The 55,418-nt window shown below is 73.9% G+C and carries 53 protein-coding genes and 1 pseudogene (1 of these 54 only partly in view); 24 read left to right on the top strand and 30 right to left on the bottom strand.

All coding sequences use genetic code 11. The features are described from left to right. The 4 genes from ABZ861_RS11980 to ABZ861_RS11965 all read left to right on the top strand — a co-directional run. Positions 1 to 132, top strand: the 3' portion of a protein-coding gene (locus tag ABZ861_RS11980; protein ID WP_361627741.1) for a sigma factor-like helix-turn-helix DNA-binding protein. Its footprint begins 411 nt before the window's first position; 132 of the gene's 543 nt are visible here — the last part of the coding sequence; its start codon lies beyond the left edge, outside the window; it ends in the stop codon at positions 130 to 132. Next, positions 129 to 821, top strand: a complete 693-nt coding sequence (locus ABZ861_RS11975; RefSeq protein WP_361627738.1) for a hypothetical protein — start codon at positions 129 to 131, stop codon at positions 819 to 821. Before ABZ861_RS11980 ends, ABZ861_RS11975 begins: the two co-directional genes overlap by 4 nt. Before the next feature lie 385 nt (positions 822 to 1,206). Further along, positions 1,207 to 1,791: a hypothetical protein gene (locus ABZ861_RS11970; RefSeq protein ID WP_361627735.1), complete on the top strand. Its 585-nt coding sequence runs from the start codon at positions 1,207 to 1,209 to the stop codon at positions 1,789 to 1,791. 167 nt (positions 1,792 to 1,958) lie between these two features. Continuing rightward, positions 1,959 to 3,359: an MFS transporter gene (locus tag ABZ861_RS11965; RefSeq protein WP_361627732.1), complete on the top strand. Its 1,401-nt coding sequence runs from the start codon at positions 1,959 to 1,961 to the stop codon at positions 3,357 to 3,359. A gap of 14 nt (positions 3,360 to 3,373) precedes the next feature. Here the strand turns inward: ABZ861_RS11965 and ABZ861_RS11960 are convergent, their stop codons facing one another. The 6 genes from ABZ861_RS11960 to ABZ861_RS11935 form a co-directional block, all read right to left on the bottom strand. Further along, complete coding sequence (locus ABZ861_RS11960) at positions 3,374 to 5,359, bottom strand: helix-turn-helix domain-containing protein (protein WP_361627729.1); 1,986 nt, start codon at positions 5,357 to 5,359, stop codon at positions 3,374 to 3,376. A gap of 76 nt (positions 5,360 to 5,435) precedes the next feature. Next, on the bottom strand, positions 5,436 to 6,296 hold the full coding sequence (locus ABZ861_RS11955) for a 3-hydroxybutyrate dehydrogenase (protein WP_361627726.1): 861 nt from the start codon (positions 6,294 to 6,296) through the stop codon (positions 5,436 to 5,438). A 54-nt stretch (positions 6,297 to 6,350) separates the two neighbouring features. Then, entirely contained in the window at positions 6,351 to 6,830 is a 480-nt protein-coding gene (locus ABZ861_RS11950; RefSeq protein WP_361627723.1) for an NUDIX domain-containing protein, read from the bottom strand. 64 nt (positions 6,831 to 6,894) lie between these two features. Further along, a complete protein-coding gene (lnt, locus tag ABZ861_RS11945) occupies positions 6,895 to 8,505 on the bottom strand; it encodes an apolipoprotein N-acyltransferase (RefSeq protein WP_361627720.1) in 1,611 nt (536 codons plus the stop codon). Between the two features lie 321 nt (positions 8,506 to 8,826). After that, positions 8,827 to 9,369, bottom strand: a complete 543-nt coding sequence (locus tag ABZ861_RS11940) for a hypothetical protein (protein ID WP_361627717.1) — start codon at positions 9,367 to 9,369, stop codon at positions 8,827 to 8,829. 130 nt (positions 9,370 to 9,499) lie between these two features. Then, positions 9,500 to 10,285, bottom strand: coding sequence for an aspartate/glutamate racemase family protein (locus ABZ861_RS11935; RefSeq protein ID WP_361627714.1), 786 nt, complete (start codon positions 10,283 to 10,285; stop codon positions 9,500 to 9,502). Positions 10,286 to 10,342: 57 nt separating this feature from the next. Between ABZ861_RS11935 and ABZ861_RS11930 the strand changes: the two genes are divergently transcribed. The 6 genes from ABZ861_RS11930 (at position 10,343) to ABZ861_RS11905 (ending at position 17,818) form a co-directional block, all read left to right on the top strand. Next, positions 10,343 to 11,524: a glycosyltransferase gene (locus ABZ861_RS11930; protein ID WP_361627711.1), complete on the top strand. Its 1,182-nt coding sequence runs from the start codon at positions 10,343 to 10,345 to the stop codon at positions 11,522 to 11,524. A gap of 484 nt (positions 11,525 to 12,008) precedes the next feature. Next, on the top strand, positions 12,009 to 12,443 hold the full coding sequence (locus ABZ861_RS11925) for a DUF6643 family protein (protein ID WP_361627708.1): 435 nt from the start codon (positions 12,009 to 12,011) through the stop codon (positions 12,441 to 12,443). Between the two features lie 51 nt (positions 12,444 to 12,494). After that, on the top strand, positions 12,495 to 13,319 hold the full coding sequence (locus ABZ861_RS11920; protein ID WP_361627705.1) for an MOSC N-terminal beta barrel domain-containing protein: 825 nt from the start codon (positions 12,495 to 12,497) through the stop codon (positions 13,317 to 13,319). 161 nt (positions 13,320 to 13,480) lie between these two features. Beyond that, positions 13,481 to 14,083 carry a hypothetical protein gene (locus ABZ861_RS11915; protein WP_361627702.1) on the top strand — a complete coding sequence of 201 codons (603 nt, stop codon included), beginning with the start codon at positions 13,481 to 13,483 and terminating at the stop codon, positions 14,081 to 14,083. 155 nt (positions 14,084 to 14,238) lie between these two features. Beyond that, positions 14,239 to 16,677 carry a right-handed parallel beta-helix repeat-containing protein gene (locus ABZ861_RS11910; RefSeq protein WP_361627699.1) on the top strand — a complete coding sequence of 813 codons (2,439 nt, stop codon included), beginning with the start codon at positions 14,239 to 14,241 and terminating at the stop codon, positions 16,675 to 16,677. A 313-nt stretch (positions 16,678 to 16,990) separates the two neighbouring features. After that, the gene (locus tag ABZ861_RS11905) at positions 16,991 to 17,818 is read left to right on the top strand and encodes a DeoR/GlpR family DNA-binding transcription regulator (RefSeq protein WP_361627697.1); all 828 of its coding nucleotides are present in this window, start codon (positions 16,991 to 16,993) and stop codon (positions 17,816 to 17,818) included. A 39-nt stretch (positions 17,819 to 17,857) separates the two neighbouring features. Here ABZ861_RS11905 and ABZ861_RS11900 read toward each other — a convergent pair whose 3' ends face one another. Continuing rightward, the gene (locus ABZ861_RS11900) at positions 17,858 to 18,982 is read right to left on the bottom strand and encodes a PLP-dependent cysteine synthase family protein (protein WP_361627694.1); all 1,125 of its coding nucleotides are present in this window, start codon (positions 18,980 to 18,982) and stop codon (positions 17,858 to 17,860) included. A gap of 597 nt (positions 18,983 to 19,579) precedes the next feature. On the opposite strand from ABZ861_RS11900, the gene ABZ861_RS11895 reads away from it, so the two are divergent. After that, complete coding sequence (locus ABZ861_RS11895) at positions 19,580 to 20,125, top strand: ATP-binding protein (RefSeq protein ID WP_361627691.1); 546 nt, start codon at positions 19,580 to 19,582, stop codon at positions 20,123 to 20,125. 163 nt (positions 20,126 to 20,288) lie between these two features. Here ABZ861_RS11895 and ABZ861_RS11890 read toward each other — a convergent pair whose 3' ends face one another. Next, a complete protein-coding gene (locus ABZ861_RS11890) occupies positions 20,289 to 20,576 on the bottom strand; it encodes an SHOCT domain-containing protein (RefSeq protein ID WP_361627689.1) in 288 nt (95 codons plus the stop codon). Positions 20,577 to 20,775: 199 nt separating this feature from the next. On the opposite strand from ABZ861_RS11890, the pseudogene ABZ861_RS11885 reads away from it, so the two are divergent. Next, positions 20,776 to 20,880: pseudogene (locus ABZ861_RS11885) on the top strand (phosphotriesterase); the annotation flags it as partial. A 74-nt stretch (positions 20,881 to 20,954) separates the two neighbouring features. Here the strand turns inward: ABZ861_RS11885 and ABZ861_RS11880 are convergent. Together ABZ861_RS11880 and ABZ861_RS11875 are read right to left on the bottom strand one after the other, a co-directional pair. Further along, positions 20,955 to 22,196 carry an ROK family protein gene (locus ABZ861_RS11880; RefSeq protein WP_361627686.1) on the bottom strand — a complete coding sequence of 414 codons (1,242 nt, stop codon included), beginning with the start codon at positions 22,194 to 22,196 and terminating at the stop codon, positions 20,955 to 20,957. 37 nt (positions 22,197 to 22,233) lie between these two features. Beyond that, the gene (locus ABZ861_RS11875; RefSeq protein WP_361627683.1) at positions 22,234 to 22,884 is read right to left on the bottom strand and encodes an alpha-ketoglutarate-dependent dioxygenase AlkB; all 651 of its coding nucleotides are present in this window, start codon (positions 22,882 to 22,884) and stop codon (positions 22,234 to 22,236) included. 117 nt (positions 22,885 to 23,001) lie between these two features. Between ABZ861_RS11875 and ABZ861_RS11870 the strand changes: the two genes are divergently transcribed. Further along, a complete protein-coding gene (locus tag ABZ861_RS11870; RefSeq protein ID WP_361627680.1) occupies positions 23,002 to 24,135 on the top strand; it encodes a methyltransferase in 1,134 nt (377 codons plus the stop codon). Here ABZ861_RS11870 and ABZ861_RS11865 read toward each other — a convergent pair. Next, positions 24,125 to 24,991 (bottom strand): class II fructose-bisphosphate aldolase, encoded by an 867-nt coding sequence (locus ABZ861_RS11865; RefSeq protein WP_361627677.1) that lies wholly within the window; start codon positions 24,989 to 24,991, stop codon positions 24,125 to 24,127. The two genes, ABZ861_RS11870 and ABZ861_RS11865, sit on opposite strands and share 11 nt — an antisense overlap. A gap of 77 nt (positions 24,992 to 25,068) precedes the next feature. Beyond that, positions 25,069 to 25,950, bottom strand: coding sequence for a sugar isomerase (locus ABZ861_RS11860; RefSeq protein WP_361627674.1), 882 nt, complete (start codon positions 25,948 to 25,950; stop codon positions 25,069 to 25,071). Between the two features lie 172 nt (positions 25,951 to 26,122). Between ABZ861_RS11860 and ABZ861_RS11855 the strand changes: the two genes are divergently transcribed. Further along, the gene (locus ABZ861_RS11855; RefSeq protein WP_361627671.1) at positions 26,123 to 26,902 is read left to right on the top strand and encodes a DeoR/GlpR family DNA-binding transcription regulator; all 780 of its coding nucleotides are present in this window, start codon (positions 26,123 to 26,125) and stop codon (positions 26,900 to 26,902) included. Positions 26,903 to 27,261: 359 nt separating this feature from the next. On the opposite strand, the gene ABZ861_RS11850 is transcribed toward ABZ861_RS11855, so the two are convergent. Beyond that, positions 27,262 to 27,645 carry a luciferase family protein gene (locus ABZ861_RS11850; protein ID WP_361627668.1) on the bottom strand — a complete coding sequence of 128 codons (384 nt, stop codon included), beginning with the start codon at positions 27,643 to 27,645 and terminating at the stop codon, positions 27,262 to 27,264. Between the two features lie 172 nt (positions 27,646 to 27,817). Here ABZ861_RS11850 and ABZ861_RS11845 point away from each other — a divergent pair, with 172 nt between their 5' ends. Together ABZ861_RS11845 and ABZ861_RS11840 are read left to right on the top strand one after the other, a co-directional pair. Then, entirely contained in the window at positions 27,818 to 28,417 is a 600-nt protein-coding gene (locus ABZ861_RS11845; RefSeq protein ID WP_361627665.1) for a hypothetical protein, read from the top strand. A 77-nt stretch (positions 28,418 to 28,494) separates the two neighbouring features. After that, positions 28,495 to 29,658, top strand: coding sequence for an MFS transporter (locus ABZ861_RS11840; RefSeq protein WP_361627899.1), 1,164 nt, complete (start codon positions 28,495 to 28,497; stop codon positions 29,656 to 29,658). Positions 29,659 to 29,752: 94 nt separating this feature from the next. On the opposite strand, the gene ABZ861_RS11835 is transcribed toward ABZ861_RS11840, so the two are convergent. The 3 genes from ABZ861_RS11835 to ABZ861_RS11825 all read right to left on the bottom strand — a co-directional run bounded on the left by ABZ861_RS11835 (position 29,753) and on the right by ABZ861_RS11825 (position 32,582). Beyond that, positions 29,753 to 30,418: a response regulator transcription factor gene (locus ABZ861_RS11835; RefSeq protein ID WP_361627663.1), complete on the bottom strand. Its 666-nt coding sequence runs from the start codon at positions 30,416 to 30,418 to the stop codon at positions 29,753 to 29,755. Next, positions 30,415 to 31,785: a sensor histidine kinase gene (locus tag ABZ861_RS11830; protein WP_361627660.1), complete on the bottom strand. Its 1,371-nt coding sequence runs from the start codon at positions 31,783 to 31,785 to the stop codon at positions 30,415 to 30,417. Before ABZ861_RS11830 ends, ABZ861_RS11835 begins: the two co-directional genes overlap by 4 nt. Positions 31,786 to 31,892: 107 nt before the next feature. Next, positions 31,893 to 32,582, bottom strand: coding sequence for a TetR/AcrR family transcriptional regulator (locus ABZ861_RS11825; protein WP_361627657.1), 690 nt, complete (start codon positions 32,580 to 32,582; stop codon positions 31,893 to 31,895). Between the two features lie 129 nt (positions 32,583 to 32,711). On the opposite strand from ABZ861_RS11825, the gene ABZ861_RS11820 reads away from it, so the two are divergent. Then, on the top strand, positions 32,712 to 33,173 hold the full coding sequence (locus tag ABZ861_RS11820) for a nitroreductase family deazaflavin-dependent oxidoreductase (RefSeq protein ID WP_361627654.1): 462 nt from the start codon (positions 32,712 to 32,714) through the stop codon (positions 33,171 to 33,173). Between the two features lie 53 nt (positions 33,174 to 33,226). On the opposite strand, the gene ABZ861_RS11815 is transcribed toward ABZ861_RS11820, so the two are convergent. Beyond that, the gene (locus ABZ861_RS11815; RefSeq protein ID WP_361627651.1) at positions 33,227 to 34,504 is read right to left on the bottom strand and encodes a geranylgeranyl reductase family protein; all 1,278 of its coding nucleotides are present in this window, start codon (positions 34,502 to 34,504) and stop codon (positions 33,227 to 33,229) included. Positions 34,505 to 34,718: 214 nt separating this feature from the next. On the opposite strand from ABZ861_RS11815, the gene ABZ861_RS11810 reads away from it, so the two are divergent. Continuing rightward, entirely contained in the window at positions 34,719 to 36,074 is a 1,356-nt protein-coding gene (locus tag ABZ861_RS11810; RefSeq protein ID WP_361627648.1) for a dipeptidase, read from the top strand. Between the two features lie 315 nt (positions 36,075 to 36,389). On the opposite strand, the gene ABZ861_RS11805 is transcribed toward ABZ861_RS11810, so the two are convergent. The 3 genes from ABZ861_RS11805 to ABZ861_RS11795 all read right to left on the bottom strand — a co-directional run bounded on the left by ABZ861_RS11805 (position 36,390) and on the right by ABZ861_RS11795 (position 38,874). Beyond that, entirely contained in the window at positions 36,390 to 37,481 is a 1,092-nt protein-coding gene (locus tag ABZ861_RS11805; RefSeq protein WP_361627645.1) for an NUDIX domain-containing protein, read from the bottom strand. 149 nt (positions 37,482 to 37,630) lie between these two features. Further along, positions 37,631 to 37,825, bottom strand: coding sequence for a hypothetical protein (locus ABZ861_RS11800; RefSeq protein WP_361627642.1), 195 nt, complete (start codon positions 37,823 to 37,825; stop codon positions 37,631 to 37,633). 98 nt (positions 37,826 to 37,923) lie between these two features. Next, a complete protein-coding gene (locus ABZ861_RS11795) occupies positions 37,924 to 38,874 on the bottom strand; it encodes an ROK family protein (protein WP_361627639.1) in 951 nt (316 codons plus the stop codon). A gap of 218 nt (positions 38,875 to 39,092) precedes the next feature. Here ABZ861_RS11795 and ABZ861_RS11790 point away from each other — a divergent pair, with 218 nt between their 5' ends. After that, the gene (locus ABZ861_RS11790; RefSeq protein ID WP_361627636.1) at positions 39,093 to 40,166 is read left to right on the top strand and encodes a LacI family DNA-binding transcriptional regulator; all 1,074 of its coding nucleotides are present in this window, start codon (positions 39,093 to 39,095) and stop codon (positions 40,164 to 40,166) included. 185 nt (positions 40,167 to 40,351) lie between these two features. On the opposite strand, the gene ABZ861_RS11785 is transcribed toward ABZ861_RS11790, so the two are convergent. From ABZ861_RS11785 to ABZ861_RS11765, 5 genes are all read right to left on the bottom strand, one after another. Then, positions 40,352 to 41,656 carry an aldolase/citrate lyase family protein gene (locus ABZ861_RS11785; RefSeq protein WP_361627633.1) on the bottom strand — a complete coding sequence of 435 codons (1,305 nt, stop codon included), beginning with the start codon at positions 41,654 to 41,656 and terminating at the stop codon, positions 40,352 to 40,354. Positions 41,657 to 41,891: 235 nt separating this feature from the next. Continuing rightward, positions 41,892 to 42,854 (bottom strand): electron transfer flavoprotein subunit alpha/FixB family protein, encoded by a 963-nt coding sequence (locus ABZ861_RS11780; RefSeq protein ID WP_361627630.1) that lies wholly within the window; start codon positions 42,852 to 42,854, stop codon positions 41,892 to 41,894. 55 nt (positions 42,855 to 42,909) lie between these two features. Beyond that, complete coding sequence (locus ABZ861_RS11775) at positions 42,910 to 43,695, bottom strand: electron transfer flavoprotein subunit beta/FixA family protein (RefSeq protein WP_361627627.1); 786 nt, start codon at positions 43,693 to 43,695, stop codon at positions 42,910 to 42,912. 291 nt (positions 43,696 to 43,986) lie between these two features. Further along, positions 43,987 to 44,538, bottom strand: coding sequence for a flavin reductase family protein (locus ABZ861_RS11770; protein WP_361627624.1), 552 nt, complete (start codon positions 44,536 to 44,538; stop codon positions 43,987 to 43,989). A 223-nt stretch (positions 44,539 to 44,761) separates the two neighbouring features. Continuing rightward, positions 44,762 to 45,088: a thioredoxin family protein gene (locus tag ABZ861_RS11765; RefSeq protein ID WP_361627621.1), complete on the bottom strand. Its 327-nt coding sequence runs from the start codon at positions 45,086 to 45,088 to the stop codon at positions 44,762 to 44,764. 432 nt (positions 45,089 to 45,520) lie between these two features. Between ABZ861_RS11765 and ABZ861_RS11760 the strand changes: the two genes are divergently transcribed. Next, a complete protein-coding gene (locus tag ABZ861_RS11760; protein ID WP_361627618.1) occupies positions 45,521 to 46,249 on the top strand; it encodes a lysophospholipid acyltransferase family protein in 729 nt (242 codons plus the stop codon). Between the two features lie 156 nt (positions 46,250 to 46,405). Here ABZ861_RS11760 and ABZ861_RS11755 read toward each other — a convergent pair whose 3' ends face one another. From ABZ861_RS11755 to ABZ861_RS11740, 4 genes are all read right to left on the bottom strand, one after another. Then, positions 46,406 to 47,107: a phenylalanine--tRNA ligase beta subunit-related protein gene (locus tag ABZ861_RS11755; protein ID WP_361627615.1), complete on the bottom strand. Its 702-nt coding sequence runs from the start codon at positions 47,105 to 47,107 to the stop codon at positions 46,406 to 46,408. Positions 47,108 to 47,419: 312 nt separating this feature from the next. After that, the gene (locus ABZ861_RS11750; protein ID WP_361627612.1) at positions 47,420 to 48,493 is read right to left on the bottom strand and encodes a low specificity L-threonine aldolase; all 1,074 of its coding nucleotides are present in this window, start codon (positions 48,491 to 48,493) and stop codon (positions 47,420 to 47,422) included. Further along, positions 48,490 to 49,242 (bottom strand): SDR family oxidoreductase, encoded by a 753-nt coding sequence (locus tag ABZ861_RS11745; RefSeq protein WP_361627896.1) that lies wholly within the window; start codon positions 49,240 to 49,242, stop codon positions 48,490 to 48,492. Before ABZ861_RS11745 ends, ABZ861_RS11750 begins: the two co-directional genes overlap by 4 nt. Before the next feature lie 44 nt (positions 49,243 to 49,286). Continuing rightward, positions 49,287 to 50,684, bottom strand: coding sequence for a DUF6421 family protein (locus tag ABZ861_RS11740; RefSeq protein WP_361627609.1), 1,398 nt, complete (start codon positions 50,682 to 50,684; stop codon positions 49,287 to 49,289). 405 nt (positions 50,685 to 51,089) lie between these two features. Between ABZ861_RS11740 and ABZ861_RS11735 the strand changes: the two genes are divergently transcribed. Further along, complete coding sequence (locus ABZ861_RS11735) at positions 51,090 to 51,773, top strand: glycerophosphodiester phosphodiesterase family protein (RefSeq protein WP_361627606.1); 684 nt, start codon at positions 51,090 to 51,092, stop codon at positions 51,771 to 51,773. Positions 51,774 to 51,794: 21 nt separating this feature from the next. On the opposite strand, the gene ABZ861_RS11730 is transcribed toward ABZ861_RS11735, so the two are convergent. Then, complete coding sequence (locus tag ABZ861_RS11730; RefSeq protein ID WP_361627603.1) at positions 51,795 to 52,340, bottom strand: GNAT family N-acetyltransferase; 546 nt, start codon at positions 52,338 to 52,340, stop codon at positions 51,795 to 51,797. A 75-nt stretch (positions 52,341 to 52,415) separates the two neighbouring features. On the opposite strand from ABZ861_RS11730, the gene ABZ861_RS11725 reads away from it, so the two are divergent. The 3 genes from ABZ861_RS11725 (at position 52,416) to ABZ861_RS11715 (ending at position 55,407) form a co-directional block, all read left to right on the top strand. Further along, on the top strand, positions 52,416 to 52,802 hold the full coding sequence (locus tag ABZ861_RS11725) for a VOC family protein (protein ID WP_361627600.1): 387 nt from the start codon (positions 52,416 to 52,418) through the stop codon (positions 52,800 to 52,802). Positions 52,803 to 53,313: 511 nt separating this feature from the next. Further along, entirely contained in the window at positions 53,314 to 54,285 is a 972-nt protein-coding gene (locus ABZ861_RS11720) for an amidohydrolase family protein (RefSeq protein WP_361627598.1), read from the top strand. 237 nt (positions 54,286 to 54,522) lie between these two features. Continuing rightward, entirely contained in the window at positions 54,523 to 55,407 is an 885-nt protein-coding gene (locus tag ABZ861_RS11715) for a VOC family protein (protein WP_361627595.1), read from the top strand. Positions 55,408 to 55,418 lie beyond the last annotated feature (11 nt).

The raw sequence follows: 55,418 nt of genomic DNA, 5'->3' as shown, positions 1-55,418 counted from the left end.
ATCCTGCGCTACCTGCTCAAGCTGCCGGACAGTACTATCGCCGAGTACCTGGACACCACCGCGACGAACATACGTTTCACCGCATGCCAGGCCCTCGCCCGTATCCGCAGAGAACTCGGAGGAGAGTGGTGAACGCGGAAAGGCAGCGGCTCCTGCACGACACGCACCGAGCCGCCGACCCTACGACGCAGCGGAACTACGCGACGGGTCTCCCCCCGGAATCCCTCCCCGGTGAAACTCAGGACAACGGCTGGACCCGGTTTCTGGCGGCGCCGAGCCCGCTGCCGTCGGATCAGGAACAAGCAGCCCACGAACTGGACCTGGCGGCGGCCCTGGTCCTGGCCATGCCGACCGCCGCGGCCTCCTTGGCGCTGCTCGCCAACAGCCGGTGCATCCACCCCGAAGGGGCTCTCGTCCTCGGAGCGCTCCTGTACGTCTCGGGCCACCGTGACGGAAGCCAGTTCTGGCTGCAGTTCGCGGCCGGCGGCGGCAACCACACCTCCGCCTCCCTCCTGAGCCTGCTCCACCGCAGTCTCGGAGAAGTCCTGGACGCCGAGACCTGGCGCCGACAGGCGGACACACTGGCCAACGCGCGCGAACAGGTGGTCGCCCAGAAGGTCTTGGACCCCTCCAGAGAACTCCTGCCCCGTGCGGTACGCGCCGACATCATCGCTCGCTGCCACGAGGGCCTCGACGTCCGCCTCCCGCCCCGCATCGCCGCGGTGCTCCACCGACTCCCCGTCGACAGCGACGACACGGAATACGGCGAGGTCCCCCAAGTCAGCGCCACCCTCGTCCACGAACTGGCCGCTGCCGTCTAGAACCTCCCGGAGCGACGAAAACTCCCCGTCCCCGGATGCCGACGCTCCCGCCTCACGAGCAACCGCACAAAACGATCGTCAGCTCGTAGGAACGACGCCACATGACGCGGGATCGCCGGTGAGCCGAACCGGCGATCCCGCCGGTCACCGCGAGTTCACCGCCCCGCCCCGCCGCACGCCGAAAGACGCCACCCGAGGACCACAGACCAGGCGTGCCCGGCGAGCTGCCTCCAACCCGCCTTCACATCCTGGTTGATCACGCCCTCTCTGAACTCGCCTCACAGGCTCCGAGTAAGGGACCAACGTCCGCACCTCGCTTCCGGCGAGGCGCTGCCTCGTCTCTGGGGTCGGGTACCTGTCAGCGGCTCCTGTTAGGGTCCGCGCCGTGACCTCAGCCGATCATTTGCTCGCATTGATCCGGGACACCCCCGGCATCGCTGACCTGCTGCACTCCTCCTTCGAGTTCGGAGTCTCCCGCGACGGACACGGCGAGGCGGTCCGAGCGGCCTCGGGCGCCTCGCTTGAGGCCATCGCCGGTGACTGGGCCGGCGGGACCTTCTTCCTGTGCCATGACGAGGATGGGCGCCGCCCGGTGGTGTTCGCGAACTCCGAGGGACGGGGCGGCCTGATCGCTGATGACTTGAAGGCAGCTCTGGAGATCATCACCGGGCTGGCTGAGTGGCAGGACTGCCTGAAGTTCTCGGGCGGCGGCAGGTCGGAGGCCATGGAGGCCGCTGCTTCGCTTCTCGAAGCGGACCTCCTTCGTGACGAGCCTGAGATCGCCGAGCACCGTGCCCGTGTCGCCGCTGCTCTGTCGCTGCGCCGGGTGTCCGTTACCGAGCTCGTCTCCCGACTCCGGAGCGCGGTGACCCGGACCGGACCGGACCATGTGGTGGTCAGCGAGTCGGGTGCTGAGTACGAGTCGCTCTTCGGCACGTTCCTGCCCAGCGACAACCCCGGCTGGCGATGATGGAGGACCGGGCCCGTCGTGTCAGGTCCTTGCGCGCGCCGGCATGGTGGACCTACGCATAGCTGGCCGCTGAACTATGGTGTCCCGCCACATGTGCTCCTGACCTGCGTGTTTCTACGGTGTGCCGACACGTACCCGTTCCCGTCGCACACGAGGAAGTGGCGCACATGGCCTCCGGAATCACCGCTCCCCCACCGCCCGCAAGCCTCCCCCGCATCGTCGCCGCCAGTCTCATCGGGACCACCGTCGAGTGGTACGACTTCTTCCTCTACGGGTCGGCCGCGGCGCTCGTGTTCAACAAGTTGTTCTTTCCCGGCTCCGATCCGCTGGTCGGAACGCTGCTGTCGTTTCTGACGTATGCCGTCGGATTCGCGGCGCGGCCCCTGGGGGCCCTGGTGTTCGGGCACTACGGCGACCGGTTGGGGCGCAAGAAGCTGCTGGTGCTGAGCCTGCTCATGATGGGCGGGGCGACCTTCGCCATCGGGCTGCTGCCCACGCACGCGAGCGTCGGCGCCGCGGCGCCGGTGCTGCTCACGACGCTGCGTCTGGTGCAGGGCTTCGCGCTCGGCGGCGAGTGGGGCGGCGCCGTGCTGCTGGTGTCGGAGCACGGGGACGCGCGGCGCCGCGGCTTCTGGGCGTCATGGCCGCAGACCGGGGCGCCGGCGGGGCAGTTGCTCGCCACCGGTGTGCTGTCGCTGCTGACCGCCGTGCTCAGCGACGACGCCTTCGGCAGGTGGGGATGGCGCATTCCGTTCCTGCTGTCCGGGGTGCTCGTGGCCGTCGGCTTGTGGATTCGTCTGTCTGTCGATGAATCCCCTCTCTTCCGGCAGGCGTTGGCGCAGGCGGAGGCCCGCGGCACGGAGCGGGCGGCGGCGGACGACGGAACGCGGACCGAGGAACTGCCTCTCGTCGCCGTGCTGCACCGCCACTGGCGCGACGTGCTGGTGGCGATGGGCGCCCGGATGGCCGAGAACATCAGCTACTACGTCATCACCGCCTTCATCCTCGTCTACGCCACCGCATCGGCCGGCGTCTCCAAGCAGACGGCCCTGAACTCCGTGCTGATCGGCTCCGCCGTGCACTTCGCGGTGATCCCCGCCTGGGGCGCCCTGTCGGACCGGATCGGGCGCCGCCCGGTGTACCTGCTCGGCGCCGCGGGGGTGGGGCTGTGGATGTTCCCGTTCTTCCGGCTCGTCGACACCGGCGGTTTCGCCGGCCTCGTCGTCGCGGTCACCGTGGGTCTGATCCTGCACGGCGCCATGTACGCACCGCAGGCCGCCTTCTTCTCCGAGATGTTCGCGACCCGGATGCGCTACTCCGGCGCCTCCATCGGCGCCCAGTTCGCCTCGGTCGCCGCGGGCGCGCCCGCCCCGCTGATCGCGACCGCGCTGCTGTCCGACTACGACAGCTCCACCCCGATAGCGCTCTACGTGATCGCCGCCTGTGTGCTGACGCTGATCGCCGTGGGCGTCGCCCGGGAGACCCGGCACCGCGACCTCGGCGCGGTCGAGCCCTCCAGCGGCGCCGACTCCTCGACGGCGCGGGCGGCCGACGCGCGTACCGTCTGACCTGCGAGCGAGAGTCAGCTCCGGTCCGGCCGGTCCGACCGGTTCGGCGCCGACAGGCGGCGCAGGCGCAGGGCGAGCTGGATCTCCAGAGTCCGGTCCGGGCTCTGCCAGTCCGCGCCGAGCAGTCGGCCGACCCGCTCCAGGCGCTGGGCGACGGTGTTGACGTGCACGTGGAGTGCGTCCTTGGTGCGGGCCGGGCTCATCCCGGAGGCGAAGTACGCCTCCAGGGTGCGTATCAGGTCCGTTCCCCGGCGCTCGTCGTAGGCGCGGACGCGGCCGATGGTGCGGTCCACGAATCCGGCGACGTCCCGCTCGCCCGCGAGGAGCACGCCGAGGAAGCCGAGATCCTGGACGGCGGCGCCGTCGCCGGAGCGGCCGAGCAGGTGCAGGGCTTCCAGACAGCGCCGGGCCTCCGCGTAGGCGGCCGTGGCGGTGTCCGGGCGGCCCGCCAGGTCGTCGGCGGGGGCGGACGCGCCGACGGTGACCGCCTCGTGCACGGCGGCGCCGAGGGTGCGGGCGGTGTCGCGGGCCAGGTCCGTCGCCGTGCCGCTAGGGCCGAGGGGCAACAGCAGGACCGTGCCTCCGTCGCGGGCGGCGGCCAGGCCCCGCCGGGTGGCGGCCAGGTGCGATGCCGCGGAGAACAGGCGGCGGCGGCCGGCCGCCTCCTGGTCCGCGCCGGCGGCCGGAGCGTCGATGCGGGCGGCGAGGACGACGTGCGCGGCGCCGAGGTCGGCGTGCAGCCGGGCGGCGCGCTCCCGCAGCACGCGCGCGTCGCGGTCGCGGGAGTCCAGGAGATCGTCGAGCAGTTCGCCGCGGACCCGCTGTTCGGCCTCGGAGGCGGAGCGCCGGGCGAGCAGCAGCAGGGAGGTGACCATCGCGGCCCGCTCCAGGGTGCGCTGGTCGACGGGATCGAGGGCGGGATGTCCACGCAGCACCAGCGCGCCGAGGAGTTCCCCGCCCGCGGCGACGGCGGCGATCCAGGCGTCGCCGTGCCGGACCGCGTGGCCCTCGGCGCGGGACGCCTCCAAAGGGCCGGCCGGGGCGGCGGCGGCTTCGGTGAACTCGACCGTGCCGGAGAGGACCTGGGAGACGGCGGCGGCCACGTCGTGCACCTGGCCGCCGCGCAGGACGAGTTCGGCGAGACGGTCGTGGACGTCCGAGGCGCGCTCGATGACGCCGCTGCGGTCGCGGATGATCTCGTTGGCGCGCTCCAGACCGGCGAGAGCCGAGCGGGTCTCGGTGAGCAGGTTGGCGCTGTCGATGGCGGCCGCGGCGAGGGCCGCGAAGGAGCCGAGCAGGGCGATCTGCGCGCGCTCGAACACCCGGGCGCGCCGGTCGGCCGCGAACAGGACCCCGATGACGTGCGGTCCGAGCATGAGGGGCACGCCGAGGATGGCGATCAGGCCCTCGTCGCGCACACCGGCGTCGATGGTCCCGGTGTGCTGGAAGCGGGCGTCGTCGAAGTAGTCCTCCGTGACGTAGGGGCGGGCGGTCTGTGCGACCAGTCCGCCCAGCCCCTCGCCCATGCCCAGGCGCAGTTGCTGGAAGCCCGCGGCCACCGAGCCCTCGGTGACGCGCATGTAGGTGTCGCCGCGCTCGGGATCGTTGAGGGTGAGGTAGGCGACGTCGGTGCCGAGCAGGGAGCGGGCGCGCTGCACGATGGCGGGCAGTACCGAGTCCAGGTCCCGTAGGCCCGCCAGGTCGTGGGCGGTCTCGAACAGCGCCGACAGCTCCGCCTCGCGGCGCCGGCGTCCGTCCAGCTCCGCGCGCACCCGCAGCGCGAGCAGCTTCGCGTGTTCCATCGCGGCGATCCACTCGGCCGGCCGGCCCTCGGCGCGGGCGCACAGCACCGGCTGCTCGTAGGCCGCCGCGGGTGCGCCGCGGGCCAGCAGCTCGAGGAACGCGGCGCCGGCCGCGCCGGGGAGCGAGGCGCCGCTGCCGTGCGGCGCCTGCGCGTCGGCGGCTGATCGTTCGGCGGACCGTACGTGATCGCTGGGCATGCTCACAGGATGAGGCATCCGCCGCTTCTCCGCCGAGCCCTGTGGAAAACTCCGGGCGAGCGGTCGTTTGGGCAGGTCAGTGGGCGGTCCAGCCGCCGTCGAGCACGAGTGAGGCGCCGGTGATGAAGGACGCCGGCGGGCTGCACAGGTAGGCCACGGCCTCCGCTACCTCCTCCGGTTCGATGAGCCGTTTGACCGCGCTGTCCTTGAGGAGGATCTCGGACAGGACTTGCTCTTCGGGGACGCCGTGGGTCCGGGCCTGGTCGGCGAGTTGCCGTTCGACCAGGGGGGTGCGGACGTAGGAGGGGTTGACGCAGTTGGAGGTGACGCCGTGCCGGGCGCCTTCGAGGGCGGTCGTCTTGGAGAGCCCTTCCAGACCGTGCTTGGCCGCCACGTAGGCCGACTTGTAGGCGGAGGCGCGCAGCCCGTGCACCGAGGAGACGTTGACGATCCGGCCCCAGCCCTGCTCGTACATGTGCGGCAGGGCGCCGCGGATCAGCCGGAACGGGGCCTCCAGCATCACGGTCAGCACGGTGTGGAACGTCTCGGGAGGGAACTGCTCGATGGGCCTCACCAGTTGGATGCCCGCGTTGTTGACGAGCACGTCGGCACCGGAGGCCGCCTGTTCGGCGGCGTCCAGGTCGGTGAGGTCGAGGACGTGCGGTTCCACGGTTCCGCCTCCCGCTCCCGCTCCGGCTCCGGCTCCGGCTCCGGCTCCGGCTCCGGCTCCGGCTCCGGGGAGGCGGCTGAACCGCTCGGCCAGTTCGTCCAAGCCCGCGGCGTCCCGGTCGACGGCTCTTACCTCGGCCCCGGCGGCGGCCAGCCGCAGCGCGCAGGCGCGGCCGATGCCGCTGGCGGCGCCGGTGACGAGCGCGATGCGTCCGCCGAGGTCGAGCGTGGGGGCTTGAGGGCCCGGGAGAGCGCTGGGCGAGGTCATGAGTCGACTTTAGGCAGTGCCTTCCCGAGACCACATGTGCTCTGAAGCCATACTTCAGTAAGAACTCGTGGCATCGAACCACGTGGGGGCGTCGCTCAGCGCCTGCTTGATGCGCAGCAGTCCGAACTCGTCGAGGCGGGGCAGCGCGTCCACCGCGAACCAGCCCACCTCCAGCGACTCGTCGTCGTTGACGCGGGCCTCGCCGCCGACGGCACGGCAGCGGAAGGTGATGTCCATGTACTGGCAGACGTCGCCGTTGCCGTAGGTGACCGGGGCCAGGGCCTGGACGAGGACCACCCGCTCGGCGACGCAGCGCACCGCGGTCTCCTCGTGGACCTCCCGCACGGCGCAGGCCGCCGGCTGCTCGCCGGGTTCCGGTATGCCGCCGATCACCGACCAGCGGCCGGTGTCGGAGCGGCGGCCGAGCAGCACCCTGCCCTCGTCGTCGAAGACGATCGCGGTGACCCCGGGGAGCCAGAGCAGTTGGGTTCCGGCCGAGGCCCGGAGTGTGCGGATGAAGTCAGGAGTGGCCATGGGGCCGACCCTACGGGCGGCCGGGCGGCGGCCGCCCGGCGGGGAGCGCACGACCGGCGTGCGGCTACGCCCGCCCCGCGCGCCGCCCGCGCAGACCGGCAGCGGCGGCCAGGCCCAGACCGCCCGCGGCGACGAGGACGAGCGCGATCTCCGGCAGGACGCCCAGCTCGGTGGCCGGCGTGCGGGAGGAGCGCAGCGGCACCTTCTGGACCAGATAGGCGGGGACGAACATGCCGGTCTTCTGCGTGATGCGCCCGTCGGGCATGATGACCGCGCTGACGCCGCTGGTCACCGGGACGGTGACGCTCCGGCTGTGCTCGACCGCGCGGATGCGGGACATCGCGAGCTGCTGGTAGGTCATCTCGCTGCGGTCGAAGGTCGCGTTGTTGCTCGGCACGGAGATCATCTGCGCGCCGTGGGTGACGGTGTCGCGCACGACCCAGTCGAAGGCGGCCTCGTAGCAGGTGGTCAGGCCCACCTTCGTCCCGGAGAACGAGAACACGCCGGGGGTGCGGCCCCGGCTGAAGTCCTGGCGGACCATCGAGGTCCAGTTCTCGTTGATCGCGCCGACCAGCGAGCGCAGCGGCAGGTACTCCCCGAAGGGCTGGATCTGCCGCTTGTCGTACGTCTGCACGGGCCCCTTGGCCGGGTCCCACAGGATCTGCTCGTTCAGCAGTCTGCCGTCGCGCTCGACGACGCTGCCGACCGAGATCGGCGCCCCGATCGCCTTGGCCGCCTGGTCGACGACCAGGTGCGCGTCGGCGTAGGCGAACGGGTCGATGTCGGAGGAGTTCTCCGGCCACAGCACGAAATCGGGCCGGGGCGTCTTGCCCGCCTTCACATCGGCCGCGAGCCGCAGCGTCTCGCGCGCGTGGTAGTCGAGGACGGCGCGGCGCTGGGCGTTGAACTCCAGCCCCGAGCGCGGCACGTTGCCCTGGATGAGGGCGACCGTCGCGGTGCCGTCCTCGGCCTTGTCGCTGACCAGGGTCCGGGCCGCGACCGCGCCGACGACCGGCACGGCCACGCTCAGCAGGGCCCCGGCGGCGGCCCACCGGCGTATCGTCCGCGTGCGCCGCGCCCGCGCCGCGACGCGGACGACGTCGTACAGGCCGAAGCCGCACAGCACCACCGCGAAACCGAGCACCGGGGTGCCGCCGACCGCGGCCAGCGGCAGGAACACGCCGTCCGCCTGGCCGAACGCGATCTTGCCCCAGGGAAAGCCGTGGAACGGCGCCCGCGCGCGTGCCGCCTCACCGGCGGTCCACACGGCGGCCGCCCACACTGGCCAGGCGGGCAGCTTCGAGACCGCGGCGATGCCCGCGCCCACCAGGGCGACGAAGACCGCCTCCGCCGCCACGAGCGCGAGCCACGGGAGGGGACCGACCTCCACACTGGTCCAGACCAGCAGGGGCAGCAGGAAGCCGAGTCCGAAGAGGTAGCCGAGGCCGAACCCCGCCTTCCAGCCGCGGCCGCGCAGCAGCAGACCGAGGACGGCGAACGCCGGCAGCGCCAGCCACCACAGCGGGCGCGGCGGGAAGCTGGCGTACAGGAGCAGGCCGGACAGCGCGGCGGCTGCCGGGCGCGCGAGCCCGCGCAGCCTCGCGCGCCAAGGCGAGGACGCGGAGCCGGGGCGCAGCCCGTCCGGCGCGTCGACGGAAGATGCGGTGACGGTCACCCCCGGGAGTGTACGGGGGTGACCTGGGCCTCGACAGCGCGGTCGCCGGGCCCCGGGGGTGGCAGCGGTAACCGGGGCCGACCGGGGCGGCTGCTGGGCTCTGAGCGCGGACGGGCGCGGGAAGCGGGCGAGCGGGCGCGGACCCGGCCAGGCGGAGATCTCGGGTAGGGGCCGTATCGGCGCGGTCACCCGATCGCGCGCACAGGCAGGCGGCCCCGGGCAGGCGAGGGGCGCGCGAACAGGGCCGAGGCGTGCGCGGTCGCGCGGGCGGAAACCGGCGGGCGCGTAAAGGCAGGCAGGCGGGCGGTCCGAGCGCGGCCGTCAGGCGGGGCCCGGCACCGGTGGGCGCAGGCGGGCCCTGATCACGCGGACCGCCGACTCCGCGTCGTCGACGGTGATCGTGAAGGTGTGCCCGTCCCACAGGCGCAGCACGACGCCCTCGCCGCGCCGCACGACCACCGCCGTGCCCTTCTCGGGCCGCCAGCGATAGCCCCAGCCGCCCCATTGGCACGGGGTGACGAGCGGGGCGAACTCGGCGCCCGCCACATGGGCCAGCGGAATGCGCCGACGCGGCAGCCCGATGTGCCCGCAACGCACCTCAAGCGACTCCTGGTCGACCTTGAGCGCGACGTGCACGAAGGCGAGGGTGCCGAAGAGGACCAGCAGCCCGGCCGCGATGCAGCCCACGACGGACATCACGAGGGGCGCGACGCCGGAGCTCCAGCCGGAGGCGACGGCCAGCTCGATGCCGAGCGCCAGGCAGGCGGCGCCGACGAGCGCCAGCAGCCACTGGATCCTGTTGGTGGCGCGACCCGTCCAGACCTCGGGGTGCGCCCCGTCCTCGCCGCGGGAGTCGTCCCTCATGGCAACGAGATTACTCAGGATTCGCCGTGCGAGGGCGCGTCGCACACAGGGAGTGTTCCGCGCCCCGGCGCGCGGGGTCGGCGCGGCGGGAAGGGTGCGGGTCGATCAGCGGGAGAGGGCGACGGGACGGTCAGCGGGCGGGGCTGACCGCCTGAAGGAGGCGGCCCTCCGCGTACGCCAGGGCGGGAGGGGGCAGCAGGCCGGGCTGGCCGTTGAGCAGAACGGTCACGGCGCCCTCGGAGGCGTCTTCCGGCTCCGGCCGGGCGCCGATCCGGCGCAGAGCCTGCGCCGCGACGGCGCCCGCGGAGCCGTGCATGACAAGCGGGGCCCGATCCGGCCGCTGCACGGCGCCGCGGATGCGCTCGGCGACCAGCTCGTAATGGGTGCAGCCCAGGACGACGGTCGTCACGTCGTCAGGGGTCAGCGCGGCGGCGGCGAGGACGGCCTCGTCGATCGCGGCCTGGTTCGCGTGCTCCACGGCCTCCGCGAGACCCCAGCAGGGGACTTCGGCGACGGGCACGCCGTCGGCGAAGTCGCGGATCAGCCCCTGTTGGTACGGGCTGCCCGTGGTGGCGGGGGTCGCCCAGATGGCGACGGGGCCCCCTCCGGCGGCGGCCGGCTTGATCGCGGGAACCGTGCCGATGACCGGCAGGTCCGGCTCCAGGCGCTCGCGCAGGGCCGTCAGCGCGTGCACCGTGGCGGTGTTGCAGCCGACGATCAGGGCCTCGGGGTCGTGGGCGGCGGCGGCCTCCGCGACGGCGACCGCGCGTGCGGTGAGGTCCTCCGGCGTGCGCGGCCCCCAGGGCATCCCGGCGGGGTCCAGGGACAGCACGAGATCCGCGTCAGGCCGCAGGCGGCGCACCGCCGCGGCCGCGGCCAGCAGCCCGATACCCGAGTCCATGAGCGCGATCTTCACCCGGCCACGATAGACGATGCCCTCGAACCGGCCGCCGCGCTGGGGCAGACTGCCGGGGTGAGCGTGATCGTGTGGAGCGCCGTCGGATCACTCGCCGCCTGGCTGTGGCTGCTGCTCGGCCAGGGCTTCTTCTGGCGCACGGACGTGAGACTGCCGCCCGGCCGGGAGCCGGCGCCGGACGACTGGCCGACCGTCTGCGCGGTGGTGCCCGCACGGGACGAGGCGGGCGTGCTGGGCGAGAGCCTGCCTTCCCTGCTCGCGCAGGACTACCCGGGCCGCGCGGAGGTCTTCCTGATCGACGACGGCAGCGTGGACGGCACCGGAGCGCTGGCCCGTGAGCTGGCGCACCGGCACGGCGGACTGCCGCTGACCGTGGACTCGCCGGGGGAGCCGCCCGCCGGATGGACCGGCAAACTGTGGGCCGTGCGGCACGGCATCGCCCTGGCACGCGCGCGTGCTCCCGAATACCTGCTTCTGACGGACGCGGACATCGCGCACGCCCCGGACAGCCTGCGCCGCCTGGTCGCGTCGGCGCGCACCGGCGGCTTCGACGCCGTCTCGCTGATGGCCCGGCTGCGTGTGGAGTCGGCCTGGGAACGGCTCGTGGTCCCGGCGTTCGTCTACTTCTTCGCCCAGCTCTATCCGTTCCGGTGGGTCGGCCGCCGGGGCGGGCGCACGGCGGCGGCCGCGGGCGGCTGCGTGCTGCTGCGCGCCGAAGCCGCCGAGCGGGCGCGGATCCCGGAGTCGATCCGGCAGGCGGTGATCGACGACGTGGCCCTCGCGCGGGCCGTCAAGGGCGGCGGCGGACACATCTGGCTCGGGCTGGCCGAGCGCGTGGACAGCGTGCGCCCGTATCCGCGGCTGAGCGATCTGTGGCAGATGGTCTCCCGCAGCGCCTACGCCCAGTTGCGGCACCAGCCGCTGCTGCTGCTCGGCACGGTCGCCGGGCTGGCGCTGGTCTACCTGGCGCCCCCGCTGGCGCTGATCGCCGGTGCGGCGGCGGGTGACGCGGCGGCGGCCCTGGCCGGCGCGCTGGCATGGCTGGTGATGGCGGCGACCTACGTGCCGATGCTGCGCTACTACCGCCAGCCGCGGTGGCTCGCTCCCCTGTTGCCGTTCACCGCGGCGCTGTACCTGCTGATGACGGTGGACTCGGCGGTGCGGCACTACCGGGGGCGGGGCGCCGCCTGGAAGGGCCGCACCTACGCCCGCCCGGACGCCGCGCCCGAGGAAGGCTGACCGCCCGCCGCACGTCGCGCGGACGCGTCCGGGCGATCACCCGCGGGCGGGCGGGCCGTCCGGCGGTGGCCACCTGGGTGACCGGCGCCGCGCCGCCGACGGCAGTCCGCGCGCGGCGCCCGAACACGGCGTCGCCTCACGCGGGGCCAGGGGTGCGGACGGCTCCCTGCCTCACGCGCGTGCCCGCGTATAGGACGGTCGACGGGCGCGCCGTCGCCCGCGCTCGCCCCCTCCCCCGTCCTCCCGGGGCGCCGGTTCCCCGATTCACAGGTGAGAGCGCGCTCCCGGCCCTGCGGCCGGATCCCGTCCGGCCCCGTCTGCGCCGCCCCCTCGGGAACACGCTCTTTACACGATCCGAACGCTGCGCGTGGCCCCTTTTTCGCCAAGTTCGCTCGTATTAGGGACTTCAGGACAGTGCCGACACGGAAAACAACCCTCTTATCGGTCTCCCCAACCAGCACATCGTGGGCTTAACTTATGTGCCATGACCTCCCCCCGCTCCACGTATGGAGGCGGTTACTACTCCGCCTCCTTCCCGGACACCCCGATCTATGACTCGCTCGTCGCCGAGCGAGGCACCCCGCAGATCGCCCCGATCCGCGTCCCGGCGCCGTACGACTCGGGCAGCTACCTGCCCGCGCTCCCCTCGGCGCTGCCCGCCCTCCCGGCGGCCCCGGTCCAGCCCGGCTACGGCTACCCGCAGGCGCAGCAGCCAGCACCGCTCCAGCAGGCGCCCACGGCGTACATCCCGCAGCAGGCGACCGCCCCGCGCGGATACCCGGGCCCGCAGCAGCAGATGCCGCAGCGCCCGATGGCGGCCGGCGCCGGCTACGAGGCGATGCGCCCCACGGCGCCCCGCCCGGCCCCGGCGCCCTACCAGGACCCCTACGGGAACCAGCAGTACTACCGCGGCTACTGATCCGCCCCACCCGTGTATGCCGCTGTCCGTGCCGCCTGGCAGGATGAGGCCATGGGCCATGCGGAGCTGCGGTCGATCTACATCCATCCGGTCAAAGCGTTCCGGGCCGTAGGGCGCCGGGAAGCCCTTGTGGAGCCCTGGGGGCTGGCCGGGGACCGGCGCTGGATGCTGATCGACGACGGGGGAAAGGTCGTCACGCAACGCCAGCAGCCGCACATCGCATTGGCCGTCGCCGAGCTCGCGCCCGGCGGCGGTCTCGTGCTGTCGGCGCCCGGACGCGATCCGCTCGCCGTGCCGGTCCCCGAGCCGGGCGTCACGGTGACGGCCGAGGTGTTCGGCGCCAAGGTCGAGACGGCGCCGGCCGGTCCCGCCGCCGACGCCTGGTGCAGCGCCTTCGCCGGGATCGACGTGCGCCTGGTGCACATGGACGACCCGGCCGCGTGCAGGCCCGTGGACCCCGACTACGGACGGCCCGGCGAGACGGTGAGCTTCGCCGACGGCTATCCGCTGCTGCTCACCTCCCTCTCCTCCCTCGACTCCCTCAACTCGCTGATCGCGGAAGGCGACCGGGCCGAGGAGGGGCCGCTGCCGATGAGCCGGTTCCGGCCGAACGTCGTGGTGGCGGGCGCCCCGGCCTGGGCGGAGGACGAGTGGGAGCGCCTCGCGATCGGAGACGTCGTCTTCCGGATCGCCAAGCCGTGCGCCCGGTGCGTGGTGACCACCGTCGACCAGGCCACGGCCCGGCGCGGCAAGGAGCCCCTGCGCACCCTCGGCCGCCATCGCCGCTTCGGCGGCCGACTGCTCTTCGGCCAGAACCTGGTGCCCGAGTCGACCGGCGTCATCCGCGTCGGCGACCCGGTCGCGATCCTCGGGTGACGCGCGGCGCGAGCCGGGAACTCCCGATGCGGACGAGCCGTTGGGATGTCGTGAGAGCTTCATGAAAGCCCCGGACCCGAGGTGATGTCGCTCTCTCTTCAACGCAGTTCGGAGACGGACGGCTCCAGGGGGAGTATCACGGAGCGGGAAGGGGGCGGAACATGCGGGTGATCACCGGACTCTGGCGGTGGCGGGCCAGTCCGCTGCGGCGCACGACCGATCTCGTGGAAGCCTGGGCGGCGTTGGCGGCGCTCCTGCTCATCCTGTCCGCCGTTCCCCTCCTCGGCGCCGTCGTCGGCTCCGCCGCACAGGGCGCCCTCCAGCAGTCGGTGCGCCATCAGCGCCAGACCCGTCATCAGGTCACGGCCACGGTGGTGCGCAAGCCGCACCAGGTCGCGCCGGCCGCCGACCCGCAGGCCCCGGGACGGGCGGCCCGGGTCCAGGTCATCGCGGACTGGACGGCGCCGGACGGCTCGCGCCGGCGCGGCCTGGTCACCACCCTCCTCAAGACCCCGCGCCCCGGCGACCGCTTCGTCGTGTGGACCGACCGGCGCGGGCGGCTCGTGACGCGTCCCCTGGACGCCACCGCGGCCACCACGCACGCGGTGCTCGCCGGACTGGCCGCGTCCCTGCTGGCCGCGGGTCTGATAGAAGGCATACGCAGGCTCATCCTCTGGCGGCTGGTCCGCCTCCGGTACGCGCGCTGGGACCGCGCCTGGGAGCGCGCCGGACCGGACTGGGGCCGCACCGGCGCCGGCAGTTGACCGCCTGACGACTCCGGTCAACCGGGGCCGTGCGCGCACGCTACGGTGGACCGGCCGACGCGTTCGGCGGCCACCCGCTCGTCAGCGGGTCGCAGGGGTGCGCCCCGAGGGCGAACGAGCCATCAGGTACGACGAGGCGGGGGCACAGCAACGCCATGGCACAGGGCACGGTCCAGGTGACGCACACCGGCACCTCGAGGTGGCGGCGCCGCACGGGTGAGTACGCATCGCTCGCCGACGCCCTGGAGGCCGCGGCGGACGGCGACGTCCTCACCGTCGCCCCGGGCACCTACCGCGAGAACCTCGTCCTGCGGCGCGCGGTGACGCTGCGCGGCCCCGAGGGGGCCGCCGGCTCGGTGCGCATCGCGCCCCCGGACGGGGTGCCGCTCACCTTGCGCGCCTCGGCGGTGGTGCAGGACCTGTACCTGGAGGGCCAGGACGCCACCGCTCCCGCCCTGCTGGTGGAGGAGGGCGCGCCGGAGCTGAGGGAGGTGCGCATCGTGAGCCGGTCGGCGACCGGCATAGAGGTGCGCGGCGGGGCCCGGCCGACCGTGCGGCGGTGCACGGTGGACAATCCGGCCGGCATCGGCATCGCCGTGCTGGACGGTGGCGGCGGCGTGTTCGAGGAGTGCGAGGTCGTGGCGGCCGGGCAGTCGGGCGTCGCCGTCCGCGGCGGCGGCCGCCCCCGGCTGGAGCGGTGCCGCGTGCACCACACCTCGGGCGCGGGGATCACGGTGACCGGGGACGACTCCGCCCTGGAGGCGGTCGGTTGCGAGATCTACGAAGTGCGGGGCAGCGGTGCGCAGGTCACCGGGCGGGCCACCGCGCACCTCACCGACTGCGAGGTGCACCGCACCACCGCAGACGGCGTCACCCTGGACACGGACGCGGTGCTCACCCTCGCCGACTGCCGGATCCACGACATCCCGGAGAACGCGGTGGACCTGCGTTCCCGTTCGGTGCTGACGATGACCAGGACCACGGTGTGCCGCTTCGGGCGCAACGGGCTCTCGGTGTGGGACCCGGGCACGCGGGTGGACGCCAACCAGTGCGAGATCTCCGACAGCACGGGCGACTATCCGGCGGTGTGGGTCAGCGACGGCGCGACGGCGGTCCTGGACTCCTGCCGGGTGCACGACGTGCCGGACGCGCTGTTCGTCCTGGACCGCGGCTCCCGCGCGGACGTCGTCGACAGCGACCTGTCCCAGGTGCGCAACACCGCGGTGTCGGTGAGCGACGGCGCCACCGCGCAGCTCGACGACTGCCGGATCAAGGAGGCGGCCACCGGGGCCTGGTTCCGCGACCACGGCAGCGGCGGCACGCTGAACAACTGCACGGTGGACGGCGCGCAGACCGGCGTGATCGTCACCAAGGGCGCCGATCCCACCGTGGAGCGCTGCACCGTCGTCTCTCCCGTCGAGGCCGGTTTCTACGTCTCCGCGGGCGGCCGCGGCAGCTTCCTGGGCTGCCGGGTGACCGACAGCGGCGGCTACGGCTTCCATGTGATCGACGGCTGCCGGACGACCTTGCGCAAGTGCCGCACGGAGCGGTGCGCGCGCGGCGGGTACGAGTTCGCGGACGGCGGGCCGGACGCGGCGCCGGGTTCGGGACCGGTGGTCGAGGACTGCGCCAGCGACGAGAGCGGCGGCGTCCGCCCGCCCGGGACCCGCGAGGCCGCCGTGCAGACGGCCGGACCGTCGAGCGGGCTGCTGGGAGCGATCCCGGGCCAGCGCAGCACCGAACAGGAGCCGCTGCTCTCCGTCCCGGCGCCGGAGCCGCCCGCGCGGACCTCCAAAGACGTGCTCGGCGCGCTCGACGCGCTGGTGGGCCTGGACAGCGTGAAGCGGGAGGTGCGCGCGCTCACCGACATGATCGAGGTGGGCCGGCGTCGCCAACAGGCCGGCCTCAAGGCCGCCTCGGTCAAGCGGCATCTGGTCTTCACCGGCTCCCCGGGCACCGGCAAGACCACGGTGGCTCGCCTGTACGGCGAGATCCTGGCCTCCCTCGGCGTCCTGGAGAGCGGTCACCTCGTCGAGGTCTCCCGGGTCGACCTGGTCGGCGAGCACATCGGCTCCACCGCGATCCGCACCCAGGAGGCGTTCGAACGGGCGCGGGGCGGCGTGCTGTTCATCGACGAGGCGTACGCGCTCTCGCCCGAGGACGCCGGGCGCGACTTCGGCAAGGAGGCCATCGACACGCTGGTGAAGCTGATGGAGGACCACCGGGACGCGGTCGTCGTGATCGTCGCCGGCTACACGGCCGAGATGGAGCGCTTCCTGTCCGCCAACCCCGGTGTGGCCTCGCGCTTCTCCCGCACCATCACCTTCGGCGACTACGGCCCGCGGGAACTGCTGCGCATCGTGGAGCAGCAGGCCGAGGAGCACGAGTACCGGCTGGCGCCGGGCGCCGAGGAGGCGCTGCTGACATACTTCGACGAGATACCGAAGGGCGCCGCGTTCGGCAACGGCCGCACCGCGCGGCAGACGTTCGAGGCGATGGTCGAGCGGCACGCGAGCCGGGTGGCTCAGGTCGACGACCCGAGCACCGACGATCTGACGCTGCTCTACGCGGAGGACCTGCCCGCCCTGCCCTGAGCGTCGGGGACTTCGCGCTTTTTCGCGTCTGCACGCGGGGCTAGGAGCGCTCTTCTCCCCCGGGTGTCGCCCTGCCGTCCGGGGCCGCGCGGACGGCAGGGCCACGGCCTCTCACGGCCCGCGGCGACTCGGGGTCGATCCGTCCGAACGGGGTGGCGGCGGGGCGGGCTGGAACCGGCGCGGGCGACGGCGCGGCGTGCGGCCGTCCGTGAAAGGATGGGACGTCCGCGCACCGGGCGAGCGGCGGTCTTCCTCGCCGGAGCGGGTGCGCCGGGCGGCTCGGACGGCTGAGGCGAAAGGAACCGGAGCGTACGTGAGTGAGAATCAGAACCTCCTCGCGGAGCAGCGGCGTGCCCTGATCCTCGACGAGGTCCGGCGCCGCGGCGGCGTCCGGGTCAACGAACTGACCCGCAAGCTCGGCGTGTCGGACATGACGATCCGCCGCGACCTGGACGCGCTGTCGCGTCAGGGCATGCTGGAGAAGGTGCACGGCGGCGCGGTTCCGGTGATCGAGGCCAGCACCCACGAGCCGGGGTTCGAGGCCAAGTCGGGTCTGGAGCCGACGGCCAAGGAGGACATCGCGCGGGCGGCGGCGCAGCTCGTGGCGCCGGGGAGTGCGATCGCCCTGTCAGGCGGTACGACGACGTACGCCCTGGCCCATCATCTCGTGGAGGTGGCGGACCTCACGGTGGTGACCAACTCGGTGCGGGTGGCCGACGTCTTCCACACCGCGCTGCGCACGTCGGGACAGCGGCAGGGCGCGGCGACGGTCGTGCTGACCGGCGGGGTGCGCACTCCGTCCGACTCCCTGGTGGGTCCGGTGGCCGACCAGGCCATCGCGGCGCTCCACTTCGACATGCTGTTCCTGGGCGTGCACGGCATATCCGCCGAGGCGGGCCTGTCCACACCGAACCTCGCCGAGGCCGAGACCAACCGGCGGCTGGTGCAGTCCGCGCGACGGGTCGTGGTCGTCGCCGACCACACCAAGTGGGGCGTGGTGGGCCTCAGTTCGTTCGCCGCGCTGGGGCAGATCGACACATTGGTGACCGATGACGGCCTGTCCGCCGAGGCGCGCGCGCAGATCCCGGAGCATCTGCGGCTGGTGGTGGCGGGCGCCCCGGTCGTCGAGGCGGACGCCTGACCGGTACGCCAATGGGGCGGGGCGCCTAGCCCCTGGCGCTCAGCTCGGCCAGGTCCCGGTGCCCAGGAAGGACGCGATCGCCGCGGCGTACGGGCCGCAGTCCAGGCCCTGTTCGGCCAGCCAGGCGTCCGAGTAGTACTTGTCGAGGTAACGGTCGCCGGGGTCGCACAGCAGCGTGACCACGCTGCCTCGGCGCCCCTCGGCCACCATCTCGGCGACGATCTTGAGGGCGCTCCACAGTCCGGTGCCGGTCGAGCCGCCCGCCTTGCGGCCGATGGCGGTCTCCAGGGCCCGTACGGCGGCGACGGCGGCCGCGTCGGGCACCTTCATCATCCGGTCGATGGCGCCCGGCACGAAGCTCGGTTCCATCCGCGGCCGCCCGATGCCCTCGATGCGCGAGCCGCAGTCGCAGCCGACGTCGGCGTCGCCGGTCGTCCAGCCCTCGAAGAAGCAGGAGTTGTCCGGGTCGGCGACGCAGACGCGGGTGTCGTACTGCATGTAGTGGACATAGCGTGCCAGCGTCGCCGAGGTGCCGCCGGTGCCCGCGGTGGCGACGATCCACGCCGGTTCCGGGAACCGCTCCCGGCGCATCTGGCGGAAGACGGACTCGGCGATGTTGTTGTTGCCGCGCCAGTCCGTGGCCCGCTCGGCGTAGGTGAACTGGTCCATGTAGTGGCCGCCGGTCTCCGCCGCGAGCCGGGCGGACTCCTCGTACATCGTGCGCGGGTCGTCGACGAAGTGGCACCGGCCGCCGTGGAATTCGATCAGGCGGCACTTCTCGGCGCTGGTCGTGCGGGGCATCACCGCGATGAAGGGCACCCCGATCAGCTTGGCGAAGTACGCCTCGGAGACGGCGGTCGAACCGCTGGACGCCTCGATCACCGGACGGTCCGGCCTGATCCAGCCGTTGCACAGGCCGTAGAGGAACAGCGAGCGCGCCAGGCGGTGCTTGAGGCTGCCGGTCGGATGGGTCGACTCGTCCTTCAGATACAGGTCGACGCCCCACTCCTCGGGCAGCGGGAAGCTCAGCAGATGCGTGTCGGCCGAACGGTTCGCGTCCGCCTGGACCTTGCGGACCGCCTCTTTCAGCCAGTCGCGGTATGCCGCGTCGCTGCGGTCGACGTCGAGGGTCTCGCCGGTCGGGCGCTGCTCGACAGTACTCACGGCCTACTCCTCACCCTGGGCGCCGACGGCGCGTCGCGCGGCCGGACTCCGACGATGATAGACACCTCCGTCACGCTTCTCACCTGCATAAACGTCTCTTTGGAAGACCCCAAGGCAGCCCTGGGGCAACGCGCGCCAGGGCGCGTGCGCGGCGCATCGAACGCATGGGTGGGGGCGCGTGCGCGCGAATGCATCCGGCGCCGGCGGCGGACACCCCGCACCCACTGGTGCCGCGTGCCTCAGCGGAGCAGACTGCACCGCGCAGGACGAAGAGGGGCGGGGAGCGAGGGGCAAGCCCGGAGTTCACCGCCCGGGACGCGCGGGAGGGGGCGCCGGGGAATCCGGACCGGCCGCGATCCGGCGGTCCGCCGACGGCGTTCACGGTGCACGCGCCGGCTGGGCGCCGGGAAGGCGGCCCGAAGTTGCGGCGTCCAACCCCTTGCGTCACGCTGTTCTCACGTCACTCTGGGTTTACCGGTGATAACGCTGCGAACCAGCCCGCCGGTCAGAACAGCAGGCGGCAGCGTCACGCAGGCGTCCTGCCGCATCGCGAAAACGTCGTGTTCTTCCGGACCTCAACGTCGGGGAGTCGCAGCCGTGATCAGTCACCCGAGCAGGCACTGCACGGTGGAGCTCCAAGCCCTGCCGTCGCGGATCGGCCAGGTCCGCAGAATCGTATCGGCGCACTTGCGCTACTGGCATCTGGACACTCTGATCGACCGGGCCTCGCTCGGTGTGACGGAGTTGCTGACCAACGTCCACCAGCACGCCCAGCCCGACAAGTCGTGCACCGTCGAGCTTCAGCTCCTGCTGGACCGGCTCACCGTGTCCGTGCACGACCGCGATCCGCGCCTTCCCGTTGCGGAGGACATGGTCGCCATCGCACCGCTCGCCACCGAAGGGCGCGGACTGGCGATGGTGGCCGCGATGAGCGAGAGCTGGGGCGCACGACCGGACGGCGAGCAGGGCAAGGTGGTGTGGTTCACCCTGCCCACGGCGAACGGGCCGGTCACGGCGCCGAAGCGAATACGCCGACCGGCGGACCTGGATCAGCCGGTGCGCCGTTTCACGGTCGTCGAGCCCCTTTTCGACGGCGACAGACCGTCCGTCCACACTCCCGCCCGGTCCGCCGTTCTCGGCTGACCGGGCGGTGACCGGCCTGTCCGCCGCTCGCGGCGGTCACGACGGCCCGGGGGCCACAGCGCCCCGGGCCGTCAGGCGACCGGCGGCCCGCCCCTGACCGGCGGTTCGTCCTTGAGCGGCGGACCGTCCGTGAGCGGCGGGACGCCGTCACCGGCCGCCGCGGTCATCGCGTCCCGCGGCCGTCCGGGCGGCCGAACTGCTCCTCCAGGACCGACAGTCGGCGCCAGTACTCGTCCTCGTCGATCTCGCCGGACGCGAAGCGGCGGCCGAGGACGGCGAGGGGCGCGTCGCCGCCGAGGCGGCCTTCCGTTCCGCGCCACGGACCGCCGGGCCCGCGCGGCGCCGCGCGCCGCAGCACGGTGACGACGCCGACGACCACGGCCGCCCAGACGAGCGGGAAGAGGAGGATCCACGGCCCGGGGGCGCCGTGCCAGTCCGCCAGAGTCTGCATCGCGTTCATCTCCCTTCGCGAGCCACCATTTCGGGCTCCGCGGTGATGCACCGATCTTCGCGTCCGGGCGAGGTCGAGGTCGTCGTACGGCCAGCGGCAGCGTGAGTACCGCGGAGGGAGTACGCGACCACTCCGGGACTGCTTCCCCGCGATCCGCACGCCTCGCTCTCTCTTCTGCCTCTCTGCTGCACCAACGACCGGGTTCGGGGATCGGCTGCTGCCAGGCGGCGACACCGCGGTCGCGGGCGCCCGCTCGGTCGACGGCGGTCCTGGGATGCCTTACCCGCTGCGCCGACTGCGCCCGTCCGGCCTGTCACGTCCGGCCTGTCACGTCCGGCCCGCCGCGTCCCGCTCAGGCACCACTCCCTTGACCGAGCGTCAGGCCAGCGCGGTCAGCGGGTCGTCGAGGACGGGCTGCCAGGCCAGTTCGGCCGCGCCGACCAGGCTGTTGTGGTCCAGGATGCAGGGCAGGATCGGCACGCCGCCGCTCTGCCCCCACAGGCTGCGGTCGGCGACCACCGCGCGCAGCCGGCCGGGGTCGGCTTCGAGCAGGGTGCGATGCAGTCCGCCGAGGATGATCCGGTCCGGGTTGAGGATGTTCACCAGGCCGGCCAGGCCCAGGCCGAGGCGGTCGACGAGGGCCTCGGCGGCCGTGCGGACGGACGGGTCGTCGTAGTGGTCGCGGAGGAGGTCTTCCGACTGCTTCAGCAGGGACTCCTCCGGGCCGGGCGCGCGGCCCGCGGCGGTGAGGAACGCGAGCGGGTCGGCCTCGACGTCCAGGCAGCCGCGGCTGCCGCAGTGGCAGGGGCGGCCCTCCGGGTGGACCGTGAGGTGGCCGACCTCCAGCGCGAGGCCCGAACTGCCGGTGTGCAGCCGCCCGTCCAGGACCAGCGCGCCGCCCACGCCCCGGTGACCGGTGGCCACGCACAGCAGGTCGCGGGCGCCGCGACCGGCGCCGTGCCGGTGCTCGGCGAGCGCGGCGAGGTTGACGTCGTTCGCGGCGAACGCCGGTCCCGTGATCCCGGCCGCGCGCACCCGCTCCTCGAAGATCCGGCGCACCGGCGCGCCCACGGGCCAGGCCAGGTGCAGCGGGTTGAGGGCCAGGCCGTCCGGTTCGGCGACCGCGGACGGCACGGCGAGCCCGGCGCCGACGCAGCGGCGGCCGGAAGCGCGCAGCAGCTCGGCGCCGGCGTCGACGACGGAGCCGAGCACCTTCGCCGGGTCGGCGTCCACGGTCTCGCAGCCGGGCGCGGTCGCCACGATCCGGCCGCCCAGCCCCACCAGGGCCGCGCGGAAGCCGTCGGCGTGCACCTGGGCGGCGAGCGCGACCGGGCCCTCCTCGGCGACCGCGAGCCGGTGCGAGGGGCGGCCCTGCGCACCGGCCGCCGCACCCGGCCGGGCGTCCACCCGGATCAGGCCCAGTGCCTCCAGTTCGGCGGCCACCGCGCCGGCCGTCGCCCGGGTGACCCCCAGCTCGGCGGTGAGCACGGCGCGGGTCGGGGCGCGTCCGGTGTGCACGAGTTCCAGGGCGGGCCCGAGCGCACCGCGCCCCCGGTCCAGCCGCGTTCTGGAGGTGGTGGTCCCTTCCCCCGCCGTCCGGGGGTCCGCCTTGCCGCTCATGAGGGCGAGTCTCCCATGATCCCTTGGGGCGGCCTCCCTACAGGCCGCTGACCCTGAGCGTCAGGTTGAGCCGTCCGGTCAGGCCCAACTCGGGCGGCGCGGTGCCCGGGTGGACGCGCGGCACGCCGTGGTAGGCGAGCCGGGAGGGTCCGCCGAAGACGAACAGGTCCCCGCTGCGCAGTTCGACGTCCGTGTAGGGCCGCGTCCGGTTCTCGGTGTTGCCGAAGCGGAACACGCAGGCGTCGCCGAGACTGAACGAGACGACGGGCGCCGGGGACTTCTCGTCGCCGTCGCGGTGCATGCCCATCCGCGCCTCGGCATCGTAGAAGTTGATCAGGGCGATGTCGTACGCCGCCGCCTCGGCCGCCCGGTCTCCGAGCGCGTCCGCGGCCGCGCGCCGTCCCAGGTCGCCCAGCCAGTGCGGAAACGGCTTGACCGGGGCGTCGTCGCCGTCGACGACCGTCTTCGCGTAGGCGTACGGGTACCAGTGCCAGCCCAGGCAGACCTGGCGGGCGCTCATCGTGCCGCCGCCGGGGGTGCGCACCGTGCGCAGCCCGGCCGGCCCGCGCGCCCAACGGCGGCAGGCGGTCAGCAGCTCGCGCTGGCGCGTCGCGTCCAGCCAGTCCGGCACGTGCACCGCGCCCGGCGCGATCTCGGTGCGGGCCCGGGGGAACAGCTCGGCGTCCATGGCTCCATCCTGCCGGACCGTACGCCGCCGCGGCGCGGCGGAGGCCGCTCGTCGCCGACCGGCCGGAGCGGCCCTGAGCTGCGGCTCGGCTAGCCTGGTCGGACGATGAACGACCGTATGACGACTCCCTGGGGCGAGCACGCGCTGGCCCGGTTCCCCGAGGACCCGCGCGACCGGCTGCGGGCCTGGGACGCCTCCGACGCGTATCTGCTGCGGCACCTGGCCGAGGAGGCGACCGACCTGTCCGGGACGGTCGTGGTCGTCGGCGACCGGTGGGGCGCGCTGACGACGGCGCTGGCCGAGCGGGCGCCGGTGCAGATCACCGACTCCTTCCTCGGGCAGGAGGCGACCCGCCGCAACCTCGCGCGGGACGGCGCCGACGCCGGCGCCGTCCGGCTGCTCACCACGCAGGATCCGCCGCCCGAGCGGATCGACGTGCTGCTGGTGCGGGTGCCCAAGAGCCTCGCGCTGCTGGAGGACCAGTTGCTGCGGCTGGCGCCCTCGGTGCACCCGGGCACGGTCGTCGTCGGCACGGGCATGGTGAAGGAGATCCACACCTCCACCCTCACCCTGTTCGAGCGTGTCCTGGGCCCGACCCGGACCTCGCTGGCCTGGCGCAAGGCCCGGCTGATCCACTGCGTCCCGGACCCGGCGCTCGAACGGCCGGCCAATCCGTGGCCGTACCGCTACACGCTGCCCGAGGACGTCGGCGTGCTCTCCGGGCGGCCGGTCGTCAACCACGCGGGCGTGTTCTGCGCCGACCGGCTCGACGTCGGCACCCGCTTCTTCCTGCGGCACCTGCCGGACGGCGCCGGTGCGCGCCGGGTGGTGGACCTGGGCTGCGGCAACGGCGTGGTGGGGACGGCGATGGCCCTGACGCGTCCCGGCGCCGAGGTGCTGTTCACGGACGAGTCGTTCCAGGCGGCGGCCTCCGCCGAGGCGACCTATCGAGCGAACGGGGCACCGGGGAAGGCCGAGTTCCGGGTCGGCGACGCACTGGCCGGGGAACCGGCCGGCAGCGTGGACCTGGTGCTCAACAATCCGCCGTTCCACTCGCACCACGCGACGACGGACGCCGCCGCGGGGCGGATGTTCGCCGGGGCGCGGCGCGCGCTGCGTCCCGGCGGCGAGCTGTGGGTGGTCGGCAACCGGCACCTGGGCTACCACGTGACGCTGCGCCGGATGTTCGGCGAGTGCCGACTGGTGGCGAGCGACCCGAAGTTCGTGGTGCTGCGGGCGGTCAGACGGTAGCGGGGGGCGTGCCGACCACGCCGATGAGCCGTTCGGCCTCCGCGGCCATGGCCTCGCGGCCGACGCTGAGGTAGGTGCGGGAGTCGACCGCTTCGGGGTGGGCGGCGAGGAAGGCGCGGATCGCGCCGGTCATGGCCAGATTGAGGGCGGTGCCCACGTTGACCTTGGCGATGCCGCCGGCCACCGCGGCGGCCAGCTCCGCGTCGGGCACGCCGGAGGAGCCGTGCAGCACGAGCGGCACGTCCAGCGCGCCGGCCAGGCGTTTGACGAGGTCGTGGTCGAGGGCGGCGGTGCGCTCGGTCATGGCGTGCGCGTTGCCGACGGCCACGGCCAGGGCGTCCACCGCGGAGTCGGCGACGAACGCGTGCGCCTCGCCGGGGTCGGTGCGGGCGCCGGGAGCGTGGGCGTCGAGCGGCGGCCGGCCGCCCTTGCCGCCGACCTCCCCCAGCTCCGCCTCGATCCACAGCCCCTGGGCGTGGGCCCATGCGGCGGCCGCCCGGGTCGCGGCGAGGTTCTCGGCGTACGGCAGGTGGGCGGCGTCGTACATCACGGAGCCGAAGCCGGCGTCCGGGGCCTGGCGCAGCAGGTCGTCGCTCTGCACGTGGTCCAGGTGCAGCGCGACGGGCACGGCGGCGCGTTCGGCGGCGGCGGCCGCCGTGCGGGCGAGCGGCAGCAGCCGCCCGTAGCGGTACCGGACGGCGTTCTCGCTGATCTGGAGGACGACGGGCGCACCGGCCGCCTCGGCGCCGGCGACGACGGCCTCGACGTGTTCCAGCGTGATGACGTTGAAGGCGACGACGGCGGAGCGCGCGGCGACGGCGCCGGCGACCAGCCCGGCAGTGGGAGCGAGCGGCACGGCCTGTCCTTTCCGTGGGCAGTGGACGACGGGGTGTCGCGGAGGCGCCGGGGTGCCGGGGAGGCGCCGGGCGACCGTCAGGGGGTGAGGATCACCGAGCGAGTCAGGTGGCGCGGCCGGTCCGGGTCGAGACCGCGGGCGGCGGCGACGGCGACCGCGAGGCGCTGGGCGCGCACGAGGTCAGCGAGCGGGTCGATGCGGCCCTCGATCCACAGTCCGCCGGTGGCGCGGACCTGTTCGGCCAGTCCCTCGGGGGCGCTGCCGAGCATCCAGGCGGCGGTGCCGCCAGTGGTGACGCTGATGGGGCCGTGCCGGTACTCCATCGCCGGGTACGCCTCGGTCCAGGACAGCGACGCCTCGCGCATCTTGAGCGCGGCCTCGCTGGCGAGGCCCACGGTCCAGCCGCGGCCCAGGAAGGTGAACTGGGTGCAGTCGAGCAGCCCGTCGGGCAGCGGCTCGGACAGCGCCGTGCGGGCGTCCGCGACCACGGCGTCGGTGTGCAGGCCGAGATGAGCGCGCAGCAGGGTGAGCGCGGTGGTGGCGAACCGGGTCTGCACGACGGAGCGCTCGTCGGCGTAGTCGAGCACGACCACGTCGTCGGCGGCGGACATGACCGGGGCGCCGGGGTCCGCGGTGACGGCCGTGGTGCGCGTGCTCCCCTTCAGCGCCTTGAGCAGGTCGAGGACTTCGGTGGTGGTGCCGGAGCGGGTGAGGGCGACGACGCGGTCGTAGGAGCGGCCGCGGGGGAACTCGGAGGCGGCGAAGGCGTCGGTCTCGCCGTGCCCCGCGCCCTCGCGCAGCGCGGCGGCGGCCTGCGCCATGAAGTACGACGTACCACAGCCGACGACCGCCACCCGCTCCCCCGGCGCCGGAAGCGCCGCGGCGTGTCCGGCGGCGTCTGCCGCGACGCGGCGCCAGCAGTCGGGCTGGCTGGTCAGTTCGTGCTCGACATGGCTCATGGGGCACACCCTCCAGCTCATGATTGTTCGTGCAAGATAGCGCCGCCTTTCGAGCAACTTCAAGCATTTGGCGGGACCTGCGGTGGGTTATGGTCGCGAAGGTCGGGGACGAGGACGACCGGACAGACGGCTGACTGGGCCGACTGGGGATTTGAGGGAGGCGAGGCCGCCGATGTCGCGCGACGCGCGCTGGAAGGCGCTGCTGGAGCTGCTGGTCGAGCGCGGCCGCCTGGAGGTCGACGAGGCGGCGGCCGACCTCGCGGTGTCGGCCGCGACTATCCGGCGCGACTTCGACCAGCTCGCCGAGCAGCAGATGCTGGTGCGCACCCGGGGCGGCGCGGTCGTGCACGGCGTCTCCTACGAACTCCCCCTGCGCTACAAGACGGCCCGTCACGCCTCCGAGAAGCAGCGCATCGCCCGCGCGGTCGCGGATCTCGTGGCGCCGGGCGAGGCGGTGGGCCTGACCGGCGGCACGACCACCACGGAGGTGGCCCGCGCCTTGGCGGTCCGCGCCGATCTGGCCGCCGGCGCCCCCGCCCTGACGGTCGTCACCAACGCGCTCAACATCGCCAACGAACTGGCGGTACGGCCCCAGTTCAAGATCGTGGTGACCGGCGGGGTGGCCCGTCCGCAGTCCTACGAGCTGATCGGCCCGCTGGCGGACGGCGTGCTCGGCCAGATCACCCTGGACGTGGCGGTCCTCGGAGTGGTCGCCTTCGACGTCGTGCACGGAGCGGCGGCGCACGACGAGGCGGAGGCCGCCGTCAACCGGCTGCTGTGCGAGCGGGCCACACGCGTGGTCGTCGCCGCGGACTCCAGCAAGCTCGGCGGACGCGCCTTCGCCCGCATCTGCGCGGCAGAGTCGGTGCACACCCTGGTCACGGACGAGGCGGCGGCGCGGGACGCCGTGCGCCGGTTCGAAGAGGCGGGGGTGCGGGTCGTCACCGTCTGAGGCGGGCGTGCGGGTCGTCACCGTCTGAGGCGTCCGGGGACGCGGCGGAGCCGCGTACGGCGCGCGGGTATGTCCGCGGCGCGCAGGAAGTTCACGGCGCGGGAGGCGTGCGGGCGCGCCGCAGGGGGTGAGGGCGCGTGCGGGCGCCGTAGGGGATGACGGTGCGTGCGGGCGCCACGAGGGACGCGGGCGCGAGGTGTCACAAGAAGCTCAGGCGCGCGAGATTCCGGTGCGCGAGAGATCAAGCGCGCAGACGTCCGGGCGGGTCCGGTACGGGCGGGTCCGGTACGGGCGGGTCCGGTACGGGCGGGTCCGGTACGGGCGGGTCCGGTCCGGACGGGCGGGGCGCCGCGAGCCGTTCAGGCGCGGATGAAGCCGACGCCGCGGACGTCGTTGCAGCCGACGGGAGCGGTGCCGCGGTCCTCGCCGGGAGCGCTCTGGAGCGCCTTGAGCGCCACGCTCGTCAGCGACAGGAGCAGGTCGACGTCGGCGGAGGCGTCCAGGCGGATCGTCACCCAGGACGAGCCCGGCACGACGCGGACGGCGGCGAAGCGTCTCAGGTCGGCCGCGAGGCGGCGGACCGCCCGGCAGGTGAGGTGCAGGTCCACGTCGCGGTCGGAGTGGAAGTGGGCGATCTCCCCCTGCGCCGAGCTGACCGCCCTCCCGTTGCCGCAGCTCGGTGTCGCTTCCATCAGATCGGGCCAGGTGGCCAGTTGGGCGAAGGCACGCGTGGCGAGCGTCATGAATCCATCATGGCGCGCTCACCGCACGGCAACCGGCGCGTGCGGCAGGCTTAACCGATCCGTGTCCGAATCCGGCCGCAACGCGGCGCGGTGACGAGGAAACGAAGTTCCGCTCGTTCGGCACGCGCAGGGGACCCTGATCCCTCCTGGGGGCACACTGGCAGGAGGGGCCGTGAGTGCTCACGAGGGGGTGTCGAAGGTGACACGTCGTGCGCGAAAGGGACTGTGGCGGTGGCGGCGCAACCCGATGCGCCGGACCAGCGACGTCGTGGAGGCGTGGATCCTGCTCGCGGCCTGGGTGCTCGCCCTGGCCGGCGGCCTGCTGGCGGGGACGCTCACCGGCGGCGCGATGGAGCGCGGCGCGCAGCGGGTGCGCGAGGAGAGCCGCCCGGTGACGGCCGTGCTGACACGGGAGGCGGCGCACGGGGGCTTCCGACCGGCGAGCGGCGGCCTGGCGTGGGCGACGGTGCGCTGGAGCGGTCCGGACGGCTCGGCGCACACGGACCGGACCCGGGTCCCGGCCGACGCGCGACCGGGCTCGCACATCACGGTGTGGACCGATGGGCACGGCACGCTGACGCCCGCGCCCGCCTCCGCCGCCGACACGGCCTTCCAGTCGGTGCTGGGCGGGCTGTGGGCCGGGGCGGCCGCGGCCGGTCTGGTCCTGGGCGGCGCCAAGCTCGTCCGGTCCCGGCTCGACCGCCGCCGCTTCGCGCAGTGGGACGAGGAATGGGCGCGGGCGGACGCGCGCTGGGGGCGCATGACCGGCTGACGCTCCTTGCTAGGGAGCTGACGCTCTCCTAGCCTGACTTTGTGCCGATATTGAACAAAACCGACCCGCCCCGTGCCGTGCCGGACGTCGCCCTGACCCGGCTCCGGGTCGCCCTCCTCGCGTTCTTCGCCCTGGACGGCTTCGTCTTCGCCGGGTGGGTGGTCCGCATCCCGGCCGTCAAGCACCAGACCCACGCCTCGGCCGGCGCCCTCGGGCTGGCGCTCCTCGGCGTCTCCGCCGGGGCGGTGATCACGATGACGCTCACCGGGCGGCTGTGCCGCCGCTACGGCAGCCATCCGGTCACCGTCGCGTGCGCCGTGCTGCTCTCCCTCAGCGTCGCCCTCCCCCCGCTCGCTCGTTCGGCCCCGGCCCTGGGCGCGGTGCTGCTGGTCTTCGGCGCCGCCTACGGCGCCCTCAACGTCGCGTTCAACAGCGCCGCCGTCGACCTGATCGCCGCGCTGCGGCGGCCGATCATGCCGAGCTTCCACGCCGCTTTCAGCCTCGGCGGGATGGCGGGGGCCGGGCTCGGCGGCCTGGTGGCCGGGTTCCTGTCCCCGCTTCAGCACCTGCTGTGCCTGACCGCGACCGGTTTGCTGGTCACCGCCGTCGCGGGCCGCGCGCTGCTGCGGCTCCCGTCGCCGCGACCGGTGGACCGGGAGCGGCCCGAGGCGCCGGGCGCCCGCAGGCTGGACCGCCGCACGCGTTCCCTCGTCGCCGTCCTGGGCCTGGTCGCGCTGTGCACCGCGTACGGCGAGGGGGCGATGGCCGACTGGGGGGCGCTCCACTTCACGCAGGACCTGGGCGCCTCGCCGGGCGTCGCGGCGGCCGGCTACTCCTGCTTCGCCCTCGCGATGACGGTCGGACGGCTGACCGGGACCGCTCTCCTCGAACGCCTGGGCCGCACCCCGACGATCGTGGCCGGAGGCGCGACCGGCGCGGCCGGCATGCTGCTCGGCGCCCTCGCGCCGTCGGTGTGGACGGCGCTCCTGGGCTTCGCCGTGACCGGGCTCGGGCTCGCCAACCTCTTCCCCGTCGCCATGGAGCGCGCCGGGGCCCTCGCCGGCCCCGGCGGCGTCGCCACCGCCTCCACGCTCGGCTACGGCGGCATGCTGCTCGGCCCCCCGGCCATCGGGCTCATGGCCGACCGCCTCTCCCTGCCGACGGCGCTGACCAGCGTGGCCGCCCTGGCGGCGGTCGCCGCCGCGATCGGGCTCGCGACGCGACGGGTGAACGCCGAGTGAGTGACGGTCGGACGCCCCGTCCGGTCGCGGATTGCACGTCGGAACCGCGTCCGTTCACGAAGCGCGCGTCGCTCCCGGCGGAACAGGCCGGGGCTCAGCCCAGCCAGCCCGGCCGCACGAGGCCCGACTCGTAGGCGAGGACGACCAGTTGGGCGCGGTCGCGGGCGCCGAGTTTGACCATCGTGCGGCTGACGTGGGTCTTGGCCGTGAGGGGGCTGACCACCAGGCGCCGGGCGATCTCCTCGTTGGACAGGCCGATGCCGACTAGGGCCATGACCTCGCGTTCGCGCTCGGTGAGGCGGGCGAGGGCGCCCGCGCCCGCGGGCTCCTTGGAACGGGCGGCGAACTCCGCGATCAGGCGGCGCGTGACCGAGGGGGACAGCAGGGCGTCGCCGCCGACCACCGCCCGGACCGCGCGCAGGAGTTCGTCGGGTTCGGTGTCCTTGACGAGGAATCCCGAGGCGCCGGAGCGGATCGCCTCGAAGACGTACTCGTCCAGTTCGAACGTGGTGAGCATGACGACCTTGACGTCCGCGAGGCCGGGGTCGCCGGTGATGCGGCGGGTGGCGGCCAGGCCGTCCAGCTCCGGCATCCGGATGTCCATCAGCACCACGTCGGGACGGAGGGCGCGCACCTGGCGCAACGCCTCCTCGCCGTCGGCGGCCTCCCCGGCGACGGTGATGTCGGGCTGCGCGTCGAGCAGCGCCCGGAACCCGGCCCGCACCAGCGACTGGTCGTCGGCGAGCAGGACGCGGATCACCGCTCCTCCCTCTCGGCCTTCTGGGCGGCCGACGGCTCCGCGGCGGCGGGGGCGTCGCCGGTCTGACCCGCGGCGCCTGACGGAGCCGCCGCGCCCCTCGCCGGGCCGTCCTCGGCCGGCGCCGCCGTCCCGGTCGTCAGCGGAAGCGCGGCCGACACCCGCCAGCCGCCGTCGGGTCGTGGGCCCGCCTCGATGGCGCCGCCGAGGGCGGCGGCCCGCTCCCGCATGCCGGCCAGGCCGTGGCCGCTGCCGCCCGCGTCGGTGCCGGTCGCCGGTCCGTCGTCGTCGATCCGCAGGCGCAGCGTGCCGCCCGTGAGGTCCAAGCGCACGCGCGCCCGCCGGGAGCCGGAGTGCCGGACGACGTTCGTGAGCGCCTCCTGCACGACGCGGAAGGCCGCGAGGTCGGCGCCGGGCGGCAGTCCGGGGGCGGTGCCCTCGATCTCGACCGTGAGGCCGGCGCTCGCCGCCTGCTCCACGAGTTCGGGCAGCCGGTCCAGGCCCGGCGCCGGGGCGCGCGGGGCGTCGCCGGGAGCGCGCAGGGCGCCGAGCACCTGGCGCACCTCGTCCAGCGCCTCCTTGCTCGCGGCCTTGACGGCGGTGAGCGCCGTGCGCGCCTGCTCCGGGTCGCTGTCCAGCAGCGCGAGTCCGACGCCCGCCTGCACGTTGATGACGGAGATGCTGTGGGCGAGGACGTCGTGCAGCTCGCGGGCGATCCGCAGGCGCTCCTCGTCCGCACGCCGCCGGGCGGCCTGGGCGCGCTCGGCGCGGTCCCTGGCCCACTGCTCGCGGCGGACGCGGGCCACCTCGCACACGGCGAGCACGGCGACCACCCAGGTCGCGACGACGAGTTGCTGCGACCAAGGGGCAGCGGCGCCGCCGGGCGGCGGCAGCCACCGGTAGAGCCAGAGAGCGATGAGCGTGTGTCCGGCCCAGAGCAGGCCGACGGCCGTCCAGGCGGCGCGGCGGCGTCCGGAGACGACGGCGGCGAAGCAGGCGACCGCGACGGCCAGGACCACCGGTCCGTAGGGGTATCCGGCGGCCAGGTAGGCCAGCGTGACGGCCGCCGTGCCGTACACCACCGGTACCGGACGTCGCCGGCGCCACAGCAGCGGTCCGCAGGCGGCGATCAGCAGCGCGTAGGCGCCCGCGTCCAGCGGCTCGCGGTGGCCCTGCTGGTGGCGGGCGGCGACGTGCGTGCCGATCAGCACCAGGGCCGTGAGCAGCGCGGTCGAGGCGACGGGCCAGTGGGCGCCGGAGGCGTCCGCGCCGTCGCGGCGGCGCCCGAAGGACACGGGACGACGCCACCGCGCGGGCGGCCCGTGCCGCTGCCGGGGCGGCCCGTCCCGGCGTGCGCGCTGCTCTTCCATGGCGGCCACGCTAGACGCCTGTGACGCGGGGCGCGTCGGCCCGCCGAGGTGATCAGGCGTACTCCCCGGGGAGTACGGCCGGTCCGCGCACGGCCGGAGAGCGGACGTCAGCGGTCCAGTCCCACGCCCTGGGCGAGCCGGACCACCGCCTGCCGGAAGAACGGATCGCGGTCCTCCACCACCCGGTGGAACTGCCCGAACAGCTCGAAGCCGACCAGCCCGTACACCTGTGCCCAGGCGGCGACCAGGGCGGCCGTCGCCCCGGGAGGCAGTCCGGGGGCGAGATCGGCCGTCATCCGCTCGGCCTCCTCGCGCAGTTCGGCCGGGAGCACGGGCTCGGTAAGGACGCCCTTCGCGTGGGCGTCGCGGACGATGCCGATGAGAAGGAGCCCGACGCGGGCCGCGGGCGGGACGGTGGTCTCGGGAGCGGCGTAGCCGGGCACGGGCGAGCCGTAGATGAGGGCGTACTCGTGCGGGCGGGCGAGCGCCCACTCGCGCACCGCCTCGCACACGGCGGTCCAGCGCGCCAGCGGGGCCGCGTCGGCGGCCTTCGCGTGGGCCGCCTCGGCGGCCTCGCCGAGGGAGTCGTAGGCGTCGATGATCAGCGCGGTCAGGAGGTCGTCCCGGCTCGGGAAGTACCGGTAGAGCGCGGAGGAGACCATGCCGAGTTCGCGGGCCACGGCGCGCAGCGAGAGCTTCGCCGGGCCCTCGGCGGCGAGCCGTCGGCGGGCCTCGTCCTTGATCGCGGAGGTGATCTCCGTCCTGGCCCGAGCCCGTGCGCCTGCTGCGGATGTCATGGGCCGAGTCTCCCACGTTTTCGGAGCACCGCACACAAAAGAGAGCACTGCTCTTGCATCGGAGCCCTGCCCCCGTGCACACTGCTCTCGAACGAGAGCACTGCTCTCACTTACTTCTCGGGGGTTGCCATGTCATCGTCGTCATCGTCGCCGTACTACCTCGAAGGCAGCACATGGGGCGGCCGGTTCAACCGGGTCATCGGCTGGCTGGCGCGGCACGGGCTCAGCCTGGCCGGCAGCGCCGAGCTGTCGGTGCGCGGCCGGAAGTCCGGCGCGCTCCAACGCATCCCGGTGAACCCGCACACCTACGAGGGCGCCCAGTACCTGGTCTCGGCCCGCGGCCACTCCCAGTGGGTGCGCAACATGCGGGCGGCGGGCGGCGGGGAGCTGCGCGTCGGGCGCAGAGTCCGCCCGTTCACGGCGGTGGAGCTGCCCGACGCCGAGAAGCTCCCCGTGCTGCGGACCTACCTGGAGCGCTGGGGCTGGCAGGTCGACGACTACTTCCGGGGCGTGACGGCCGCCTCCTCCGACGAGGAGATCGCCGCCGCCGCGCCCGACCACCCGGTCTTCCGCATCACGGTCGTGAAGTGACCTCGTCGCCGTCCCGGATCACGGCCGCGAAGTGACCGCTTCTTCCTCCCGCGTCACGGCTGCGAAGTGACCGTGTCGTCCTCCTCCGGGGCCTCCTCGGCGGCGGTCGCGGCCGTCGCCTCCTGGCGCCGGTCCATTGCGGTCAGGGCGCGCTGGGCCAGCGGACGGGTGCGGACCAGCTCGCCCAGGGAGGTCGCGCCCTGGGTGATCTCCTTGAACGCCTTCCAGGCGGGGCGCAGGCCGGTCAGGGCGGCGTGGAAGAGGCCGGGGCGGCGCTCGAAGGCCGCCAGCATGCGGCGGCCGACGGCCATCTCCACGCCGAGCCCCGCCTTGATCGCGAAGGCGTAGTTCAGGGCTTGGCGGCGCGCGTCCACCGCGTCGTGCGCCTCCGCGATCCGCACCGCCCACTCCCCGGCGAGCCGCCCGGACCTCAGCGCGAAGGAGATGCCCTCGCGGGTCCACGGCTCCAGCATCCCGGCCGCGTCGCCGCACACCAGCACCCGCCCGCGGGAGAGCGGCGAGTCGTCGGCGCGGCAGCGGGTCAGGTGCCCGGAGGAGACGCTGGGCTCGAAGCCGGCCAGGCCGAGGCGGGCGATGAAGTCCTCCAGGTACCGCTTGGTGGCCGCGCCTTCGCCGCGCGCCGAGATCACGCCGACCGTGAGCGTGTCGTCCTTGGGGAACACCCAGCCGTAACTGCCCGGCATCGGGCCCCAGTCGATCAGGACCCGCCCGCGCCAGTCCTCGGCGACGGTCTCGGGCACCGGGATCTCCGCCTCCAGGCCGAGGTCGACCTGGTCCAGCTTCACGCCGACATGGGCGCCTATGCGGCTGGCGCTGCCGTCGGCGCCGACCACGGCGCGGGCGAGCACGGTCTCGCCGTCTTGCAGGACGACGGCGACGGTGCGCCGGTCCGGCACCGCCGAGCCGTGCTGCTCCACCCGCACGACGGTCACGCCGGTGCGCAGCTCGGCGCCCGCCTTCTGCGCGTGCTCGACGAGCCGCTGGTCGAACTCGGGCCGGTTGACCAGCCCGAACAGCATCTGCCGGGAGCGCCGGGTGCGGGTGAAGCGGCCGTTGCTGGAGAAGGTGACCGCGTGCACCCGGTCCTTCAGCGGGAGTTCGAAGCCGGGGGGCAGCGCGTCGCGCGAGGGACCGATGATGCCGCCGCCGCACGTCTTGTAGCGCGGCAGTTCCGCCTTCTCCAGCAACAGCACGCGCCGTCCCGCGACCGCCGCCGCGTAGGCCGCCGACGCCCCCGCCGGTCCCGCGCCCACCACGACGACATCCCACACCTGCTGCACGTCGTCCGCCGAAGAGTTCTCGCTGCTCACGATGGTCTACCGCTCCAGATCAAGCCGGCTGCCTCTGCTGTCCCCCGCATCCTACGGGGACCGGCGCCGAGGACCGCTGTGGGAGGATCGGCAGGTGGGCGACCCGTCCGGCAGGACGCGGCCGCGCCGACACGATCATCTGCAAGACGGAAGTGCCCGCGGGCGCCGCACCGGCGCGCGGCGGCACGACCTTTTCAGCACAAGGAGCGTTCCCATGCCGTCGCATCCGGTCGCGGAGACCGTCGCCTCCCTCATGCCCAGGGCCAAGGAGGAACTGGCCGAGCTGGTGGCGTTCCAGTCGGTGGCGGATTTCGACCAGTTCCCCAGGAGCGAGAGCGAGGGCGCCGCGCGCTGGATCGCCGACGCGCTGAGCGCCGAGGGCTTCACGGACGTCCGGCTGCTCGACACCCCGGACGGCACCCAGTCGGTGTACGGCCACCTGCCCGGCCCCGAGGGTGCAAAAACGGTTCTGCTGTACGCCCACTACGACGTGCAGCCGCCGCTGGACGAGAGCGCCTGGACCACCGCGCCGTTCGAGCTGACCGAGCGCGACGGCCGCTGGTACGGGCGCGGCGCCGCCGACTGCAAGGGCGGCCTCATCATGCACCTGCTCGCCCTGCGCGCTCTGAAGGCCGCCGACGGCGTGCCGGTCGCCGTCAAGGTGATCGCCGAGGGCTCGGAGGAACAGGGCACCGGCGGCCTGGAGCGCTACGCCGAGGAGCACCCCGAGCTGCTGGCCGCCGACGCCGTCGTGATCGGCGACACCGGCAACTTCCGCGTCGGTCTGCCGACCGTGACGGCCACGCTGCGCGGGATGACCATGCTCCGCGTCGAGGTCGACACCCTGGAGGGCAACCTGCACTCCGGCCAGTTCGGCGGCGCGGCCCCGGACGCGCTCGCCGCGCTGATCCGCGCGCTGGACTCGCTGCGCGCCGAGGACGGCTCGACGACCGTCGACGGCCTGCCCGGCGACGGCGTGTGGGACGGCCTCCAGTACGACGAGGAGCAGTTCCGCGCGGACGCCAAGGTGCTGGACGGCGTGCGGCTGACCGGGTCCGGCACCGTGGCCGACCGGATCTGGGCCCGGCCGGCGGTCACCGTCATCGGCATCGACTGCCCGCCGGTGGTCGGCGCCACGCCGTCCGTGCAGGCCGGCGCCCGCGCGCTGGTCAGCCTGCGCGTGCCGCCGGGCGTGGACGCGGGCGAGGCGACCAAGCTGCTCCAGGTCCATCTGGAGGCGCACACGCCGTGGGGCGCGCGGCTGCGCGTGCAGCAGGTCGGCCAGGGCCAGCCGTTCCGCGCCGACACCGACAGCCCGGCCTACCGGGCGATGGCCGAGGCGATGGCCGTCGCCTACCCCGGCGAGCGGATGCAGTACGCGGGCCAGGGCGGCTCCATCCCGCTGTGCAACACCCTCGCCACGCTCTACCCGAAGGCCGAGATCCTGCTCATCGGCCTGAGCGAGCCCGAGGCGCAGATCCACGCCGTCGACGAGAGCGTCTCCCCGGAGGAACTGGAGCGCCTGTCGATCACGGAGGCCCTGTTCCTGCGCGGGTACGCGGCCGGCTGAGCCGTCCCGGCGCGACGGAGCGGGGAGCGCGGCGCGCGCACGGCTGAGACCTGGGCATCGAGGTAGCCGGCGCGGCGGGACGGGGTGAGCGCCGCTCGCATGGCCGAGCCCTGGGCATCGGGCTGCCCGCGCGGCGGGACTTCGCCTGCCGGGCCGGGGCGACCGGCTCACTCGGGTCGGCGAGAGGACCGCGACGCGCTCGCGGACTTCCCTCGGGCGCCGCCGCACCAGGCCGCTGAACGGCCGCTCCACGGCTCGGGGCGTCCAGGAAGCTCAGCCGCCGACGGGGATGATGGTGCGGGCGTCCCAGGAGGCTCAGCCGCCGACCGAGACGACGGTGCGGGGCGTCCCAGGAGGCTCAGCGCCGACCGGGACGCCTGCCTCCAGGTACAGTGCCGCGCCCCGCTCGCGCGCCCGCAGGGCCCAGCGCAGCCGCTCGTAGCGGACGGGCGGCAGCAGCGCGGCGGCCTCGCGCTCGCTGACGAAGCGGCAGGCGCGCAGCTCGGGGCCGGGCAGCCGCAGCCGCCCCGCCGTCGCGGCGTCGACCCGGCCGCCGTCGAAGAGCAGCCGCAGGCCGCCGAAGCCGGGGGGCGACGGCCGCTCCCAGTCCACGACGAGCAGCCGGGGCGCCTCCGCGAGCCGTATCCCCGTCTCCTCGGCGACCTCGCGCACGCCCGCGCGGGCCGGGGCCTCGCCGGGCTCCACGACACCGCCGGGGAACTCCCAGCCGGGCTTGTAGGTGGGGTCGACGAGCAGCACCCGGTCCTGCTCGTCGAAGAGGAGGACGCCCGAGGCGACGGTCTCCGCGGCGGGTTCCGGGGTCTGCACGATGTCGCAGAGCGGCGCGGCGCCGCTGCCGACGGCCTCGGCGACGCGGACGGCCGCCTCGCGCGGGGTGAGGGCGCTGGTGTCGACGGGATGGGCGTCCGCGGCGAGCCAGGAGGCGAGGGCGGCGCGGTAGGGCTGGAGGTGGTCGTAGGACCACTGGCGTACGCGCGTCTCGCCGTCGGGGAGGTCGGAGGGGACCTCGCGGCGGGCTATGCGTGCACGCAGGATCGTTTCGGCCGGGGCGAGGAGGATGTGCCGGACGCCGACGCGGCGGGCGGCGAGGCCGCCGAAGATCTCGTCGCGGTAGTCCTGGCGGAGCAGGGTCATGGGGACCACGAGGGTGCCGCCCAGTTCGGCGAGCAGCGCCGCCGCCGTGTCGGTCACCAGGCGGCGCCAGATGGGGAGGTCCTGGAAGTCGCCGACCTCGGCGAGGTGCTTGGCCGGCAGGAGGTGGTGGGTGAGCGCGCCCCCGATGACCTCGGGGTCGAAGAGCGTGCTGTTCGGGATCAGGTCGATCAGTTCCCGCGCGGTCGTGGTCTTGCCCGCACCGAACGTGCCGTTGATCCAGACGACGGTCACGGTTCCCCCTCTTCTGTTGACCTCCTGGGCTTGCCCGCTCCACCCTGCCACGGAAACCAGCCCCAGTTGAGGGAACGCACCCGGCGGCGCCGGTCCCCCGCGGCGGGGGTCCGGCGCCGCTCGGTTCGGGCGGGAGGGGCCCGCCGGCCTTACGCGCCCTGCCCGAGGGCGTCGTCGTCCACGGCCAGGCCGTCGTGGCCGACCAGGCGGTCCATCGTGCCGACGGTGTCCTTGACGTGGAGGTCGCCGAGCGTGTCGTGGTCGACGGCGTGCGACGGGGAGACGGCGGCCACCACGAAGCCGGTGGCGAGGGAGGCGAGGGCCAGCATGCTGCGCTTCTTCATGACCGGGTCAACGCTTCACCCGGCGATGGGTCACGGCCGCCGCGAAGAGGCCGCCGCTTCGGCCGCCGTCGCGCGGCGGCTTCCGCCCGCTCCCGCCCTCACACTCCGGCGGCGGCGTTCGTCCGCGCCGCGAGGGCTGCCGCAGCGGCGCCGACCAGACCGGCGTCGGTGCCCATCCGCGCCGGGACGACCGTGAGGCGCCGTACGAAGGCGAGGGTGGCGTAGTCGGCCAGGGCCCGGCGCAGCGGGTCGAGGAGCACGTCCCCCGCCTTGCCCACTCCCCCGCCGATCACCGCGATGTCGATCTCCACGAGGGTCGCGGCGGCGGCGATGCCCGCGGCCAGGGCGCGCGCGGCACGCGCGAAGGAGGCCACGGCGACCGGGTCGCCGGCGCGGGCGGCGGCGGCCACCGCGGCGGCGGAGGCGTCGCCGTCCGGGCCCGGCCGCCAGCCGTTCTCCAGCGCCCGGCGCGCGATGTTCGGGCCGCTGGCGATGCGCTCGACGCAGCCGCGCGAGCCGCACGGGCACAGGTCGCCGTCCAGGTCGACGCTGATGTGGCCGATGTGGCCCGCGTTGCCGGTCGGCCCGGGATGCAGCCGGCCGCCCAGGACCAGACCGCCGCCGACGCCGGTGGAGACCACCATGCACAGGGCGTTGTCATGGCCGCGCGCGGCGCCCTGCCAGTGCTCGGCGGCCGTGATCGCCACTCCGTCGCCGATCAGCTCCACCGGCAGCCCCCCGGCCGCGGCCGAGGCGCGCTCGACGAGCGGATAGTCGCGCCAGCCGGGGACGTTGACCGGGCTCACCGTTCCGGCCGAGGCGTCCACCGGGCCCGCGCTGCCGATGCCCAGCGCCGCGGCCCGCTCCCACAGCGGCGACGCGGCCAGCTCGCCCAGCACCTCGGCCACCGCGCCCATGACGGTGTCGCCGTCCTCCCGCGCGGGCGTCGCGCGCTGGGCGCGCACCAGGATGCCTCCCTGGCCGTCCACCAGCGCTCCGGCGATCTTGGTGCCGCCGATGTCGAGCGCGGCCACGAGGTCGGTGTGCATCAGAGTCGGATCTCCCCGTCAACCGTGAAAGGACCAAGAGGTGGGTGCGGGCCGGCCTCGCGGCAGGGCGCGGGCCAGAGTACGCGGTGGACAGTCTCCCCTGCTCATGACAACGTTGTCCAGGCTCTATGCTCGACGCCACATCCTCACAGGGACCCCGCTCGCGCCGCGCACCCGGGAGCGCGGCCGACACGGACGACAGGACAGGACGCCGCATCGTGCCAGAGACCGCCCGCCGACCCGACCGCTCCGCCGACCCCCTCCCCGGCGACCGGTCCGGGACCCGCTACGGCAACCGGCCGACGATGAAGGACGTGGCGGCCCGCGCCGGTGTGGGCCTCAAGACCGTCTCCCGGGTGGTGAACGGGGAGCCCGGGGTCACCCAGGACACCGAGCGGCGCGTCCAGGAGGCCATCGCCGCGCTGGGCTTTCGCCGCAACGACAGCGCCCGGGTGCTGCGCAAGGGCCGCACGGCGAGCGTCGGGCTGGTCCTGGAGGATCTCGCCGACCCGTTCTACGGGCCGCTCAGCCGCGCGGTGGAGGAGGTGGCCCGCGCGCACGGCGCCCTGCTGATCAACGGCTCCAGCGCGGAGGACCCGGACCGCGAACGGGAGCTGGCGCTGGCGCTGTGCGCGCGGCGGGTGGACGGCCTCGTGGTCATCCCGGCCGGGGGCGACCACCGGTATCTGGAGCCGGAGATCAAGGCGGGCGTCGCGACCGTGTTCGTGGACCGTCCCGCCGGGCGGATCGACGCCGACGTCGTGCTGTCGGACAACTTCGGCGGCGCCCGCGACGGCGTGGCGCACCTGATCGCGCACGGCCACCGCAGGATCGGCTTCATCGGCGACATGCCCCGCATCCACACGGCCGCCGAGCGGCTGCGCGGCTATCAGGCCGCGATGGAGGACGCGGGCATCACCGCGCCGGACTCCTGGATGTCGCTGGGCGCCACCGATCCGGAGCGGGTGCGCCGGGCGGCGGAGGCGATGCTGACCGGGCCCGAGCCGGTCACCGCCGTGTTCACGGGCAACAACCGGGTGACGGTGACCGTGCTCCGGGTGCTGGCCGAACTGCCCCGCCCGGTCGCCCTGGTCGGCTTCGACGACGTCGAACTCGCCGATCTGCTGCGGCCGGGCCTCACCGTCGTCGCCCAAGACGCGGCGGCCCTGGGCCGCACGGCCGCCGAACGCCTCTTCCGCAGGCTGGACGGCGCAGGCGTCGGCCCGGAGCGCATCGAGCTGCCGACCCGGCTGATCGCGCGGGGTTCGGGAGAGCTGCCGCCGTCGCCCTGAGCGGGTTGGTGGGAGGCGACCGGACGGCCGCGTCCCCCAGTTTCCCTCGCCGGTTGCGGGCCGGGTGCGGCTCAGGGGGCGGACGCCGCCGGTCACGAGCCGGGCGCGGCTCATCGTGCGCGTCGCCGGTTGCGGGCCCGATCCGGCTCAAGGGGCAGGCGCCGCCCGTTCCGGGCGGGCGCGGCTCAAGAGGCGGACGCCGTCAGACCGCCGGGGAGCCGGGCGGCGAAACCCTCCAGGTCGGCCCGGGTCAGCCCGCTCAGGCGGGCCACCTCGCCGGTGTCCAGGGCGCCGCAGTCCAGGCCGCGCAGCAGGTAGCCGCTGAGCGCCTTGGCGGTGGCGGGCTCGTCCATGACGTCGCCGCCGGTGCGGTGGACGTAGCGGGACAGCCGGTCCGCCGCCTGCGCGAAGCCCTCGCGGTAGAAGGCGAACACGGCCGCGTAGCGCGTGGGGAGGTGGCCGGGGTGCATGTCCCAGCCCTGGTAGTAGGCGCGGGCCAGGGCGCGGCGGGTGAGGCCGTAGTGCAGCCGCCAGGCGGCGTGCACCTTCTCCGTGGGGCCTACCGGCAGGACGTTGGTGGAGCCGTCCGAGACGCGGACGCCGGTCCCGGCCGCGGCGACCTGCATCACGGCCTTGGCGTGGTCGGCGGCCGGGTGGTCGCTGGCCTGGTAGGCGGCGGACACGCCGAGGCAGGCGCTGTAGTCGAAGGTGCCGTAGTGCAGGCTCGTGGCGCGGCCCTCGGACGCCGTGATCATGCGGGCGACGGCGGCGGCGCCGTCGGCGGCCAGGATGGACTGGCTGGTCTCGATCTGGATCTCGAAGCCGAGCCGGCCGGGCGCCAGTCCGTGCGCCTCCTCGAACGCCTCCAGCAGCCGGACCATCGCGGTGACCTGCTCGGGGTACGTCACCTTCGGCAGGGTCAGGACCAGGCCGTCGGGCAGCGCGCCGGCCGCCGTCAGGCCGGTGAGGAACACGTCGAGAGTGCGGATGCCCCGCTCCCGCACCGGCGCCTCCATGCCCTTGGCGCGGATGCCCATGGACGGCGCGGCGGCGCCCTCGGCGTACGCCTCGGCGATCAGCCGGGCCGCGCGGGCGGCCGCCTGGTCCTCCTCGGCGTCGGGCCGCGTCCCGTAGCCGTCCTCGAAGTCGATGCGGAGATCTTCGATCGGCTCGCGCTCCAGCTTGGCGCGGACCCGGGAGTAGACCGGACCGGCGAGTTCGTCGGGCAGGCCGAGGACGGCGGCGAAGGAGGCGGCGTCCGGGGCGTGCGCGTCGAGCGCGTCGAGGGCCCGGTCGCCCCAGGAGCGGAGGGTGTCGGCGGCGACGGCGTCACCGGGGACGTAGACGGTGTGGACGGGCTGGCGGGTCCCCGGGTCGCCCGGGTAGCGGCGCGCCAGTTCGGCGTCGACCGGCGCGAGGGAGGCGTTGATCCGCGCGCTGACCGCGCCCGCCAGGCTGGTCGCGACCCGCTCCCGCTCGCCCTGCGCCATGCCCGCGCCCTCCTGCTGTCCGTTCCGCGCGATCCGCGGTCCGCCGTCCGTGGCGCGAAGCTATCCGTGGATCTCCCGAGGGTCAACATCCGTCCGCGGCCCGGCCGCAGGGCGCTCGCGGACGGTCCGGCGGACCCTCGGGAGCGCCTTCCCGGCGCACACGACGATGCCCCCGTGACCGGGCGGGTCACGGGGGCATCGTCGAGGACCTGGGCCGGTCCCGGTGACGCGAAGCTCAGCCCTTGCGGGTCTTGATCTCCTCGGTGAGCTGCGGGACGACCTCGAACAGGTCGCCCACCACGCCGTAGTCGACCAGGTCGAAGATCGGGGCCTCGGGGTCCTTGTTGACGGCCACGATCGTCTTGGAGGTCTGCATGCCGGCCCGGTGCTGGATCGCGCCGGAGATGCCGTTGGCGATGTAGAGCTGCGGCGACACGGACTTGCCGGTCTGACCGACCTGGTTGGTGTGCGGGTACCAGCCGGCGTCCACCGCCGCACGCGACGCGCCCACCGCGGCGCCCAGCGAGTCCGCCAGCGCCTCGATCAGCGCGAAGTTGTCCGAGCCGTTGACGCCGCGGCCGCCGGAGACCACGATCGCCGCCTCCGTGAGGTCCGGGCGGCCCGTCGACTCGCGCGGCGTGCGAGCGGTCACCTTGGTGCCCGTGGCCGCCTCGGAGAAGGACACCTCCAGCGCCTCCACCGCGCCCGCGGCGGGGGCGGCCTCCACGGCCGCGCTGTTGGGCTTGACCGTGATCACCGGGGTGCCCTTGGACACGCGGGACTTGGTGGTGAAGGACGCGGCGAACACCGACTGCGTGGCCACCGGGCCCTCGGCGCCGGCCTCCAGGTCGACGGCGTCGGTGAGGAGACCGGAGCCGATGCGCAGCGCCAGACGGGCGGCGATCTCCTTGCCCTCCGCGGAGGTCGGGAACAGGACGGCCGCCGGGGACACGGCCGCGACGGCGGCCTGGAGGGCGTCCACCTTCGGCACGACCAGGTAGTCGGCGTACTCGGAGGCGTCGTGCGTGAGGATCTTCACCGCACCGTGCTCGGCCAGCGCGGCGGCGGTGTCGGCGGCGCCGGCGCCCAGCGCGACGGCGACGGGCTCGCCGAGGCGGCGGGCCAGCGTCAGCAGCTCCAGGGTGGGCTTGCGGACGGCGCCGTCCACGTGGTCGACGTAGACGAGGACTTCAGCCATGGGACTTCTTCTCTCCTGCTTGCGAAGTATGCGGGGGCGGTCGGCGACTGCGGGCTCAGATGAACTTCTGGCCCGCGAGGTACTCGGCGAGCTGCTTGCCGCCCTCGCCCTCGTCCTTGACGATCGTGCCCGCGGTGCGCGCCGGGCGCTCGGCCGCCGACTCGACCGCGGTCCAGGCGTTCGCCAGACCGACCTCGTCGGCGTCGATGTCCAGGTCGGACAGGTCCCAGGACTCCACCGGCTTCTTCTTGGCCGCCATGATCCCCTTGAAGGAGGGGTAGCGCGCCTCACCCGACTGGTCGGTCACCGAGACCACCGCCGGAAGCTGCGCCTCAAGGCGCTCCGAAGCGGTGTCGCCGTCGCGGCGGCCGGAGACGACGCCGCCCTCGACGGACACCTCGGACAGCAGCGTGACCTGCGGCACGCCCAGACGCTCGGCCAGCAGCGCCGGGACCACGCCCATGGTGCCGTCGGTGGAGGCCATGCCGGAGATCACCAGGTCGTAGCCGGCCTTCTCCACGGCCTTGGCCAGCACCAGCGAGGTGCCCAGCGCGTCCGTGCCGTGCAGGTCGTCGTCCTCGACGTGGATCGCCTTGTCGGCGCCCATCGACAGCGCCTTGCGCAGCGCGTCCTTGGCGTCCTCCGGGCCGACGGTCAGCACGGTGACCTCGGCGTCGTCGGCGTTCTCGGCGATCTGGAGCGCCTGCTCGACCGCATACTCGTCCAGCTCGGAGAGCAGACCGTCCACGTCGTCCCGGTCGACGGTCAGGTCATCGGCGAAGTGCCGGTCGCCAGTGGCGTCGGGCACGTACTTCACAGTGACAACGATCCTCAAGCTCACGCCGGCTCTCCTACTGCATCGTCATTTCGGGGCTGCCTTCCACCAGGCAGCATAGGCGCCTCAAGCGGCCGATCCCGGTGGGGGCGACCCGGCGCTCCTCCCAGAATATTACTCACCAGTACACCTAGTTCCTGCCCGCTAAGCAAGCGCTTTGAACTGTGACCTTCGCAACGCAGCGTAACCGGAACCCGGCGGTCGCGCAGGCGCAGGCGCAAGGGCGCCGGGGAGATGCGGGGGCGCCGGGGAGATGCGGGGGCGCCGGGGAGGTGCGGGGGGGGGGGGGGGGCGGCCTCAGTCGCGCAGGCCGTTGAAGCGGCCCTGGTGGTAGAGCAGCGGCCGGCCGGCGCCCGCGGACTCGCCGAGGGTCACCTCCGCGATCACGATGCGGTGGTCGCCCGCCGGGACCCGCGCCGCCACCCGGCACACCAGCCAGGCCAGCACGCCGTCGAGGACCGGCACGCCTTCGGGGCCCTCGCGCCAGGAGGTCGGCGCGGCGAAGCGGTCGGCGCCGCTGCGGGCGAAGAGGGCCGCGAGTTCCGCCTGGTGCTCGCCGAGTATGTGGACGCCGATGTGCTCGGCGTGGGAGATCGTCGGCCAACTGGAGCTGCCGGCCCCGACGCCGAAGGAGATCAGCGGCGGCTCGGCCGAGACGGAGGTCAGCGAGGTGGCGGTGAAGCCGACCGGTCCTGCCTCGCCGCGCGCCGTGACCACCGCCACGCCCGCCGCGTGCCGCCGGAAGACGGAGCGCAGCAGATCGGGAGAGGCGGGCCGGGAGAGCCGGGAGAGCGGGGAGGGCGAAGAAGCGGCGGAGGCGGCGGAGGCGAGAGGGGACGGGGCCGTCATCGAACTGTCCTTCTGCTGGGCGGAAGCGCGGGATCCGTGGCTGCTCAACAGCCCGGACAGCGCCCGCTCGCAGTGCGGGCGGGGATCGCCGCCCCGTGGCGATCGCACTCGGAGAGCCCCAGCAGTAGTTCCCATGACATGAGGCCAGGTTGAGGATAGGTGGTGCACACAGTCAAGTGCGTCCCAGCATCCGGGAGGTGGGGCGGCGTCACGTCCCGGTGCTTCACAGCGCCTCCTCCAGCGCCGCCAGGACGTCGGCCGTACGCGGTTGCCCGGCGGCCCGCCGCACGATCCGGCCGTCCGCGTCGAGGACGAGCACGGTCGGCGTCCTGACGACGTCGAGCGCGCGCACCAGGTCCAGATGGGCCTCGGCGTCGACGTCGACGTGGGCGACGCCGGGGACGAGGGCCGCCACCTGACCGAGCACCCGCCGGGTCGCCCGGCAGGGGGCGCAGAAGGCGCTGGAGAACTGCACCAGCGTGGCGCGCTCCCCCAGATCGCCGCCCAACTCGGCCGCGCCCAGCCGTCCGCCGTCGTCCTGCCCGCGCACGCGAGTCCTCCCGCTCCGTCCCGACCGGTCGCCTTCCGGCCGGTCATCGCTACAGCGTTCCCGAGACGGCGGGGATTCCCACCCCTCGACTCGGGTCTCCCTCCCGCACCGCTTGCCCCTCGGACGCCGGCGCAGGCGGGCGCGCCGCGCCACGGCCGTCCACCCCCGCCCCGGGGTTCGCCCACGCCGCACCGGCCGCCGTCGTCACGGCGGGTGACGGTGGGTGAGGAGTGCGCACTGAGGCGCCGTCGGACGGGCGCAGCACGGAGCCGGAGGAGGGAGACGTGACGAGAATCTCGCCCCGGACGGGCACGCAGACTGGCTACCGGGCCGTTCTTCAGGCACGATCTGCGACAGGCCGTAAACCTACGGCAGCGTAACTTCCGCCGGGATTCACCCCTTCCCAGGCAGACAGAAGGGTCCGCCCCGCCCATGGCCGAGCTCGTCTACCGTCCCGTCATCGGATTCGCCCGCACGATGTTCAAGGTGTGGGACCTCCGGATCGACTGCCGTGGGTCGGAGAACATTCCGCGCTCGGGCGGCGCCGTGCTGGTGAGCAATCACATCAGCTACCTGGACTTCATCTTCGACGGACTGGCCGCCCTCCCGCAGAATCGCCTGGTGCGCTTCATGGCCAAGGAGTCCGTGTTCCGGCACCGGATCTCGGGGCCGCTGATGCGCGGCATGAAGCACATCCCGGTGGACCGCAGCCAGGGCGAGGCGGCCTACGCGCACGCCCTTGACTCGCTGAAGTCCGGCGAGGTGGTCGGGGTGTTCCCCGAGGCGACCATCTCGGAGTCCTTCACGCTCAAGAGCTTCAAGTCCGGCGCGGCGCGGCTGGCCCAGGAGGCCGGGGTCCCGCTGATCCCGATGGCCGTGTGGGGCACCCAGCGACTGTGGACCAAGGGCCAGCCGCGCAACTTCGGGCGCAGCCACACCCCCGTCACGATCCGGGTGGGCGAGGCGCTGGAGGCGCCGCGCGACCAGTACGCGGGCGCTATCACGCGCCGACTGCGCGAGCGCGTCCAGGAGTTGCTGGAGGCCGCCCAGCGCGCTTACCCGGTGCGCCCCCGGGACGCCCAGGACACCTGGTGGATGCCCGCCCACCTCGGCGGCACGGCCCCGACTCCGGAGGACCTGCGCACGGCCGGGGCGCTCTGAGACGGCGACCGCTCCCCCACCCTCCCGCACCACCCGCACCACCGCGCCACCGCGCCACCCGCACCGGCGACGCCTCACGCGCCGCCCGCGTATCGCGTGCCGCCCGCACCGCCCATGAGCGACCGGCGCCGCGCCGACGCGAGCCGCTGTGAGGCGTCAGCGGGACGGCTCCGGCGCCCGTACGGTGATGCGCGCGCCGGGACTGAACTTCTCCAGCGACTCGGCGAGTTCGACCGCCGCGGCCTGCACCTGCGGCACCGGCATGGGGGCCAGGCTCTCCAGCAGGAAGACGGCGGAGGCGGTCCGCTCGGTCAGACGGGTGCGCGGACCCTGGCGCCAGTTCCAGCGGCGGCAGGTGACGCCGGCCTCGTCGCGCCACACCGCCTCGCCCGCGTCCGGGTGCTCGACGACCTCCTCGCCTCCGGCCACCGTCGGGAAGTCCTCCTCGCCCGTGGCGCGCACCAGGCTCATGGCGCCCTGGATCAGGTCGAGATCCTCCCCGCCGACCGGGATGAGGTGCGCGACGCTGACGGCGTTGTAGAGGTCGACGAGGACGTTGACGCGGGGCAGACCGGCGTCGGACAGGGCGCGCTTCGCCAGCGCCTCGGCGGAGTTGCGGGTGCGGGACGGCTTCGATCCGAACGCCGTGTACACCTCGCGCCAGGCGGCCATGTGCGCGTCCTCATGCGGCGCCCGGCCGTCCAGACGCGCGGCCAGACGCCTGGCCGCGTCGTCCAGCAGCGCCGAACTGGCCTCGCTGCTCGGCCCGTTGACCAGGCCGTGCGCTTCGACGGCGACGTGCGTGAAGCCGGGCGCGAGGGCGCGGACCTCGTCGGACACGATGAGTGTGAGCGTCATGTTCTCTCGCCTCGTGATCGGAGTGCGGCAGCGGGGTCCTCGACGGCTCTGGTGGGCCGGGCGGCCCCCAGGGCACTCGGGACGAGCGGGCGAGGTTCAGCATACAACACTGAAAAGTGCATCTCATTGGACTGTCGTCCTCGCGATGAACCGCTGGCGCCTCGCGGCGCCCCGGATCCGCTCCCCCTCACCTCCCCCGGTCCTCCGGCCGCCCGGCCCCCGGCCCCCGGCCCCCGGACACGACGATGCGGCCACTCGCCTCTCTAGGCGTGTGACCGCATCCCTTCGCGCCGTTCCGACCGGAGCGCGTGGCTACCGGCGCGCCATCTCCTCCTTCAGCGCGGCCACGAACGCGTCCACGTCGTCCTCCGCCGTGTCGAAGGAGCACATCCAGCGCACGACCCCGGCGGTCTCGTCCCAGAAGTAGAAGCGGAACCGCTTCTGCAAGCGTTCGCTCACGTCATGCGGCAGCTTGGCGAAGACGCCGTTGGCCTGCACCGGGTAGAGGATCTCCACCCCGTCCACCGCCCGCACGCCCTCCGCGAGCCGCTGGGCCATCTCGTTGGCGTGCCGGGCGTTGCGCAGCCACAGGTCCTTGGCGAGCAGCGCCTCCAACTGCACCGACACGAAGCGCATCTTGGAGGCGAGCTGCATGCTCATCTTGCGGATGTGCTTCATCCGCCGCACGGCGCCCTGGTCGATGACCACGACGGCCTCGCCGAACATGGCGCCGTTCTTGGTCCCGCCCAGCGACAGCACGTCGACGCCGGCCGCGTTGGTGAACGTCCGCATGGGGACGTCCAGGGAGGCGGCCGCGTTGGCGATCCGGGCGCCGTCCAGGTGCACGCGCATGCCGTGCGCGTGGGCGTGCTCGCAGATCGCGCGGATCTCCCCGGGCGTGTACAGGGTGCCCAGCTCCGTGCTCTGGGTGATCGACACGACCTGCGGCATCGCCCGGTGCTCGTCCTCCCAGCCGTATGCCTGCCGGTCGATCAGCTCGGGCGTGAGCTTGCCGTCCGGCGTGGGCACGGTGAGCAGCTTCAGGCCGCCCACGCGCTCGGGGGCGCCGCCCTCGTCGACGTTGATGTGCGCGCTCTCCGCGCAGATCACCGCGCCCCAGCGGTCGGTGAGCGCCTGGAGCGCGACGACGTTGGCGCCGGTGCCGTTGAACACCGGGTACGCCTCGGCGGACGCGCCGAAGTGGCCGCGGACGATCCGCTGGAGGTTGCCGGTGTAGTCGTCCTCGCCGTACGCGACCTGGTGGCCGCCGTTGGCCAGGGCCAGGGCGGCGAGCACCTCCGGGTGCACCCCGGCGTAGTTGTCGCTGGCGAAGCCGCGGACCTCCGGGTCGTGGTGGCGACGCGCGTCGGTCCGGGGAGGGTTCACGGCTTCTCGGTCAGCCACAGGCGTTTCCCGTTCACTTCCGCGGCGGACTCGTCCCAGACGTCGGCGATGCCCTCGGCGAGGTCCTTGACGTCCGTGAAGCCCGCGAACTTCGCGTTGGGGCGGTCGGCGCGCATCGCGTCGTGCACCAACGCCTTCACCACCAGGATCGCAGCCGCCGACGTCGGACCGTCGGGGCCCCCGGCCTTGCGGAAGTAGTCGGCCATGGCCAGCGTCCACGCCTCGGCGGCCGCCTTGGCGGAGGCGTAGGCGGCGTTGCCGGCCGTGGGCGCGCTCGCGCCCGCCGCGCTGATCAGCAGGTACCGCCCGCGCTCGCTGCGCTGGAGCGCCTCGTGGAAGGCGAGGGAGGTGTGCTGCACGGTGCGGATCAGCAGCAGTTCGAGGAAGTCCCAGTCGTCGAGGCTGGTCTTGGTGAAGGTCTCGCTGCCGCGCCAGCCGCCGACGAGGTGGACCAGGCCGTCGACCCGGCCGAAGTCCTTCTCGATGTGCGCCGCCCAGTCGCGGGTGGACTGGAGGTCGAGCAGGTCGACCGTGTCCCCGATGACGCTGGCGCCGCCGGACGCGTAGCGGGCCGCGTCCACGGCCTCCGAGAGCCGCTCGGGGTCGTTGTCGGCGCCGATCACCGTCGCGCCCGCCTCCGCGAGCCGGAGCAGCGTCGCCCGGCCCGCGGGGCCGCCCGCCCCCGCCACCGCGATGACCGCGCCGCTCAGCGGCCCGTTCCCGTTCCCCATGGTCTCCTCCTGAGCGGTGTTCCCGCTGTTCTCGGTGCGGTCGCTCACGCGGCGATCCGCTCGGCGCCGTCGGCCGTGATGCCCTTGGTCGAGGCGATCACATTCTTGAGCCTCTTGGCCAGCGCCTCGAAGAACATGCTCAGCGGAAACTCGTCCGGAAGCACGTCGTCGACGAGCTTGCGCGGCGGCTGGGTGAGGTCGAGGGCGTCGGGGCCCTTGGCCCACTTGGAGCCGGGGTGCGGGGAGACGAAGGAGGAGACCAGCTCGTAGCCGGCGAACCAGTGCACCAGCTTCGGGCGGTCGATGCCGTCCCGGTACAGCTTCTCGATCTCGGCGCAGAGCTGGTTGGTGACCTGCGGGGCGCGCTCCCAGTCGATGGACAGCTTGTTGTCGGTCCAGCGCACCACGTCGTGCCGGTGGAGGTAGGCGAAGAGGAGCTGGCCGCCGAGGCCGTCGTAGTTGCGCACCCGCTCGCCGGTGACCGGGAAGCGGAACATGCGGTCGAACAGCACGGCGTACTGCACGTCACGGGCCTGGGCGACGCCGTCCGCCTGGAGCTTGACGGCCTCCTTGAAGGCGGTCAGGTCGCAGCGCAGCTCCTCCAGGCCGTACATCCAGAACGGCTGGCGCTGCTTGATCATGAACGGGTCGAACGGCAGGTCGCCGTGGCTGTGGGTGCGGTCGTGGACCATGTCCCACAGCACGAACGCCTCCTCGCACCGCTTCTGGTCGAGGATCATCGCGGCGACGTCCTCGGGGAGCTCCACGCCGAGGAGGTCCACGGCGGCGGCGGTCACCCGGCGGAAGCGGGCGGCCTCGCGGTCGCAGAAGATGCCGCCCCAGGAGAATCGTTTCGGCGCTTCGCGCACGGCGATGGTCTCGGGGAAGAGGACGGCCGAGTTGGTGTCGTAACCGGCCGTGAAGTCCTCGAAGGTGATGCCGCAGAACAGCGGGTTGTCGTAGCGGGTGCGCTCCAGCTCGGCCAGCCAGTCCGGCCAGACCATGCGCAGCACGACCGCCTCCAGGTTGCGGTCCGGGTTGCCGTTCTGCGTGTACATGGGGAAGACGACCAGGTGCTGGAGGCCGTCGGCGCGCTGCGCGGCGGGCTGGAAGGCCAGCAGCGAGTCGAGGAAGTCCGGCGTCTGGAAGCCGTCCTCCGCCCAGCGGTGCAGGTCCCGCACGAGCGCCTGGTGGTAGTCGGCGTCGTGCGGCAACAGGGGGGACAGCTCCGCGACGGCGTCGGCCACGCGGCGCACGAGGGACTCGGCGTCCGCGCGCGCGGGAGCGCTCTCGGCGTCGAGGTCTATGGAGCCGTCCTTCGACTGCCAGGGCCGGATCCGCTCGACGGCATCCTTGAGCACGGGCCACGCCGGGTGCTCGACCACCCTGCCCGACGGCGGAAGCTGTCCTTCCGCACCCATCTGCACAAGAATTTCCGTCATGATCCATCCTCCACGGGAGAAGCTCGCGTAAGGAGACCGTATACATACGAGGTTTCTCCCAGCAAGGGCGCCCTCCGGAAATTATCCTGCGCACCCTCGCCTTCACCGCTCATTTTCCTGTCCGGCGCCCGAGCGGCGGCCGCTCCCTGTGCGCCGTTCGGGTGACGGGCGGGGCGGCTGGGGCGGCGCCCCGCCGGGCGCCGGCCCGATGGGCGTCGCTCCCGCGCGGGAGCGTCCGTCCCGGCGGACACGCCCCCGCAGTCCCGCCCGTCACCCCACTGCTGCGCGCAGGCACGGGTTCACCGGCGTCGCGGGCGGTTAGGCTGCGGCTCTGCCGGGCGGACGACGGGGGTCCCCGCAGTCCGCGCGGGCGCCGAGCCGCCGTCGACGGAAGCGAGTTGAACCTTGAACTTCCTTACCATCGGTCACCGCGGAATCATGGGTGTCGAACCTGAGAACACCCTGCGTTCGTTCCAGGCCGCCCAGGAGGCCGGCCTCGACGTCATCGAACTCGATCTGCACCTGAGCAAGGACGGCGCCCTCGTCGTCATGCACGACGCCGACGTGGACCGCACGACCGACGGCAGCGGTCCGATCGCCGAGAAGACCCTCGCAGAGCTGCGGGCGCTCGACGCCGGACGCGGCGAGCGGATCCCCGTCTTCGAGGAGGTCCTGGACGCGGTGGACGCCCCGCTGCAGGCCGAGATCAAGGACGTGGCGGCGGCACGGAGCCTGGCGGAGGTGATGAACCGACGGCGCCTGGTCCCCCGGGTGGAGGTGCTGTCCTTCCACGACGAGGCGATCGCCGAGGTGGCCCGCCTGGTGCCCGGCGTCCGCACGGCGCTGGTGGCCGACCACTACGGCACGGAGGTCGTCGACCGCGCCGTGAAGGCCGGCGCGGCCACGCTCGTGCTCAACGTCCGCCGGCTCACCCTGGAGGTCGTCGAACGAGCGCGGGAGGCGGATCTGCGGATCGTCGCCTGGGTGGTGAACACCCTGGACCACCTGCGGCTCGTGCGCGCCCTCGAACTGGACGGGGCGACCACGGACTACCCGGACATCAAGCGCACAGGCCGCTTCACCGCGTGACGCCGCCCGGCGGCCTACGGCTCAGGCGAGATCCTTGACCAGCAGTTCGAAGCACAGGTCGTCGCGCAGGGGGACGCCGAAGCGCTCGTCGCCGTACGGGAAGGCGCTCGTTCTGCCCGTACGGCGGTAGCCGCGCCGCTCGTACCAGGCGATCAGCTCCTCGCGGACGGTGATCACCGTCATGTGCATCTCGCGCGCGCCCCAGGTCTCGCGGGCCTGTCGCTCGGCCTCGGCGATGATCAGCTTGCCGAGGCCCGCGCCCTGGAGCGCCGGGCTGACCGCGAACATGCCGAAGTAGGCGTGCTGCCCGCGGTGCTCGAGATGGCAGCAGGCGACCAGGCGGCCGTCCCGCTCCACCGTCAGCAGCCTGCTGTCGGCGGCCTCGATCACGGCCAGCACGCCCTCTGGGTCCGTGCGCTGCCCGTCGAGGATGTCCGCCTCGGTGGTCCAGCCGGCCCGGCTGGCGTCGCCCCGGTACGCCGACTCCACCAGCGCCACGAGGCCGTCCACGTCGGCGGGGGTGGCGTCGCGGAACGTCAGGGCGGCGGCGCGGGTGTCGGCGTTCATGGGAAGGAGTGCCTTTCGGTGCTCTGGCGCGGCAGGTCGGAGGAGAGGACCATCCTGCCACTAGGGTGCGGACGCATGGTGCATGTGCTCAGCAGCCGGACCCTGCTCCAGCCCTCGGACCCCGAGCGCTCGCGCGTCTTCTACGGCGAGCGGCTCGGCCTGACCGTCTACCGCGAGTTCGGCACGGGGCCCGAACGCGGCACCGTCTACTTCCTCGGCGGCGGGTTCCTCGAGCTGTCCGGCCGCTCCGACGCCCCGCGCTCCCCGGCCGTGCGGCTCTGGCTCCAGGTGGCGGACGTGGCCGCGGCCCACGAGGAGCTGCGGGCCGGGGACGTGGAGATCGTGCGGCCGCCGGTGCGGGAGCCGTGGGGGCTGATCGAGATGTGGATCGCCGATCCGGACGGCACGCCGATCGCGCTGGTCGAGGTGCCGGCGGACCATCCGCTGCGGTACCGCGCGTGAGGTCGCCGGTGCGGGTCGGCCCACGGCGTGCGGCGCGGCGCCCGGCCGCCGGTCGTCGGTCCGCTCCCGCTCTCGCTTCCGCTTCCGCTCGGGGCCGGGTCCGCGGCTGGCGGCCGGGCGCCGCGGTCCTGTGCGGCGGGACGCGGCCCTCCCGAGTAGGCTCAAAACCTTCGGGGGCGGCGCTCGAAGAGCGGCGCGCCGGTCGCCCGTTCCCGCGGCGTGATCTGCCGCGACGTCGCTGACCGGGGATACTCGGGGGCCGCCGCCGCGGTGCGGGCGCCCTGGTCCGCTGCCTCTCGCGGGACGCGCGGCCCGGTCGGTGCGACGTCCACGCGCGTGACGCGTAGCCGCCCCCGGGGAGCTCTCGTCTTCCGCACGGCATCCCGCTCCCCGGTCGCGAAGGTCTCGAACGCGGCGGAAACGCGGCGGAAAGCACTGGTGCCCGTCCCCGCCGGTCCGCCGCGAACGGGCGACGTCGTCGGCGGCACGAGGAGAGAACGGAGTGCGTCAGATGAAGTTGATAGCCCTCGAAGAAGCGTTCTGGTACGACGGGCTGGAGACCGACGGCACCATCGAGGGTCGCAGCCCGGTGAAGCCCGTCAAGCAGGCCGACTGGGAGCGGAGGCTGGGCGACTTCACGGAGTTCCGTCTCCCGGAGATGGACGAGGCCGGCATCGACATGCAGGTGCTGTCGCTGACCGCTCCCGGCATCCAGATGCAGCCGGATCCGAAGGTCGCGGTGGCCGACGCGCGTGCGGCCAACGACTTCCTCGCCGCCGTCGTCCGCGAGCGCCCGGACCGGTTCCAGGGTCTGGCCGCCGTCCCTTTGCAGGATCCGGACCAGGCCGTCGCCGAGCTGCGCCGCGCCGTGGACGAGCTGGGCCTGTGCGGGGTCCTGGTCAACGATCACACGCTGGGCCACTACCTGGACGAGCCGCGGTACGCGCCGTTCTGGGAGGCGCTCCAGCAACTCGGCGTCGCGCTCTACCTTCACCCGAACCCGGTGCCGTCCGACGCCTGGCACGTGCTGGAGGGTTACCCGGGCCTGGACCACGCGCTGTGGAGCTGGAACCACAGGACCGGTGGACACGCGCTGCGGCTGATCTTCGGCGGCGTCTTCGACCGGTTCCCCGGCGCGCAGGTCATCCTGGGCCATATGGGCGAGTTCCTGCCCGCCCAGTTGTTCCGCGTCGACATCCGGTTCCGCGACCTCGACCCCCAGTACCAGAACCATCTGGAGAAGCCGCCCTCCGCGTACTTCGGCGCCAACATCGCCATCACGACGTCCGGCGTGTTCTCGCACCCGGCCCTGATGGACGCCGTCCAGACGATCGGCGTCGACAACGTGATGTTCTCGGTCGACTACCCCTACGAGGAGAGCGTGCCGGCGGCGGAGTTCATGCGCACCGCCCCACTCGCCCCCGCCGACAAGGCACGCGTCGCGTACGGCAACGCCGAGCGCATCCTGCGACTCGACCGGTAGGCCCGCCTCCGTAGGTCCGCTCGGCCTACGGGGCTTCGCTCGGCCTCCGGGGCCTGCACCCGGCCTCCGGGGCCTGTACCCGGCCTCCGCTCGGCGAGACCGGGCCGAGTGGGGAGGGCGCCCGAGGCGAGGGTCCCGGCGTGAGCGCTCCCACCGACCGCACGTGTCCCGGTGGCCACCGTGGGTGACCGGCGTTAGCGTGCTGAGGGCAGGAGTGAGCCTTCCCGGAGGAGTGCCATGGAGTTCGACAAGCCGGTGATCGGCGGCCCCTGCTGGGCGGAACTGGGGACCAGCGACCTGGACGCGGCCAAGCGGTTCTACGGCGAGGTGTTCGGCTGGCGGTGCGACGCGGACACCCGTCCGGAGCTGCTCGGGTACACCGTCGCCCGGCTGAAGGGCGCGGCGGTCGCCGGACTCGGACCGCTGTACCGGCCCACGCAGCCGGTCGCCTGGAACGTCTCGTTCGCCGTCGCCGACGCCGACACGGCCGCGAACCGGGTGGCGGAGGCCGGCGGCACGGTGATCCGCGGCCCCATGGACGTCTTCGACGAGGGCCGGCGCACCGTGGCCCTCGATCCGTCCGGCGCGGCCTTCCAGATGTGGCAGGCCCGGGACTTCCCCGGGGCCGGGGTGTTCAACCGGCCCGGCGCGCTGGGCTGGGTGGAACTGGCCACCCGGGAGGTCAAGCGGGCCCGGGACTTCTACACCGAGGTGTTCGGGTGGAGCGTCAACGCCTCGGAGTGGTACACGCAGTGGGGGCTGCACGGCATGGACTTCGGCGGGGTGACGGCGCTGCACGAGGGCTTCCCGGCCGACGTGCCGCCGCACTGGCTGCCGTACTTCGCGGTCGAGGACGTGGACGCGACGGCGGAGGTGGCGGACCGGGCCGGCGGCCGTGCCCTCCAGGCGCCCACCTCCGTCGCCTCCGGTCCGCGCATCGCGGTGCTGCGGGACCCACAGGGCGCGGCGTTCGGCGTGTACCAGGCCGGGGACGAGGAGACCGAGGGGCCTGAGTCCTGGCAGGAGGCGCCCGCGGTGGACGAGGCCGGTCAGGCTGCGGCGGGGCCGGGCGGGACGGCTCCCGGACACGGTGGGGCGGCGCGGGGCGGCGGAGCCGGGTAAGGGCGCGGGGC

The organism is Streptomyces sp. NPDC046985, from assembly GCF_040644415.1.
Lineage (GTDB): Bacteria > Actinomycetota > Actinomycetes > Streptomycetales > Streptomycetaceae > Streptomyces.
Note: the sequence above shows the minus strand (reverse complement) of the source record. Positions and strands in the feature narration are given on the sequence as shown.

What these genes read in the sequence shown, in the direction of transcription:
- ABZ861_RS11965 (WP_361627732.1), top strand. Translation starts at nt 1,959, where the DNA reads ATGGCCTCCGGAATCACCGCTCCCCCACCGCCCGCAAGCCTCCCCCGC.
- ABZ861_RS11960 (WP_361627729.1), bottom strand. Translation starts at nt 5,359, where the DNA reads ATGCCCAGCGATCACGTACGGTCCGCCGAACGATCAGCCGCCGACGCG.
- ABZ861_RS11955 (WP_361627726.1), bottom strand. Translation starts at nt 6,296, where the DNA reads ATGACCTCGCCCAGCGCTCTCCCGGGCCCTCAAGCCCCCACGCTCGAC.
- ABZ861_RS11950 (WP_361627723.1), bottom strand. Translation starts at nt 6,830, where the DNA reads ATGGCCACTCCTGACTTCATCCGCACACTCCGGGCCTCGGCCGGAACC.
- ABZ861_RS11940 (WP_361627717.1), bottom strand. Translation starts at nt 9,369, where the DNA reads ATGAGGGACGACTCCCGCGGCGAGGACGGGGCGCACCCCGAGGTCTGG.
- ABZ861_RS11925 (WP_361627708.1), top strand. Translation starts at nt 12,009, where the DNA reads ATGACCTCCCCCCGCTCCACGTATGGAGGCGGTTACTACTCCGCCTCC.
- ABZ861_RS11920 (WP_361627705.1), top strand. Translation starts at nt 12,495, where the DNA reads ATGGGCCATGCGGAGCTGCGGTCGATCTACATCCATCCGGTCAAAGCG.
- ABZ861_RS11915 (WP_361627702.1), top strand. Translation starts at nt 13,481, where the DNA reads ATGCGGGTGATCACCGGACTCTGGCGGTGGCGGGCCAGTCCGCTGCGG.
- ABZ861_RS11910 (WP_361627699.1), top strand. Translation starts at nt 14,239, where the DNA reads ATGGCACAGGGCACGGTCCAGGTGACGCACACCGGCACCTCGAGGTGG.
- ABZ861_RS11890 (WP_361627689.1), bottom strand. Translation starts at nt 20,576, where the DNA reads ATGCAGACTCTGGCGGACTGGCACGGCGCCCCCGGGCCGTGGATCCTC.
- ABZ861_RS11880 (WP_361627686.1), bottom strand. Translation starts at nt 22,196, where the DNA reads ATGAGCGGCAAGGCGGACCCCCGGACGGCGGGGGAAGGGACCACCACC.
- ABZ861_RS11875 (WP_361627683.1), bottom strand. Translation starts at nt 22,884, where the DNA reads ATGGACGCCGAGCTGTTCCCCCGGGCCCGCACCGAGATCGCGCCGGGC.
- ABZ861_RS11870 (WP_361627680.1), top strand. Translation starts at nt 23,002, where the DNA reads ATGACGACTCCCTGGGGCGAGCACGCGCTGGCCCGGTTCCCCGAGGAC.
- ABZ861_RS11860 (WP_361627674.1), bottom strand. Translation starts at nt 25,950, where the DNA reads ATGAGCCATGTCGAGCACGAACTGACCAGCCAGCCCGACTGCTGGCGC.
- ABZ861_RS11855 (WP_361627671.1), top strand. Translation starts at nt 26,123, where the DNA reads ATGTCGCGCGACGCGCGCTGGAAGGCGCTGCTGGAGCTGCTGGTCGAG.
- ABZ861_RS11850 (WP_361627668.1), bottom strand. Translation starts at nt 27,645, where the DNA reads ATGACGCTCGCCACGCGTGCCTTCGCCCAACTGGCCACCTGGCCCGAT.
- ABZ861_RS11830 (WP_361627660.1), bottom strand. Translation starts at nt 31,785, where the DNA reads ATGGAAGAGCAGCGCGCACGCCGGGACGGGCCGCCCCGGCAGCGGCAC.
- ABZ861_RS11825 (WP_361627657.1), bottom strand. Translation starts at nt 32,582, where the DNA reads ATGACATCCGCAGCAGGCGCACGGGCTCGGGCCAGGACGGAGATCACC.
- ABZ861_RS11820 (WP_361627654.1), top strand. Translation starts at nt 32,712, where the DNA reads ATGTCATCGTCGTCATCGTCGCCGTACTACCTCGAAGGCAGCACATGG.
- ABZ861_RS11810 (WP_361627648.1), top strand. Translation starts at nt 34,719, where the DNA reads ATGCCGTCGCATCCGGTCGCGGAGACCGTCGCCTCCCTCATGCCCAGG.
- ABZ861_RS11800 (WP_361627642.1), bottom strand. Translation starts at nt 37,825, where the DNA reads ATGAAGAAGCGCAGCATGCTGGCCCTCGCCTCCCTCGCCACCGGCTTC.
- ABZ861_RS11795 (WP_361627639.1), bottom strand. Translation starts at nt 38,874, where the DNA reads ATGCACACCGACCTCGTGGCCGCGCTCGACATCGGCGGCACCAAGATC.
- ABZ861_RS11785 (WP_361627633.1), bottom strand. Translation starts at nt 41,656, where the DNA reads ATGGCGCAGGGCGAGCGGGAGCGGGTCGCGACCAGCCTGGCGGGCGCG.
- ABZ861_RS11780 (WP_361627630.1), bottom strand. Translation starts at nt 42,854, where the DNA reads ATGGCTGAAGTCCTCGTCTACGTCGACCACGTGGACGGCGCCGTCCGC.
- ABZ861_RS11770 (WP_361627624.1), bottom strand. Translation starts at nt 44,538, where the DNA reads ATGACGGCCCCGTCCCCTCTCGCCTCCGCCGCCTCCGCCGCTTCTTCG.
- ABZ861_RS11760 (WP_361627618.1), top strand. Translation starts at nt 45,521, where the DNA reads ATGGCCGAGCTCGTCTACCGTCCCGTCATCGGATTCGCCCGCACGATG.
- ABZ861_RS11755 (WP_361627615.1), bottom strand. Translation starts at nt 47,107, where the DNA reads ATGACGCTCACACTCATCGTGTCCGACGAGGTCCGCGCCCTCGCGCCC.
- ABZ861_RS11745 (WP_361627896.1), bottom strand. Translation starts at nt 49,242, where the DNA reads ATGGGGAACGGGAACGGGCCGCTGAGCGGCGCGGTCATCGCGGTGGCG.
- ABZ861_RS11740 (WP_361627609.1), bottom strand. Translation starts at nt 50,684, where the DNA reads ATGACGGAAATTCTTGTGCAGATGGGTGCGGAAGGACAGCTTCCGCCG.
- ABZ861_RS11730 (WP_361627603.1), bottom strand. Translation starts at nt 52,340, where the DNA reads ATGAACGCCGACACCCGCGCCGCCGCCCTGACGTTCCGCGACGCCACC.
- ABZ861_RS11725 (WP_361627600.1), top strand. Translation starts at nt 52,416, where the DNA reads ATGGTGCATGTGCTCAGCAGCCGGACCCTGCTCCAGCCCTCGGACCCC.
- ABZ861_RS11720 (WP_361627598.1), top strand. Translation starts at nt 53,314, where the DNA reads ATGAAGTTGATAGCCCTCGAAGAAGCGTTCTGGTACGACGGGCTGGAG.
- ABZ861_RS11715 (WP_361627595.1), top strand. Translation starts at nt 54,523, where the DNA reads ATGGAGTTCGACAAGCCGGTGATCGGCGGCCCCTGCTGGGCGGAACTG.